The organism is Caulobacter sp. GW456-12-1-14-TSB4, from assembly GCF_059424195.1.
In genome coordinates this window covers 1-57,219 of record NZ_JBWKZF010000011.1, presented here as the reverse complement: position 1 = coordinate 57,219, position 57,219 = coordinate 1, and the positions used below count along the sequence as shown (strand labels likewise).

General features: G+C 68.3%; 47 protein-coding genes, 2 tRNA genes and 2 pseudogenes (1 of these 51 only partly in view). 39 read left to right on the top strand and 12 right to left on the bottom strand.

What is annotated here, in order from left to right; translation table 11 throughout:
- The 7 genes from AC07YH_RS12560 to AC07YH_RS12530 all read left to right on the top strand — a co-directional run.
- Positions 1–1,495 carry the 3' portion of a TonB-dependent receptor gene (locus AC07YH_RS12560; protein ID WP_494747320.1) on the top strand. 1,325 nt of this gene lie to the left of the window's left edge, so the window shows 1,495 of its 2,820 coding nt (coding positions 1,326–2,820); the start codon falls outside the window, past its left edge; it ends in the stop codon at positions 1,493–1,495.
- A gap of 292 nt (positions 1,496–1,787) precedes the next feature.
- Entirely contained in the window at positions 1,788–4,208 is a 2,421-nt protein-coding gene (locus AC07YH_RS12555) for a TonB-dependent receptor (RefSeq protein ID WP_494747319.1), read from the top strand.
- A 55-nt stretch (positions 4,209–4,263) separates the two neighbouring features.
- Positions 4,264–5,424, top strand: a complete 1,161-nt coding sequence (locus AC07YH_RS12550; RefSeq protein WP_494747318.1) for an alginate lyase family protein — start codon at positions 4,264–4,266, stop codon at positions 5,422–5,424.
- Positions 5,417–6,532 (top strand): aldose epimerase family protein, encoded by a 1,116-nt coding sequence (locus tag AC07YH_RS12545; protein ID WP_494747317.1) that lies wholly within the window; start codon positions 5,417–5,419, stop codon positions 6,530–6,532. The genes AC07YH_RS12550 and AC07YH_RS12545 overlap by 8 nt, the downstream gene beginning before the upstream one ends.
- Positions 6,533–6,590: 58 nt before the next feature.
- Complete coding sequence (locus tag AC07YH_RS12540; RefSeq protein ID WP_494747316.1) at positions 6,591–7,874, top strand: acetyl-CoA C-acetyltransferase; 1,284 nt, start codon at positions 6,591–6,593, stop codon at positions 7,872–7,874.
- Positions 7,875–7,884: 10 nt separating this feature from the next.
- The gene (locus AC07YH_RS12535; RefSeq protein ID WP_494747315.1) at positions 7,885–9,978 is read left to right on the top strand and encodes a 3-hydroxyacyl-CoA dehydrogenase NAD-binding domain-containing protein; all 2,094 of its coding nucleotides are present in this window, start codon (positions 7,885–7,887) and stop codon (positions 9,976–9,978) included.
- Positions 9,975–11,780 carry an acetyl-CoA hydrolase/transferase C-terminal domain-containing protein gene (locus AC07YH_RS12530; protein WP_494747314.1) on the top strand — a complete coding sequence of 602 codons (1,806 nt, stop codon included), beginning with the start codon at positions 9,975–9,977 and terminating at the stop codon, positions 11,778–11,780. The genes AC07YH_RS12535 and AC07YH_RS12530 overlap by 4 nt, the downstream gene beginning before the upstream one ends.
- Here AC07YH_RS12530 and AC07YH_RS12525 read toward each other — a convergent pair.
- Complete coding sequence (locus tag AC07YH_RS12525; RefSeq protein WP_494747313.1) at positions 11,777–12,859, bottom strand: sialidase family protein; 1,083 nt, start codon at positions 12,857–12,859, stop codon at positions 11,777–11,779. The genes AC07YH_RS12530 and AC07YH_RS12525 overlap by 4 nt on opposite strands.
- Positions 12,860–12,867: 8 nt before the next feature.
- On the bottom strand, positions 12,868–14,334 hold the full coding sequence (locus AC07YH_RS12520; protein ID WP_494747312.1) for a nucleoside hydrolase-like domain-containing protein: 1,467 nt from the start codon (positions 14,332–14,334) through the stop codon (positions 12,868–12,870).
- 895 nt (positions 14,335–15,229) lie between these two features.
- On the opposite strand from AC07YH_RS12520, the gene AC07YH_RS12515 reads away from it, so the two are divergent.
- The 3 genes and pseudogenes from AC07YH_RS12515 to AC07YH_RS12505 all read left to right on the top strand — a co-directional run.
- Complete coding sequence (locus AC07YH_RS12515; protein WP_494747311.1) at positions 15,230–18,166, top strand: TonB-dependent receptor; 2,937 nt, start codon at positions 15,230–15,232, stop codon at positions 18,164–18,166.
- 102 nt (positions 18,167–18,268) lie between these two features.
- Positions 18,269–20,629, top strand: coding sequence for a glycoside hydrolase family 31 protein (locus AC07YH_RS12510; protein WP_494747310.1), 2,361 nt, complete (start codon positions 18,269–18,271; stop codon positions 20,627–20,629).
- An 8-nt stretch (positions 20,630–20,637) separates the two neighbouring features.
- Positions 20,638–20,745: pseudogene (locus AC07YH_RS12505) on the top strand (hypothetical protein); the annotation flags it as partial.
- Positions 20,746–20,751: 6 nt separating this feature from the next.
- Here AC07YH_RS12505 and AC07YH_RS12500 read toward each other — a convergent pair.
- From AC07YH_RS12500 to AC07YH_RS12490, 3 genes are read right to left on the bottom strand one after another with little or no spacing between them, the layout of a single operon-like run.
- Positions 20,752–22,200 carry an FGGY family carbohydrate kinase gene (locus AC07YH_RS12500; protein WP_494747309.1) on the bottom strand — a complete coding sequence of 483 codons (1,449 nt, stop codon included), beginning with the start codon at positions 22,198–22,200 and terminating at the stop codon, positions 20,752–20,754.
- Positions 22,200–23,159, bottom strand: coding sequence for a transketolase family protein (locus tag AC07YH_RS12495; protein WP_494747308.1), 960 nt, complete (start codon positions 23,157–23,159; stop codon positions 22,200–22,202). Before AC07YH_RS12495 ends, AC07YH_RS12500 begins: the two co-directional genes overlap by 1 nt.
- A complete protein-coding gene (locus AC07YH_RS12490; RefSeq protein WP_494747307.1) occupies positions 23,156–23,986 on the bottom strand; it encodes a transketolase in 831 nt (276 codons plus the stop codon). Before AC07YH_RS12490 ends, AC07YH_RS12495 begins: the two co-directional genes overlap by 4 nt.
- A 395-nt stretch (positions 23,987–24,381) precedes the next feature.
- Between AC07YH_RS12490 and AC07YH_RS12485 the strand changes: the two genes are divergently transcribed.
- Genes AC07YH_RS12485 through AC07YH_RS12455 form a run of 7 tightly spaced genes read left to right on the top strand, consistent with a single transcriptional unit; the run spans position 24,382 to position 31,258 of the window.
- On the top strand, positions 24,382–25,014 hold the full coding sequence (locus AC07YH_RS12485) for a DUF2291 family protein (protein WP_494747306.1): 633 nt from the start codon (positions 24,382–24,384) through the stop codon (positions 25,012–25,014).
- A 3-nt stretch (positions 25,015–25,017) separates the two neighbouring features.
- The gene (locus AC07YH_RS12480) at positions 25,018–26,517 is read left to right on the top strand and encodes a sugar ABC transporter ATP-binding protein (RefSeq protein WP_494747305.1); all 1,500 of its coding nucleotides are present in this window, start codon (positions 25,018–25,020) and stop codon (positions 26,515–26,517) included.
- A complete protein-coding gene (locus AC07YH_RS12475) occupies positions 26,517–27,542 on the top strand; it encodes an ABC transporter permease (protein WP_494747304.1) in 1,026 nt (341 codons plus the stop codon). Before AC07YH_RS12480 ends, AC07YH_RS12475 begins: the two co-directional genes overlap by 1 nt.
- 35 nt (positions 27,543–27,577) lie before the next feature.
- Positions 27,578–28,420, top strand: a complete 843-nt coding sequence (locus AC07YH_RS12470) for a DeoR/GlpR family DNA-binding transcription regulator (RefSeq protein WP_494747303.1) — start codon at positions 27,578–27,580, stop codon at positions 28,418–28,420.
- 9 nt (positions 28,421–28,429) lie between these two features.
- Positions 28,430–29,380 carry a D-ribose ABC transporter substrate-binding protein gene (locus AC07YH_RS12465; RefSeq protein ID WP_494747302.1) on the top strand — a complete coding sequence of 317 codons (951 nt, stop codon included), beginning with the start codon at positions 28,430–28,432 and terminating at the stop codon, positions 29,378–29,380.
- A 31-nt stretch (positions 29,381–29,411) separates the two neighbouring features.
- Positions 29,412–30,392, top strand: a complete 981-nt coding sequence (locus tag AC07YH_RS12460) for a sugar phosphate isomerase/epimerase family protein (protein WP_494747301.1) — start codon at positions 29,412–29,414, stop codon at positions 30,390–30,392.
- Positions 30,393–30,394: 2 nt separating this feature from the next.
- A complete protein-coding gene (locus AC07YH_RS12455; protein ID WP_494747300.1) occupies positions 30,395–31,258 on the top strand; it encodes a GntR family transcriptional regulator in 864 nt (287 codons plus the stop codon).
- Positions 31,259–31,285: 27 nt separating this feature from the next.
- Here the strand turns inward: AC07YH_RS12455 and AC07YH_RS12450 are convergent, their stop codons facing one another.
- Positions 31,286–32,197, bottom strand: coding sequence for a LysR family transcriptional regulator (locus AC07YH_RS12450; protein WP_494747299.1), 912 nt, complete (start codon positions 32,195–32,197; stop codon positions 31,286–31,288).
- Between the two features lie 144 nt (positions 32,198–32,341).
- Here AC07YH_RS12450 and AC07YH_RS12445 point away from each other — a divergent pair, with 144 nt between their 5' ends.
- Positions 32,342–33,079, top strand: a complete 738-nt coding sequence (locus AC07YH_RS12445; RefSeq protein WP_494747298.1) for an SDR family NAD(P)-dependent oxidoreductase — start codon at positions 32,342–32,344, stop codon at positions 33,077–33,079.
- A 32-nt stretch (positions 33,080–33,111) separates the two neighbouring features.
- Here AC07YH_RS12445 and AC07YH_RS12440 read toward each other — a convergent pair whose 3' ends face one another.
- Positions 33,112–34,491: a DUF4861 family protein gene (locus AC07YH_RS12440; protein WP_494747297.1), complete on the bottom strand. Its 1,380-nt coding sequence runs from the start codon at positions 34,489–34,491 to the stop codon at positions 33,112–33,114.
- Between the two features lie 149 nt (positions 34,492–34,640).
- On the opposite strand from AC07YH_RS12440, the gene AC07YH_RS12435 reads away from it, so the two are divergent.
- Positions 34,641–37,814 (top strand): glycosyl hydrolase, encoded by a 3,174-nt coding sequence (locus tag AC07YH_RS12435; RefSeq protein WP_494747296.1) that lies wholly within the window; start codon positions 34,641–34,643, stop codon positions 37,812–37,814.
- On the opposite strand, the gene tehA is transcribed toward AC07YH_RS12435, so the two are convergent.
- The 3 genes from tehA to AC07YH_RS12420 are packed head-to-tail and all read right to left on the bottom strand — an operon-like array spanning position 37,811 to position 40,104.
- On the bottom strand, positions 37,811–38,797 hold the full coding sequence (gene tehA / locus AC07YH_RS12430) for a dicarboxylate transporter/tellurite-resistance protein TehA (RefSeq protein ID WP_494747295.1): 987 nt from the start codon (positions 38,795–38,797) through the stop codon (positions 37,811–37,813). The two genes, AC07YH_RS12435 and tehA, sit on opposite strands and share 4 nt — an antisense overlap.
- 55 nt (positions 38,798–38,852) lie before the next feature.
- Positions 38,853–39,464: an NADPH-dependent FMN reductase gene (locus tag AC07YH_RS12425; RefSeq protein ID WP_494747294.1), complete on the bottom strand. Its 612-nt coding sequence runs from the start codon at positions 39,462–39,464 to the stop codon at positions 38,853–38,855.
- 22 nt (positions 39,465–39,486) lie between these two features.
- A complete protein-coding gene (locus AC07YH_RS12420) occupies positions 39,487–40,104 on the bottom strand; it encodes an isochorismatase family protein (RefSeq protein ID WP_494747293.1) in 618 nt (205 codons plus the stop codon).
- Positions 40,105–40,216: 112 nt separating this feature from the next.
- On the opposite strand from AC07YH_RS12420, the gene AC07YH_RS12415 reads away from it, so the two are divergent.
- The 4 genes from AC07YH_RS12415 (at position 40,217) to AC07YH_RS12400 (ending at position 44,484) form a co-directional block, all read left to right on the top strand.
- A complete protein-coding gene (locus AC07YH_RS12415) occupies positions 40,217–41,128 on the top strand; it encodes a LysR substrate-binding domain-containing protein (RefSeq protein ID WP_494747292.1) in 912 nt (303 codons plus the stop codon).
- A gap of 99 nt (positions 41,129–41,227) precedes the next feature.
- Complete coding sequence (locus tag AC07YH_RS12410; RefSeq protein WP_494747291.1) at positions 41,228–41,974, top strand: pirin family protein; 747 nt, start codon at positions 41,228–41,230, stop codon at positions 41,972–41,974.
- Between the two features lie 90 nt (positions 41,975–42,064).
- Positions 42,065–42,973, top strand: a complete 909-nt coding sequence (locus AC07YH_RS12405) for an alpha/beta hydrolase (protein WP_494747290.1) — start codon at positions 42,065–42,067, stop codon at positions 42,971–42,973.
- Between the two features lie 11 nt (positions 42,974–42,984).
- Complete coding sequence (locus AC07YH_RS12400) at positions 42,985–44,484, top strand: GMC family oxidoreductase (RefSeq protein WP_494747289.1); 1,500 nt, start codon at positions 42,985–42,987, stop codon at positions 44,482–44,484.
- A gap of 52 nt (positions 44,485–44,536) precedes the next feature.
- Here the strand turns inward: AC07YH_RS12400 and AC07YH_RS12395 are convergent.
- Positions 44,537–44,611 (bottom strand) — tRNA-Thr (locus tag AC07YH_RS12395).
- 89 nt (positions 44,612–44,700) lie between these two features.
- Between AC07YH_RS12395 and AC07YH_RS12390 the strand changes: the two genes are divergently transcribed.
- The 5 genes from AC07YH_RS12390 (at position 44,701) to AC07YH_RS12370 (ending at position 48,906) form a co-directional block, all read left to right on the top strand.
- Positions 44,701–45,156, top strand: coding sequence for a hypothetical protein (locus AC07YH_RS12390; RefSeq protein WP_494747288.1), 456 nt, complete (start codon positions 44,701–44,703; stop codon positions 45,154–45,156).
- Between the two features lie 111 nt (positions 45,157–45,267).
- Complete coding sequence (murA, locus tag AC07YH_RS12385) at positions 45,268–46,557, top strand: UDP-N-acetylglucosamine 1-carboxyvinyltransferase (RefSeq protein WP_494747287.1); 1,290 nt, start codon at positions 45,268–45,270, stop codon at positions 46,555–46,557.
- A gap of 2 nt (positions 46,558–46,559) precedes the next feature.
- On the top strand, positions 46,560–47,012 hold the full coding sequence (locus AC07YH_RS12380; protein ID WP_494747286.1) for a DUF2948 family protein: 453 nt from the start codon (positions 46,560–46,562) through the stop codon (positions 47,010–47,012).
- A gap of 181 nt (positions 47,013–47,193) precedes the next feature.
- Positions 47,194–47,388 carry a hypothetical protein gene (locus tag AC07YH_RS12375; RefSeq protein WP_494747285.1) on the top strand — a complete coding sequence of 65 codons (195 nt, stop codon included), beginning with the start codon at positions 47,194–47,196 and terminating at the stop codon, positions 47,386–47,388.
- 60 nt (positions 47,389–47,448) lie between these two features.
- Positions 47,449–48,906: an NCS1 family nucleobase:cation symporter-1 gene (locus AC07YH_RS12370; protein WP_494747284.1), complete on the top strand. Its 1,458-nt coding sequence runs from the start codon at positions 47,449–47,451 to the stop codon at positions 48,904–48,906.
- Here AC07YH_RS12370 and AC07YH_RS12365 read toward each other — a convergent pair.
- The gene (locus AC07YH_RS12365) at positions 48,893–50,278 is read right to left on the bottom strand and encodes a hypothetical protein (RefSeq protein ID WP_494747283.1); all 1,386 of its coding nucleotides are present in this window, start codon (positions 50,276–50,278) and stop codon (positions 48,893–48,895) included. The two genes, AC07YH_RS12370 and AC07YH_RS12365, sit on opposite strands and share 14 nt — an antisense overlap.
- A 187-nt stretch (positions 50,279–50,465) precedes the next feature.
- Here AC07YH_RS12365 and hisD point away from each other — a divergent pair, with 187 nt between their 5' ends.
- The 11 genes and pseudogenes from hisD to AC07YH_RS12310 all read left to right on the top strand — a co-directional run.
- Positions 50,466–51,752, top strand: coding sequence for a histidinol dehydrogenase (gene hisD, locus AC07YH_RS12360; RefSeq protein WP_494747282.1), 1,287 nt, complete (start codon positions 50,466–50,468; stop codon positions 51,750–51,752).
- A gap of 19 nt (positions 51,753–51,771) precedes the next feature.
- Entirely contained in the window at positions 51,772–52,251 is a 480-nt protein-coding gene (locus AC07YH_RS12355; protein WP_494747281.1) for a UPF0262 family protein, read from the top strand.
- 8 nt (positions 52,252–52,259) lie between these two features.
- Positions 52,260–52,718 carry an arsenate reductase/protein-tyrosine-phosphatase family protein gene (locus AC07YH_RS12350; RefSeq protein ID WP_494747280.1) on the top strand — a complete coding sequence of 153 codons (459 nt, stop codon included), beginning with the start codon at positions 52,260–52,262 and terminating at the stop codon, positions 52,716–52,718.
- Positions 52,719–52,815: 97 nt separating this feature from the next.
- The gene (gene infA, locus AC07YH_RS12345; protein ID WP_035044427.1) at positions 52,816–53,034 is read left to right on the top strand and encodes a translation initiation factor IF-1; all 219 of its coding nucleotides are present in this window, start codon (positions 52,816–52,818) and stop codon (positions 53,032–53,034) included.
- A gap of 6 nt (positions 53,035–53,040) precedes the next feature.
- On the top strand, positions 53,041–53,634 hold the full coding sequence (locus AC07YH_RS12340; protein ID WP_494747279.1) for a Maf family protein: 594 nt from the start codon (positions 53,041–53,043) through the stop codon (positions 53,632–53,634).
- Positions 53,631–54,749, top strand: a complete 1,119-nt coding sequence (locus tag AC07YH_RS12335) for a ribonuclease E/G (protein WP_494747278.1) — start codon at positions 53,631–53,633, stop codon at positions 54,747–54,749. The genes AC07YH_RS12340 and AC07YH_RS12335 overlap by 4 nt, the downstream gene beginning before the upstream one ends.
- Positions 54,746–54,919, top strand: coding sequence for a DNA gyrase inhibitor YacG (locus AC07YH_RS12330; RefSeq protein WP_494747277.1), 174 nt, complete (start codon positions 54,746–54,748; stop codon positions 54,917–54,919). Before AC07YH_RS12335 ends, AC07YH_RS12330 begins: the two co-directional genes overlap by 4 nt.
- A 98-nt stretch (positions 54,920–55,017) precedes the next feature.
- Positions 55,018–55,093: transfer RNA gene (locus AC07YH_RS12325), tRNA-Phe, on the top strand.
- A gap of 567 nt (positions 55,094–55,660) precedes the next feature.
- Positions 55,661–56,566, top strand: coding sequence for a MotA/TolQ/ExbB proton channel family protein (locus tag AC07YH_RS12320; RefSeq protein ID WP_494747276.1), 906 nt, complete (start codon positions 55,661–55,663; stop codon positions 56,564–56,566).
- Positions 56,567–56,571: 5 nt separating this feature from the next.
- A complete protein-coding gene (locus tag AC07YH_RS12315; RefSeq protein WP_494614982.1) occupies positions 56,572–57,003 on the top strand; it encodes a biopolymer transporter ExbD in 432 nt (143 codons plus the stop codon).
- Between the two features lie 14 nt (positions 57,004–57,017).
- Positions 57,018–57,219, top strand: a pseudogene (locus AC07YH_RS12310) (energy transducer TonB); the annotation flags it as partial.

Here is a 57,219-nt window from a genome sequence, read left to right as displayed (position 1 = left end):
CCTGTTCGGCACGCCGACCAGCAACAGCAACTACGCGCGGTATCGCCTGGTCACCGACCGCTTCGACAAGATCGGCGCCGTGCGAGCCGACGTGACCTACGACCTGGGTGACGGCTTCTTCCAGAGCATCAAGGTCGGCGGCCGCCTGTCGGACCACCGCCGCACCCAGGACGCCAACAACAACAACGACCTGGCCATTCCCGTCACCTATGACGGCCGCACCCCGACCCAGTTGGTCGCCGACGCCAACGCCAACTGCCGCGTGCCGTTCTCGACGTCCAACTTCATGGACGGCAAGACCAACGTCCAGAAGTGGGCGCTGTTCGACAATGACTGCCTGTTCAAGACCTATACCGGCAAGGACAGCTTCGTACTGCCGTCCAACTCGCCGGACCCGGCGGATTCCAACATCCGCGAGCGGATCAGCACCGCCTACGTGATGACCAACTTCCGCACCCAGCTGGGCGATACGCCCGTCTCGGGTAACGCCGGCGTCCGCTACGTCCGCACTCGCGTGCTGTCGAAGGGCTTCCGCGGCGAGGTCACCGTGACCCCGTCGGTCGGCGGCGCCGCCGCGACCGTGGTCCGCACGCCCGGCACCCCGCTGCAGGAGATCGAAGGCACGGGCGGCTACGAGTACTTCCTGCCCAGCGTCAACGTCGCCTTCGACCTGACCGACGTCGTGAAGCTGCGTCTGGCTGGCTACAAGGCCCTGTCGCGTTCGGGCATCGAGGACTTCAACGTCGGCATCAACCCGCTGGCCGACACTACCGCCACCACGGTGCAGGGCGTGCTGGCCAACAGCACCACGGGCAACCCGGACCTCAAGCCGATCCGCGGCTGGAATCTGGACGCCTCGCTGGAGTTCTACGTCAATCGCGACACCTCGTTCGCGATCGCCACCTACTACAAGATGCTGAAGGGCGCGGCGTTCGACGCCCAGGAGCCGCGCGAGACCAGCATCATGGCTAACGGCCAGCTGGTGACCTTCAACGCCGTCGCGCCGGCCAACGACCCGGAAACCCGCGACCTCTACGGTATCGAGTTCTCGGGCAATCACGCCTTCACCTACCTGCCGGGCATCCTCAGCGGGTTCGGCGTGCAGGGCAGCTTCGCGGTCACCGAGGCCAATTTCGAGATCCCCGATCCGTCGACCGTCGCCCCGTACATGGGAACGGCCGGTCTGAACGGCCTGTCGAAATACACCGGCAACGGCTCGGTCTACTGGGAGAACGAAAAGCTCTCGCTGCGCGCCTCGTACCGCTACCGTTCGAGCTACTTCAAGCCCAACAGCAGCACCAACCGCAGCGCCAAGGGCTCGGGCTATCTGAACCTGTCGGCGTCGTATGACGTGACCAAGCAGGTGCAGCTGAAGCTCCAGGCGCTGAACGTCACCAACACGCGGGACGTCATGTACAAGGCCGGCGAGGACTCCATCACCGAGGTCTCGGACAACGGCGCGCAAATCTACGCCGGCGTCCGCCTGCGCTTCTGATCCTACTCGGTCCGGCGGGTCCTTCATCCTATCCCCGCCGGATCGACACCTGTCCCGCCGCCTCATCGCGGTCCGTCGGTTCCAGGACTCCCCATCGCCTCCCAAGCGCGGATTTCCTGACCGACAGATGATCCCCCGGCTAAGCCGCCGCGGGGACGCGGGACCCCTTTATCCGTCGCGTACCGTGGGTTCGACCCTTGGGGTTCGCACCGCGGGAAACGCGGCAGGGCAGCGACCGCGCAACCCTTCCAGCGCGGTCGCCGATCATAAAAACGGAAGGGGGGAGAAAACCATGTCCTGCAAGTCGATCTTGCTGGCGACGGCCGCCTTGAGCTGCCTGGCTAGCGCCGCCTATGCCCAAGACGCCACTCCGACCTCGACGGTCGAGGAGATCATCGTCACCGGCACCAAACAGGCCCAGAACATCCAGAACGTCCCGTCCTCGGTGCTGGTGGTCACGGCCGCCAATCTGGAGCGCGGCAATGTTCGCGACTTCGACGACCTGCCGCGCGCCGCGCCGTCGCTGACCATCTCCAAGACTACCCAGCCGGCCAACAACAGCATCAACATCCGCGGCATCGGCACCTACGCCTTCTCGATCGCCACCCAGCCCAGCGTGGCGGTGGTCATCGATGACGTGCCCCAAGCCTTCCAGGCCGCCGCCTTCGCCGCCCTCGTCGACGTCCAGCAGGTGGAAGTGCTGCGCGGTCCGCAGAGCACCCTGTTCGGCAAGGCCGCCTCGGCCGGCGTCGTCAACATCACCACCGAAGCGCCCAGCAAGACCTTCACCGCCAAGGCCGACGCCCTGGTCACCGACGACCATGAGCGCCGCCTGCAGGCCAGCGTCTCGGGCCCGGTCAGCGACACCGTCGCGGTGCGTGTCGCCGCCAACTACAGCCACTATCGCGGCAACATCCTGAACCTGACGACCGGCAACTGGCAGAACGGCACCACCGACTACACGGTGCGCAGCAAGATCGCCTGGACCCCGACCGATCGCTTCACCGCGACCCTGTCGCCGTACTACACCAAGACCGAGGGCACCTGTTGCGCGCCCGCCCAGTACTTCCTCAGCCCCGGCGTCACCTTCAGCCGCGCCAACCTGCCGGCCTCGACCATCCTGGCCGGCATCACGCCAGGGCCAAACAATCGCCTGACGCGCCTGGATCTCGACACGCAAGGCTTCGCCGAGGACTACGGCACTGGTCTGCGCCTCGTTTACGACCTGCCGAACGGCGGCTCGCTGATGTCGATCTCGTCCTACGACAAGTACCGCCTGGAGGACTTCAAGGACTCCGACTCCAGCGATTTCGACTTCAGCACCCTGACGGTCGGCGGTGTGAACTTCGCGGCCGCGCCGAAGGGCGGGGTGGGCGACGGCGGCTCGTTCGACGTCAAGACCATCACCCAGGAACTGCGCCTGACCTCTTCGAACAGCAGCGCGTTCCGCTACGTGGCCGGCCTGTTCTACAGCAAGACCGACAGCACCCGGGACTATGTCCGAGGCTCCAACACTCACGGCAGCTTCAACGGCGTGATCTTCAACGGCCAGCAGCAGCTGCCGACGACCAACTCGCTGGTCTATTCCAGCTACCTGACCAACTCGACGTCCAAGACCTACGCCGCCTTCGCGCAGGGCTCATACGACATCACCCCGAAGCTCACCGTGATCGGTGGGCTGCGCTATCACCATGAGAAGCTCAGCTACGACTTCCTGGATCGCGACACGGGCGTCACCTATGGCAAGCCCGGCTGCTCGACCAACACGCCGACCCCGTCGCTGAAGATCTCGACCTGCGACAGCGACAGCGTCGTCACCGGCAAGGCCGCCGTGCAGTACCGGTTCACGCCGGGCTTCATGGTCTTCGCCAACGCCGCCAAGGGTTACAAGGGCCTGGCCTACGACCTGACCAGCATCCTGACCACGCGCACCCCGACCACGGCGGCCGGCTCGTGCTTCGGCCTGCCGGTCGCCGACTGCGTGGCCTCGCGCCAGCCGGTGCCGCCCGAGACCAGCAAGTCGTACGAAGGGGGCTTCAAGAGCTCGTTCTTCGACCGTCGCCTGACCTGGAACATGACGGCTTTCTTCGAGGATTATCGTCACTTCCAGGCCCAGAGCCGCGACCTGGATCTTGGCCAGAACATCCTCCAGAGCCTGGGTAAGGTGACGTCCAAGGGCGTCGAGACCGAGGTGGCGATCTATGCCGGCGGCCTGACCCTGAACGCCAACGGCGCCTACAACATCGCCCGCATGGACACGTTCCTGAACGCGCCCTGCTACGCGGCCCAGACCGCCGGTGAGGGCTGCGTAGGCGGCCGTCAGAACCTGTCGGGCAAGACCCTGCCCAACGCCCCGAAATGGACCGGCACGGTGACGGGTCAGTACGACTGGCGTCTGAACAGCGAGTACGGCGCCTTCGTCCAGGCGTCCTACCGCTGGCAGTCGGACGTGACCTTCAGCCTGGTCCAGGACCCGGACGCGGTGCAGGAGGCCTACGGCATCTTCAACCTCGGCGCCGGCGTCCAGAAGGACAACTGGAAGCTCAGCGTCTTCGCCAACAACCTGTTCGACAAGAACTATGCCCTGACCAAGGGGCGCGACAACGCCTGGAACTTCAGCCGCACGGCGACCCCGGCCACCCTGGCGGTGAACTGGAAGCCGGGCCGCGACAGCGAGCGCTATTTCGGCGTCCGCGCCCAGGTGAAGTACTAGTCAAATCCGCGAGGGCGGCGTTCGCGTCGCCCTCGCTTTCGTTCGGAGCGTACTTATGAACCGACGCCACTTCTTCCTCGGGACGGCCCTGGCGCTGACGGCGTTCGGGACGGCCGCCGCGGCCCCGCTCGACATCGCCGCCATCGACCGCGCGCGAATCCTCAAGGCGGCCGACCGCTATCTGGCCGAGCAGCCGGTGACGATCACCGCCTTCGCCGCGCCGCGCAGCCCCGGCAGCCGCCAGGATTACTATTCCGAGGCCGACTACTGGTGGCCCGATCCGGCCAATCCGCAGGGGCCGTACATCCGCAAGGACGGCTACTCCAACCCCGACAAGTTCACCGCCCATCGCGACGCGGTGATCCGCCTGGGCGTCCAGCTGCCGGCCCTGGCGGCGGCCTACAAGGTGACCAAGGACGCCCGCTACGCCGAGCATGCCGAAAAGCACCTGCAGGCCTGGTTCGTCGCGCCCGACACCCGCATGAACCCCAACCTGGAGCACGCCCAGGCGATCATCGGCGTGAACACGGGCAGGGGCATCGGCGTCATCGACACCCTGCATCTCGTCGAGGTCGCCCGCGCCGTCGGCGTGCTCAAGGCCGCGCGGCCCAAGGTCGGCGTCTACGCCCCGACCGTGGCCTGGTTCGACGCCTACCTGACCTGGCTGAACACCTCGGCCAATGGCGTCGACGAACGCGACCAGAAGAACAACCACGGCACCTGCTGGGCGCTGCAAGCCGCCGCGTTCGCCAAGCTGACCGGTCGCAAGGCCGAGCTGAACGTGGCGCGCGGCCGGATCAAGACTCTAGTCCCTGGCCAGATCGCCGCCGACGGCTCCCAGCCGCTGGAGCTGGTCCGCACCAAGCCCTACGGCTACTGCCTGTTCAACCTGGATGTCCTGTCCGCCTGCGCCCACGTGATGTCGACGCCGGGCGACAATCTCTGGACCTACAGGGGCGCGACCGGTGGCTCGATCGCCGATGCGCTGGCCTACATGGCCCCGTTCATCGCCGACAAGAAGACCTGGCCGAAGCCCCCCGACGTCGAGGCCTGGGACGGCTGGCCCGTCCGTCAGCCCAGCCTGCTGTTCGGCGGTCTGGCCTTGAAACGGCCGGACTATCTGGATCTCTGGCGCAAGCTTGACCCGGACCCGACGCAGGCCGAGATCATCCGCAACTACCCCCTCCGCCAACCGGTGCTCTGGATCGATGCGTAGACTGTTCCTGGCGGGCCTGGCCGCCTTGCTCGCCTCCTCGGCCCAGGCCGCCGACGTTAAGCGCGAGCCGTTCGGCGCGACCAAGGCCGGCGTGCCGGTGGAGAAGACGATCCTGCGCAACGATCTGGGCATGACCGTCGCGGCCATCGACTACGGCGCGACCCTGACCCTGATCAGCGCCCCCGACCGGGCCGGCAAGTTCGAGAACGTGATCCTCAGCCTGCCCAGCGTGTCCGCCTACGAGGCGAGCGCGCGGCGCTGGGCTTCGGCGATCGGCCGCTATGCCGGGCGGATCACGGACGCCAGGATTACCGTCGACGGCAAGCCCTACGCCCTGCCGGCCGGCAACAACAACATGACCCTGCACGGCGGCCCGAACGGTTACGACAAGCGGGTCTGGACCAGCCACGCGGTCAGCGACGCCCAGTCGGTGGGCGTGGCCTTCGAACTGCACAGCCCCGACGGCGACCAGGGCTTTCCCGGCGCGCTGGACATCACCGTGACCTACCGGCTGATGCGCAAGGCCAACGAATTGCACATCGACTACGCCGCCAGGACCTCGGCCCCGACGGTGCTGAACCTGACCAACCACGGCTTCCTCAATCTGGCCGGCGCGGAGAGCGGCGACGTCCGAGACCAGACCATTTGGCTCGACGCCGACCGCTTTGCAGAGGTCGACGCCCGCAAGGCCCCGTCGGGCAAGCTGCCGTCGGTAGCGGGGACGGTGCTGGACTTCCGCAAGCCCCGACGCGAGGGCGAGGCGATGAAGCTGGACGATCCGCTGCTGTCGCCCTCCCAGGGCTTCGACCACAGCCTCGTGTTCCGCGCCGCCAAGCCCGGCCTGCGCAGGGTCGCCTGGATGGAGGACCCCGCCAGCGGTCGCCGCGTCACCCTGCTGACCGACCAGCCCTCGGTGCAGATCAACAGCGGCAACGGTTTCGACGGGACCGAGAAGGGGCCGGGCGGCGCGACCTATCCGAAATATGCCGGCTTCGCCTTCGAGATGCAGCACCTGCCCGACAGCCCCAACCAGGCGGCCTTCCCGTCGACCGTGCTGCGACCCGGGGCCCCGTTCCACGCCACGACCATCCTGCGGTTTTCGCGCTAGGCGGGAGCGACCTTGGCCGTTCGGCGTTTCACCTCCGTGACCGAGTGCGGGGAGCGTGATGAGCCGGCTTGTCTATATCGTCGATGGCGCGCGGACGCCGTTCCTGAAGGCTAGAGGCGCGCCGGGGCCGTTCACCCCCGTCGACCTCGCCGTCCAGTGCGGCCGGCCGCTGCTGCTGCGCCAGCCCTTCGCGCCGGACGCCTTCGACCAGGTGATCCTGGGCTGCGTCAACGTCATCGCCGACGAGCAGAACCCCGCCCGCGTCGCCGCCCTGCGCCTGGGCTGCGGACCGCAGATGACCGCCTTCACCGTGGCCATCAATTGCGGCTCGGGCATGCAGTCGATCGACACCGCCTATCGCTATATCCGCGAGGGTTCGTCCGACCTGATCCTGGCCGGCGGGGCCGAGGCGCTGAGCCACGCGCCGCTGGTGCTGAAGCAGACGGCCGTCGAGTGGCTATCGACCCTGCAGAGCGCCAAGGCTCCGGTCGATAAGGTCCGGGCCATGGCTGGCTTCCGGCCCGACATGCTGCAGCCGGTCATCGGCCTGGAGCGCGGCCTGACCGACCCGATCACCGATCTTGGCATGGGCCAGACCGCCGAGGTCTTGGCCCACTCTTTCGACATCAGCCGCGAGGCCGCCGACGCCTATGCCGTTGAGAGCCACAAGCGCCTGGCCAAGGCCCAGAGCGCCGGCTGGCTGTCCGGCGAGGTCGAGCCGGCTTTCGCCCGCGACGGCACGGTCTATGACCACGACGACGGCGTGCGGCCCGATAGCAGCGTCGAGAAGCTGGCGACCCTCAAGCCCGCCTTCGAGCGGCCCTTCGGCAAGGTCACGCCCGGCAACAGCTCGCAGATCACCGACGGCGCGTCCTGGGTGATCCTGGCCTCGGAGGAGGCCGTAAAGAAGCATGGCCTCAAGCCCCGCGCCGTGATCCTCGACAGTGAGTGGGCAGCGCTGGATCCGTCGATCATGGGCCTGGGGCCGGTGCTGGCCTCGACGCCGCTGCTGCAGCGCGCGGGCCTTTCGCTCCAAGACATCGAGCTGTGGGAGCTGAACGAGGCCTTCGCCGCCCAGGTGCTGGCCTGCCTGGCCGCGTGGGAGGACGAAGACTTCTGCCGCGAGGTGCTGGGCTTGCCCGGCGCGGCGGGAACCATCGACCGCAACCGCCTGAACGTCGATGGCGGCGCGGTCGCCCTCGGCCACCCCGTCGGCGCCAGCGGCAACCGCATCGTGCTGCATCTGATCAACGCCCTGGAGCGCCTCGACTTGAAGCGCGGGATCGCCACCGAGTGCATCGGCGGCGGCCAGGGCGGCGCCATGCTGATCGAGCGGGTCTGAGGAGATGGCCATGCAAGACCGCGCCCTGACCCTCCTTAAGCCCCGCGACCTCGACCTGGGGCCCGCGCCGATGAACGACTACGGCCTGACGCACTGGCGGCTGGCGCGAGGCCCCGATGGCGTCGCCTGGGCGGTGCTCGACAAGGCCGACGCCAGCGCCAACACCCTGGACGACGCGGTGCTGGTCGAGCTGGACCAGATCCTCGACCTGCTGGAAGCCGACCGTCCCGTCGCGCTGGTCATCCGCTCGGCCAAGCCGTCGGGCTTCATCGCCGGCGCCGACATCAGCCAGTTCCGCGGCGCCAGCGACGTCGGCGAGGTCGAGCAACGCATGGCCCGCGCCCACGCCATCACCGACCGCCTGGAAAGCCAGCCCTACCAGACCATCGCGGTGGTCCACGGCTACGCCCTGGGCGGCGGGCTGGAGGTGGCGCTGGCCTGCAAGGTCCGCATCGCCATCGACGGCGCCAAGTTCGGCTTCCCGGAGGTGCAACTGGGCCTGCATCCGGGCCTGGGCGGCACGGCGCGGTTCACGCGGCTGATCGATCCCTTGCAGGCGATGAGCTTCATGCTGACCGGCAAGACGATCGCCGCTAGGAAGGCCAAGGCCCTGGGTCTGGTCGACGCCATCGTGCCCGAGCGTCACGTCCGCGCGGCCGTGCACGCGGCGGTGCGGGGCGAACTGCACGCCGAAGGCCACAGCCTGATCGACAAGCTCAAGGACAGCGCCCCGGCCCGCCGCATCGCCGCCGGCCGCATGCGGGAAGAAGCCAAGAAACAGGCTCCGCCCGAGCACTATCCGGCCCCCGCCGCGCTGATCGAGCTTTGGGAGCGCCACGGCGGCGACTTCGAGGCGATGAAGGCCGCCGAGATCGGCTCGTTCGCCCGGCTGATGGTGTCGGAGACGGCGCAGAACCTGATCCGCGTGTTCTTCCTGCGCGAGAAGCTCAAGAGCCTGGCGGGCGAGGGCGGGAATATCTCCCGCGTTCACGTGATCGGGGCCGGGGCCATGGGCGGCGACATCGCCGCCTGGTGCGCCTGGAGCGGTCTGACCGTCACCCTGACCGACGTCGACGCCAAGCCGATCGGAGGCGCGATCAAGCGGGCCGCCGAGCTCTACGGCAAGATCAGCCACGACGATCCGCTGAAGGTCCGCGACGCGCTGGACCGTCTGGTCCCCGATCTCAAGGGCGAAGGCGCGCGTTCGGCCGATCTGGTCATCGAGGCCGCGCCCGAGAAGGTCGAGCTGAAGCAAGGCCTCTACGCCAAGATCGAGCCGCTGATGAAGCCGGGCGCGATCCTGGCCACCAACACCTCGTCGATCCCGCTGGAGACGCTGCGCGAGGGCCTGCAACGGCCCGAGCGGCTGGTCGGCCTGCACTTCTTCAACCCGGTCTCGCGGATGCAGCTGGTCGAGGTGGTGCGCCACGACGGCCTGGACGCTCAGGTCGAGACGGCGGCGCGCGCCTTCGTTGGGACCATCGACCGCCTGCCGGCCCCGGCCAGGAGCGCGCCGGGCTTCATCGTCAACCGCGCCCTGACTCCATATCTGGTCGAGGCCATGGCCATGCTGGACGAGGGCGTGGCCAAGGAGACGATCGACAAGGCCGCCGAGCGGTTCGGCATGCCGATGGGCCCGATCGAGCTGGCCGACCAGGTGGGCCTCGACATCTGCCTGGCCGTCGCCGACATGCTCAAGCGCGAGCTGAAGTGGGACATGCCCGACGCCCCGCAATGGCTGCGCGACAAGGTCGAGCACAAGCAACTGGGCAAGAAGACCGGCGAGGGGCTCTACGTCTGGAAGGGCGGTCATCCCAACAAGGCCCCCAACGCCGCCGAGCCCGATCCGGACATGGCCGACCGCCTGATCCTGCCGCTGGTCAACACCTGCGCGGCCCTGCTGGGCGACGGCGTCTCGGAGGATCCGGACGTCATCGACGCGGCGATGATCTTCGGCGCCGGCTTCGCGCCGTTCCGGGGCGGGCCGCTGCACTATGCCCGCCGACGCGGCGTGGCCGAGGTGAAGGCCCGATTGGAGGAGCTCTCCCGTAAGTACGGCGAACGCTTCTCGCCGGCGGAAGGTTGGTCCAAGCTGGAGGCATGACGGACCGCTTCACCGATCCCGAACGCCTGGTCGATGCGATCATCGCCAAGGTCGGCCGCCGTATTGTGCTGGGCCTGCCGCTGGGCCTGGGCAAGGCCAACCACGTGGCCAACGCCCTGTTCGCGCGGGCCATGGCCGATCGTTCGCTGCACCTGCACATCTTCACCGCCCTGACCCTGGAGCCGCCGCGTCCGAAGTCGGCGCTGGAGGCGGCCTTCCTCGGCCCGGTGATCGAGCGCACCCTGGGCGGCTATCCGGCCCTGGCCTATGCCGACGTCCAGCGCCGCGACGCCCTGCCGGACAACATCCAGGTCGACGAGTTCTTCTTCCAGGCCGGCACGCGGCTGAACGTGCAGAGCGCCCAGCGCAGCTACATCTCGGCCAACTACACCCACGCGGCCGGCTATCTGATGGATCGCGGGGTCAATGTCGTAGCTCAGTTGGTGGCCCAGGACGGCGACCGCTACAGCCTGTCGTGCAACACCGACATCACGCTGGACCTGCTGGCCGCGAGGACGGCGGGCAAGGCCGACTTCCTGCTGGTCGGCCAGGTCAATGACGAGCTGCCGTTCATGCCGGGCGACGGCGACCTGCCGGCCTCGGCGTTCAGCCATGTGCTGGACGGCCACGACTTCCCGCTGTTCGCCCCGCCCAAGGAGCCGATCACCGACGCCCACTACGCGATCGGCTTCCACGCGGCGGGCCTGATCCCCGACGGCGGCACGATCCAGATGGGCATCGGCTCGATCAGCGACGCGGTGGTTCAGGGCTTGATCGTCCGCCATCGCGATCCGGCCGCCTTCCGCGACACCGTCCAGCGGCTGGGCGCCGCGCCCCCGCACGCCGAGCCGTTCGAGAAAGGCCTCTACGCGGCGACCGAGATGTTCGTCGACTGTCTGCTCGACCTGTGGAAGGCCGGCGTCCTCAAGCGGGAGGTCGATGGGGCGGTGCTGCACGGCGGCTTCTTCCTGGGCCCGCGCGCCTTCTACGACGCACTGCGCGAGATGCCGGCGGCGGACCGCGCCAAGTTCCAGATGCAGGCGATATCCGGCATCAACGAACTCTACGGCGACGAGGCCGCCAAGCGTGTCGCCCGGGTCGATGCGCGCTTCATCAACACCGCCATGATGGTCACCCTGCTGGGCGCGGCGGTCTCCGACGGGCTGGAGGACGGCCGCGTCGTCAGCGGCGTGGGCGGGCAGTACAACTTCGTGGCCCAGGCCTTCGCGCTGGAAGACGCGCGGTCGGTGATCACCCTGGACGCCGTGCGTGGGGCCGGGAAGAAGGCCAGCTCCAATATCCTGTGGTCCTACGGCCATGGCACCATCCCCCGCCACCTGCGCGACATCGTCATCACCGAGTACGGCGTCGCCGACCTGCGCGGCCGGACGGATCGCGACGTCATCGTCGCCCTGCTGAAGGTCGCCGACAGCCGCTTCCAGCCGGCGCTGATCGAGCAGGCCAAGGCCTCGGGCAAGCTGGAACGCGGCTACGCTCTGCCGGTCGAGTTCACGCGGAATACGCCGGAGCGTTTGGCCGAGGCCCTGGCGCCGGCCAAGGCGGCGGGCCATGCGCCGCTGCTGCCGTTCGGCTCGGACTTCGATCCGCTGGAAGAGAGCCTGCTGCCGACGCTGGGCAAGCTGAAGGCGGCCGGGCCCATGGACCTGGCGCGCTTCGCCCTGCGCGGCCTCAAGCGGGAGGCGGACGCCGAGCCGGCCCTGAAGCGCCTGGGCCTGGACCGTCCGCGCGGGCCGACCGAGCTGCTGACGGCGCTGGCCGTGCGCGGCGCCCTGCGCGGCTAGGGCAGCTTGCTCGGATCGATCACCACGTGGCGGATGCCCCGGCGGTTGACGGTGTAGGTGACGTGCACCTTGCCGTCGCGCGCCTGGATCACGGCCGGGTAGGCGTAGCCGTCGGGGACGGGCTCGCTCTCCAGGGTCAGCACTTCGCGCCAGGCGATCCCGTCCTTCGAGACCGCCACGTTCAGCGGCCAGCGCGGGCCTTTGCCGGGCGTCTCGGGTTTCTGGGCCGCGTGATTGTAGACGATCAGCTGGCGGCCATCGGCCAGGGTCACCGCGTCCGTGCCCGAGTTCGGATTGGGCAGGTCGATGGTCGAGAGCGGGCTCCAGGTCTTGCCGTTGTCCTTCGACCAGGTCTGGGCCAGAGCGCCCTGGCGGGTGCGGGCCACGGCCTCCAGCACGCCGTTCGGATGGAACAGGATACTGGGCTGGATGGCGTCGATCTTCAGCGGCGAGCCGACCGGGGCGGTCTTGGTCCAGGTCCGGCCGCCGTCCTCGCTGCGCTCGAAATACAGGCTCCAGCCGCCGCCGTCGGCCTGGGTGACGCCTTCGGACTTTTCGGTGCTGGTCGGCGACAGCCAGGTCCCGTCGGCCAGCACGACCGGCTTGTTCTTGATCGGACCCAGGATGCCGTCGGGCAAGCGCGCGGGTTGGCTCCAGGTCTTGCCGTCGTCGGCCGAGGTCATGACCATGCCCCACCAGTCCTGCGGGCTGGGGCCGACCTTGTAGAACAGGAAGAGGTCGCCCTTTGGCGCCTGGAACAGCACGGGGTTCCAGGTCGGCAGGCGCGGCTTGCCGTCCGGCTGGACGCCATTGGCCAGCTCGCGGGCTGGCTGCCATTTCCCGTCGATCCGGCGCGCGAACCAGATGCCGACATCCGGATTGCGCTCGTGCGTGCCGCCGAACCAGGCCGCCGCGATCGTGCCCGCCGTGGTTTCGACGATCGTCGAGGCGTGCGACTGCGGGTAGGGGGCGTTGGTGTAGACCGGCTCAACTGTGAGGATCGCGCTAGGGACAGCGGCGATCGCCGGCGCGCACGAGAGGGCCAGCAACGCGAGCGCCAGGCGCAAACCTCGGATCATGTCGAGCCTCAGGGCTTCACGTCGATGATCACCCGCTTGTAGCGGGTCAGGCGCGGGAAGCCATGGTCGGTGACGGCCAGGATGATGTGCATGGTCCCCGTGCCCGGTGGCACCACGCGGGTGGTCTTCACCGTCAGCCAGGCCTTCTGCTGGTCGGCGTTGTTGATGTCCAGCTTCACGCCCGAGGCCGAGCTGGTCATGCCGCGCGTGCCGGCCTCCTCGTAGCAGAACCATTCGTAGGACAGGGCGTCGCCGTCCGGATCGGTCGAGCCGACGGCGCTGAGGCCCACCCGCTCGCCGGGCTTGGCGACGACGTATTCCGGCGTCTCCAGCTTCGGGACCGGCGGGTGGTTGGCTTCCTTGTAGGGCTTGATCGTCCAATCCATGCGGGCGGCGAAGTCGTTCTGGAACGCCTCGCGCCAGCGCCAGATCGTGGCGTGGTTGGTGGTGTGCCATTCACCGTCGCGGCCCTGGACCTCGTCCATGACATTGGTCCAGATCGGACGGGTCTCGGGCTCCAGGAACCAGCGCTCCATGCGCGGCGTGTAGAGCTCGTAGCGGCCGCCCCAGCCGCCCCATTCGGGATGGTTCGGGTCGGACAGGCCGTTGTCGATCAGGTTCAGGAACGAGGGCGTGTCGCCCTCCATCTGGAACTTCCAGTTCGGATAGGCCGCGCCCAGCGGGCCCTTGCTACGGATGTTCTGGTTCAGCCACTCGTTGCTGACCAGGTGCTCGTCCGCACCGCCGAAGCGGCCGTGGAAGTTGTCGCCGCCGATGCCGATCCAGGTCGACATGTGGAAGCTGACGCCGGGGCTAACGATGTAGAATAGGTCCGGGAATTCGCGGCGGATCCAGGGACCGCTGTCGTCCTGGTCCGAGATCGCATAGACGCGCAGCTTCGACACGAACTTGGCCAGCCCCGCTTTGGAGCGCGTGTTGCGCACCTTCCACAGGGCCTGGCCCAGCACGGTGGGGCCGCCCCAGACGGTGACCCAGACCGGACGCGGATCGTCGCGGTCGACGGCCTTGATCAGCAGGTCCGAGCCCGGCGAATCCTTGCCCGCGCCGATGGCGGTCTTGCCGTCGGGGACCAGGGCCTGGGAGATCGTCGCCTTCAGCGCGTCGGGGGTGGGGAAGCCCTTCTCGTGCTGTTCCAGGTTGTCGCGGACCGTGCCGTAGGTGTCGACGATGTGGGTGATCAGCTGCGGATTGACCTCGCCCTTCACCGTGGTGGCGACCAGGCCCTCGATATCGACCTGGTTGGCGTAGGTCATCAGGCGGACCATCGACTCCTGGTCGTCGGGGTCGCCGCCGATGTCGGTCAGCACGAACAGGCGCGGCTTCTCGTGGGCGCTCTTGGTCGCGGCGGCAGGAGCGGCGGCCTGGGCCAGCGCGGCGACCGGCGCGGCCGTCAGCGACGCGACCATGGCCAGGGCGACGCCCATCCGGAGTTTGGCGGACAGAGAACGAGCCAAGCGGGTGTCCTTTCGTTCGATCCGGCGCCGGCGCATCGCGCCTGGACGGCCAGGTCGTGGGGTTTCCTCCCGGACGCTGCAGCGCCTCGGTTTCGGGAAACAGGTACCGACGGCCAAGATGAGGGTCAACGCAATTCGAAACCTGTCGATCGAAAAGAAAGGAAAACGAAAGTCGGCTTTCGGAGGCCTCGACAGGGGTGAGGCGCAGGCGACTCGAGAGGGGCGCTGGAGGCCCGTTCTTCAAGGAAAGGTAGCGTTACCCACTGAGGTCATGGTGACGCTTATGTGAGTCCATATCGTTGTAATTTATGGCCTTTATAAATCATCCCAGGTTGTGGGACATCCGCGTCCGATCTTTTCTTCGCCGGGGTCGGTGAGGAGCTCCGACCCCGGTATCCCCAAGTCCCACAAGGCTTGGCGTGGAGTGGGGCGTGGCGGCTCGGAACGCCAAGGCGCCTAGCACGTCACACATTCGACGATTTTCGATTGATTTCGATTATTGTCTTTTGGTAACGGTTTGTCTCAGCGAACATTGAACGGCGAAACGCCGCGACGTCGCTGGGGAGGACCGCGCCATGCTTCCGTGCGCGATCAAGCAGCGAGACCTGACGCCGGCGGGGCCGATCCCCGCCGCCGCGCGGCTCGTCCCCGGCTCCGAGCGAGGCGTTGCGCCGCTCCCAGATGCGGCCCGGGTTCCGTTCTCCTCTGTTGACCCGGATCGCCACTGTGGCGGCGTCGGCTTCCTTTCCGGCCGACGTCGTCGTTTTCCGCCCAACCGGCCTTCGGGCCAATCAAGTCGGCCTCCGGGCCCGATCGACCGATCACGCGTCCGCTAGAGGCGCGCTGAGGAAACCAAGGGACCGCGGCGCTCGATCGCGGCGAAGGGGAATTAGGGATGATGGACAGGTTTCAACGACACTTGGCTGGCGGGGCTTCGAGCCTGGCGCTGGTCCTGGCGCTGGGCGGCGTGGCCCACGCCGACGAGGTGATCGCCACGGCGAACGGCGGGGCCGCGCCCGTGGCCGTCGCCGGCGTCGCGGCGCTACAGGAGGCCGCTCCGGCCGCCGCCGACAACACCGCCGTGACCGAGGTGGTGGTGACCGGCTTCCGCAACAGCCTGGCCAAGGCTCTGGAGCTGAAGCGCACCAACACCGGCGTGGTCGATTCGATCCTGGCCGAGGACATCGCCAAGTTCCCCGACAACAACCTGGCGGAGTCGATCCAGCGGATCCCCGGCGTCGCCATCAGCCGCGACCAGGGCGAAGGCCGGGCGCTGTCGGTGCGCGGCCTGGGTCCCGACTTCACCCGCGTGCGCATCAACGGCATGGAGGCCCAGGCCTCGACCGACGGCTACAGCGGCGCCAACCGCGGCCGTGGCTTCGACTTCAACGTCTTCGCCTCGGAGCTCTTCAACCGCATCGACGTGCGCAAGACGCCGTCGGCCGACGTGGAGGAGGGCTCGCTGGGCGCGACGGTCGATCTCGTGACCGGCCACCCGTTCGACTACAAGGGCTTCAAGCTCGCCGCCTCGGTCCAGGCCGGCTACAACGACCAGACCGAGAAGACCCGTCCGCGCATGGCGCTGCTGGTCTCCAACACCTTCGCCGACGACAAGCTGGGCGCGCTGTTCTCGGTGGCCTATTCGAAGACGGCGGTGAACTTTCAGCAGTCCAGCTCGGGCTTGTGGAACCAGGGCAATGGCGACGGCGGCTGGTGTAAGCCGACCACGGGGACCGGCGGCATCTGCGACGTCCCCGCCGCCGACTTCGCCAAGGCGACCTCGATCTACAACCTGGCCAGCGCGCCGACGACCTACTATCCGCGCTTCATGCGCTACGTGCAGGGCCTGGGTAAGACCGAGCGCCTGGGCCTGACCGGCTCGCTGCAATGGGCCCCCGACGACGACACCAAGATCACGCTGGACGGCCTGTTCTCGCGCTACAAGGTCAGCCGCGACGACTGGCCTCTGGAGGCCATCGGCTTTTCCCGCGGCGCCTCGCAGGGCGGCAAGCCCGAGATGGTCGTGCGGGACATGATCCTGAACAGCCAGAACACCATGCTCTACGGGCTGTTCGACAATGTCGACATGCGCTCGGAGCATAACCGCGACGAGTTCTCGACCGACTTCGGCCAGTGGACCCTGACCGGCGAGCACAAGTTCAGCGACAAGTTCAGCCTGGATGGCGTGGTCGGCTATTCGTACTCGGACTTCGACAACTTCAACGACATCTCGACCCAGATCGACCGGTTCAATGTCGACGGCTACTCGATCGACATCCGGCCCAAGGGCCAGTACCTGCCGGCCATCAACTATGGCTTCGACGTCACCGACCCGAGCCAGTGGTACTTCGGCCCGACCGTGACCCAGCCCGGCGGCACCGGCCCGACGGGGCCGGAAATCCGCCTGCGCCCGAACTATACCGACAACAAGTACAAGACCGTCCAGCTGAACGGTAAGTACGCATTCAACGACGGCCTCACGGTCCGCGCCGGCGCCAACTGGAAGCAGTACGACTTCAGCGCCCAGTCCTATCGCTACGCCCTGGGCGAGGCCAACTTCCCGGCCATCCCGACCGGTTCGTCGATCCAGAGCCTGACCGAGCAGTTCTGCGGCCTGGGCAAGATGAACGTGCCGAGCCCGACGCCGGTCTGCTGGACGACGCCGAACATCGACGCCTTCCAGGCCGCCTACAACATCTACAGCAACAGCGGCCGCACGGCCCTGTCGCAGACGGTGGCCAGCGTGCGCGGCGAGAACCGCTCGGTGAAGGAAGAGGACAAGACCGGCTACGTCATGGCCAATTTCGACCAGGAGGTCGGAAGCTGGCGCGTGCGCGGCGACGTCGGCGTCCGCTATGTCGAGACCAACCAGACCTCGAACTTCTACACCAACGTCCCGACCACGGTGAACGCCGCCGGCTTCGTGATGACCACGGTCAAGCGCAAGTACACCGACACCCTGCCGTCGATGAACCTGGTGCTGGAGCCGACCGACAAGCTCTTGGTCCGCTTCTCGGCGGCCAAGGTCATGGCGCGTCCGGCCCTGGGCAACCTGGCGGCGGCGACCAGCGTCTCGGTGGCCGGCGGTTCGCGCTCGGTTTCGACCGGCAACGCCAACCTCGATCCGTACCGCGCCAAGTCGGCCGACTTCTCGATCGAGTGGTATCCGAAGTCGGGCACGATCGTGTCGGCGGGCTTCTTCTACAAGAAGATCAGCACCTACGTGCAGACCATCACCACCGTCGCGCCGTACTCGTCGACGGGCCTGCCGGTCTCGCTGCTGGACGGCACGGGCGTCAACGCCAATGACGACTTCGCCATCACCAACGTCATCAACACCCCCGGCGGTCCGCTGAAGGGCTTCGAGCTGAACTACCAGCAGCCGCTGGACTTCCTGCCCGACGCCTTCCGCGGCTTCGGCGTGCTGATGAACTACACCTATGTCGACAGCAGCATCGACTACTTCGCCACCACGGCGGCCGGGGCGGCGCGGATCAACGCCCCGCTGCTGAACCTGTCGAAGAACGCCGCCAACGCCACGCTGTACTACGAGCGCGGCAAGGTGCAGGCGCGCGTCTCGGTCAACTATCGCGACAAGTACCTGACCGCCGTCCCCGGCCGCTACAACCAGGATGTCCAAGGCAATCTGGCGACGACCTTCCTGGACGGTTCGGCCTCTTACAAGGTCACCGACCAGCTGTCGGTCAGCGTCGATGCTTTGAACCTGACCAACGAGAAGGACATCTCGTACATCGACTCCACGACCCAGCGTTTCGAGAACTACCGGATCGGCGGCCGTCAGTTCTACGTGGGCGCCCGCTACACCTTCTAACTTTCCCCCTGTCGGTGATTGCGCCCTCCCGTGCATGATCCGTCACCCGCGGCGCCGGTTTCCTCCAACCGGCGCCGCAACTGTTTGCGTACGGAGATGTCCGTGATCCACCGTCTGGTGCTGATGCTTCTGGCCTTGGCCGTTCCTGTCGTCGCGCGGGCGAGCGTCGAGGTGACCCAAGAGCGCGACGTGGTCGTCGTGCGCAACGGCGCCGACGTGATGCGGCTGGCCGTCTGCGCCGACGGCGTGGTGCGGGTGACCGCCAGTCCGGACGGCGTGGCGAATGGCTCGTCGCCGAACCAGCCGTGGTTCTCCAAGCCCTGCGTCGCCCAGCCCGTGACCCTGACCGACGCCACGGCCACGGGCACGGGCGTCAACACCGCCGCCGGCGTCGGCACCGCCAAGGCTGTCGCCAAGGTGTTGAAGACCGGCGACCTGCGGGTCTCGATCTCGCTGTCGGACGGGACCTTGACCTTCCTCGGCCCCAACGACCGCATCCTGCTGCAGGAGATGGGCGAGCGGCCGCGTATCTATGAGCCGACGAGCCTGTCGGACGGCTCGAAGGCCTGGAAGGTCACCGAGCGTTTCCACCCGGCCCTGCGCCAGGGGCTCTATGGCCTGGGCCAGCACCAGTCCGGCCAGTTCAACTACCAGGGCGGCGTCGTGCGCCTGGCCCAGGCCAATACCGACATCGCCCATCCGCTGATGATGTCGACCGAGGGCTTTGGCCTGCTGTGGAACACCGCCGCCGCCTCGACCCTGGACAACCGCTTCCCGACCGAGCTGACCCTGACCGCCGATGTCGGCCAGGCGATCGACTACGTCTTCCTGTACGGGCCCGAGTTCGACCAGGTGGTCGCCAAATATCGCGGCATGACGGGCGCCGCGCCGCTGTTCCCGCGCTGGACCTACGGCCTCTTCCAGTCGATGGACCGCTACGCCAGCGGCCAGGACCTGCTGGATGTCACCCAGCGCTATCGCGACGGTGACGCGCCCGTGGACGTCATCGTCCAGGACTGGCGGTGGTGGAGCCGGATGGGCGATCCGGAGTTCCGGCCCGACGGCTATCCCGATGTGCCGGGCCTCTTGAAGACCCTGCGCGAGCGCCACGTCCACACCATGCTCAGCATGTGGCCTCTGCTGTCCAAGTCGTCGGCGCTCTACAAGCTGATGGCCGAGCGCGGCTGGCTGATCCCCGGCACGGCGCTTTACGATCCGACCAATCCGGAAGCCGCCGATCTCTACTGGTCGCACCTGGGGAGCAAGCTGCTGGACCAGGGCTGGGACTCGTTCTGGCTGGACGGCTCCGAGCCCGAGCTGCACCTGCCGACCATGGCCGAGACCGACCGCACCTTGAACGGCCGCAAGCTGGCGATCGGACCTGGGGAGCTGTACGGCAACGCCTTCCCGCTGGCCCATGTGGCGGCGGTGTCGGACCGCTGGCGCAAGCAGCGCGACGACAAGCGGGTGTTCATCCTGTCGCGCTCGTCGTTCGCCGGCGTGCAGCGCTACGGCGCGGCCTCGTGGTCGGGCGATATCCTCAACGGCTTCCCGGTGTTCCAGCGCCAGATCCAGGGCGGTCTGAACTTCGCGCTGTCGGGGATGCCGTACTGGACGACCGACATCGGCGGCTATTACGGCGGCGTGCTGGACAACCCGCCGACCGGGCCGGCGACGACCGATCCGGCGTTCCAGGAGCTGTATGTCCGCTGGTACCAGTTCGGCGTCTTTAACCCGCTGTTCCGCACCCACGGCAAGCGCGCCAACGACCGCAACGACCTGTTCGCCTATGGCGACAAGACGCTGATCCTGCTGGAATACGACCGGCTGCGCTATCGGCTGACGCCCTACATCTACGGCCTGGCGTGGCGGGTGGCCGACAAGGCCGACACCATCATGCGGCCCTTGGTCATGGACTGGCGGACCGACGAGCGGACCTGGAACATCGGCGACCAGTTCCTGTTCGGGCCGAGCCTGATGGTGGCGCCGGTGACCAATGCCGGGCAGCGCTCGCGGTCGATGTTCCTGCCGGGGAGTGCGCCCTGGTACGATTTCTGGACAGGCAAGAAGCTGGCCGGCGGGCAGTGGATCGACGCCGCCGCGCCGCTGGAGCGTATCCCGCTATATGCGAAGGCCGGGGCGATCCTGCCGTTGGGCGGGCCGGTGAACTATGCCGATCAGGACCCGCAAGGGCCGTTGGAGCTGCGCGTCTACGCCGGCGCGAACGGCGAGTTCGAACTCTATGACGACGCCGGCGACAGCTACGCCTACGAGCGCGGCGAACGGGCGGTGACGCCGCTGGCCTGGAGCGACAGCGCGCGCAAGCTGACCATCGGCGCGCGCGTGGGGAGCTTCCCGGGGATGGTGAGGGACCGGACGTTCAAGGTGGTGCTGATCGACGGCGGCCGCGAGCGGGTGAAGACAGTGCGGTACGACGGCGGGCCGCTCGAGGTCACTTTCTAGAACCCAACAAAGCTTGTCATCCCGGCCGCAGCGAAGCGGAGAGCCGGGACCCAGGGGCAACCGCAGTGCGCCGACCCCTGGGTCCCGGACAAGCCCTGCGGGCTTTCCGGGATGACAAGAATTTAGAGCATTGCTCGACGCAGAGCGTCCTGCCACCGCGCGACGGTCGCCTCGCGGGCGTCGGCGCTCATGGCCGGCTCGAACGTCCGTTCCGCAGGCCGGACCGACGGGGCCTTGATCCCCATCCCTTCGGCCGCCAACCGCGCGGCGCCCAAAGCGCTCAGCTCCGCCGCATCGGCGCGGATCACCGGGCGGTCGATCAGGTCCGCCAGGAGCTGCATCAGCACATCGTTGCGCGAGGCGCCGCCGTCGACGTTCAGGGCGGGGAGGTCGCCGTGCAGGTCGGCTTGCATGGCCATGAACACGTCGTGGATCTGCAGCGCTACGGCCTCCAGCGCCGCGCGGGCCAGGTGCGCCGGGGTGGTGCCGAGGTTCATGCCGCTGACCAGGCCCCGGGCCTCGTCGCGCCAGTGCGGGGCGCCCAGGCCAGCCAAAGCCGGAACCAGGGCGACGCCGCCGCTGTCGGGGACGGTGAGGGCGAGATCGGTGAGCGCCAACTCGTCGCGCAGGCCCAGCAGCTTGGTCGCGAACGCCACCGTGTGGCCCGAGACCGAGATGTTGCCTTCCAGAGCGTGCAGCGCCCCGCCGGCCCGACTCCAGGCGATGGTGCTGGAGAGGCCATGGGCCGACCAGATCCGCTCCTTGGTCACTGTCATCAACGACGAGCCGGTGCCGCAGGTGGCCTTGATCCGGCCCGGGCCGTCCAGGCCGTGGCCGTAGAGGGCGGCGTGGGAGTCGCCCATGGCCGCGTGGATCGGCACGCCGCCGGGCAGGGCGGTCGCGCCCTTCGCGGTCTCGCCGAACAGGCTGTCGGACGGTCGGATCTCCGGCAGCACCGCCAGCGGGATGTCGAACAGCCGCGCCATCTCCGGGTCCCAGGCCAGGGTGGCCAGGTTCATCAGCTGGGTGCGCGAGGCGTTGCTGTGGTCGGTGGCGTGGCGCGCGCCGGCGGTCAGGTTCCACAGCAGCCAGCTGTCGACCGTACCGGCCTTCAGCGCGCCGCGCGCGGCGCGGGCGTGGCCATCCTCAGCGTGGTCCAGCAGCCAGGCCAGCTTGCCGGCCGAGAACATCGGATTGAGCGTCAGGCCCGTGCGGGCGATGGCGTCGGGCTCGTAGCCTTCGGCCTTCAGCGCCTCGCAGCGCGGAGCCGAGCGGCCGCATTGCCAGATCACGCACGGACCGACGGGACGGCCGGTCGCGGCGTCCCACAGCACCACGGACTCGCGCTGGTTGGAGAGGCCGATCGCGGCGACCGGCAGGCCCATGGCGACGATCTCCTCGATCACGCCCGCGACGCTGGCCCAGATGTCGTCCGCGGAGGACTCGGCCCAGCCAGGCTGCGGATAGCTTACCTTCGTCGGGCGAGAGGCCTGGGCCAGGATTTCGCCCTCGGGGCCGACCAGCACCGCCTTGGTGTTGGTGGTGCCCTGGTCGATGGCCAGGATCGCCATCAGGCGGCGCGCTTGGCCAGCAGGTCCCGCGCGGCGCCCGCGATGCCGGCGCCGGTCAGGCCGTAGCGCTCCATCAGGAACTCGGCCGAGCCGGTCGGCAGGAAGCCGGGGAAGCCCAGGATCCGCATGGGGCAGGGGGCGTTGGTGGCCAGCACCTCGGCCACCGCGCCGCCCAGGCCGCCGCGCACCGAGTGCTCCTCGACCGTGATCACCGCGCCGGTCTTGGCGGCGTCCAGGATGGCGGTCTCGTCGAGCGGGGTCAGGCTGGCCATGTTGACCACCTTGGCCTGTACGCCCTCGGCCGCCAAGAGCTGGGCGGCCGCCAGGGCGCGATGGACCATGGTCCCGTTGGCGATGATGGCGACGTCGCCGCCCTCGCGCAGGGTTTCGGCCTTGCCGATCTCGAAGCGTTCGGCGGTGTGTTTCAGGGCCGGCACCGGCATGCGGCTGATGCGGATGAAGACCGGACCGTCCAGGGCGGCGGCGGCCTTGATCGCCTCGCCGGTCTCCCAGGGATCGGACGGCACGATGACGGTCAGGTGCGGCGCCATCGGCCGCAGCCAGGCCAGGTCCTCGATCGAATGGTGCGTGGGGCCGAGCTCCCCATAGGCGACGCCGCTGGAGATGCCGCACAGCTTCACATTGGCCTGCGAGTAGGCGACGTCGGCCTTGATCTGCTCCAGCGCCCGGCCGGTGAGGAAACAGGCCGCACCGCTGACGAACGGGATCTTGCCGCCATTGGCCAGGCCGGCGCCGACCCCGATCATGTTCTGCTCGGCGATGCCGACGTTGATCAGGCGCTCGGGGAACTTCTTGCGGAAGCCGCCCAGCTTGCTGGAGCCGACGCTGTCATTGACCACGGCGACGATGCGCGGGTCTGTGTCGGCCAGGGCCTCCAGCGTGGCGACATAGGCCTCGCGGCAGTCGAACAGGCCTTCGCCCTTATCGGGATCGTTCACTGAGCCAGCTCCCGCAGGGCTTGAGCATATTGTTCGGGGTTCGGGCAGCCATGGTGCCAGCCGGCCTGGTTCTCCATGTACGACACGCCCTTGCCCTTGATCGTCGAAGCGATCACGCACAGCGGCTTGTCGCCTTGGGTTTCCAGCGCGGCGATCAGGGCGGCCGGGTCATGGCCGTCGATCTCCAGCACGTCAAAGCCGAAGGCGCGCCACTTGTCGGCCAGGGGCTCGAGGCTGACCGTATCCTCGGTCGGCGCGCCCTGCTGTAGGCGGTTGCGGTCGACGATGACGGTGAGGTTGGCGAGCTTGCGGTGGCCGGCGGTCATCGCCGCCTCCCAGCAGCTGCCTTCCTGTAGTTCGCCGTCGCCGGTCAGCACGAAGACCCGGAAATCGGCCTTGTCGATCTGGCCGGCGATGGCCGCGCCGACCGCGACAGGCAGGCCGTGACCCAGCGGGCCGGTGTTGGTCTCCACGCCCGGCAGATAGGTGCGGCTGGGGTGGCCGTTCAGGCGCGACAGCGGCTGGAGATAGGTCGACAGCTCGGCCTCGGGGAAGAAGCCCGCGCCGGCCAGCACCGAATAGAAGGCGCCGGTGCAGTGGCCCTTGCTCATGATGAAGCGGTCGCGGCCCGGCGCGTTCGGCGCGGCCGCGTCGTAGCGCATGACGTCGAAATACAGCGCGGCCAGGATATCGGCCGACGACAGGTCGCCGCCCGGGTGGCCCTGCTTGGCCTCGAAGATCATCTTGAGCGCGCTGCGACGGATCCAGTTGGCGCGCTCGGCCACGTGGGCGGCGCGGCTCTGGAGGTCACCCTGGCGGTCGGTCATCGTCGGCGTACTCGCTGGTCGTTCTGACGAGGGCGCGAGCACCGCGGAAGAGGCGCGCCGGCTTTGCCGGGCGTGCTCGATTCCGCCTGGTTCCAGGCCTCCCTCGACGCGCAAACTAGGCGGCGCCGCTGATGCGCGCAATGCTGAAAGGTGCGATTTGCTTTCGATTTTCTTCGTTTTGGAATTTTCCGGAAACGACGAGCTGGTAGCCGCTCACGATTTTTCCGACGACAAGCAGCTGATTTCCGAGGGGAAATATTGTTGCTCGCGCACGGCGTGTCGCCTTGCGGTCTGGGCGCATTGACACCGAAAATCCCGCATGACAGGTTTCGCTCGAATTCGAAATCATTCGAAAGTAGCGCCGAAAACGGCGCACGGCAGGGGAGGCTTCGGCTTTGCGGCAGGCGAGCGGGATCAGGCGGGCGGCCTTCGCCCTGGCGGTGTTGCTGCCGGCCCTGAGCGCCTGCAAGGTCGTGCCGATCGCCGCCGACCGCGCCGCCCGTGAACGTCAGGCCGGGGCCTTCGACGCCGCCCGCTATGTCGACACCATCTGGGACGTCCAGGCCGCGCCCTATTGGGACAAGCAGGCCAAACCCCTTGATCAGCTCTCCGCAGACATCGCCAAGAACCTCGACGCCGCCGGCGGCCGCAAGGCCGGCGACGGCTCGCCCTGGACCTTCGTGACGCAGGGCGAAGGCAAGGTGGTGGACGTCAAGACCCAGGCCCGCGCCGGCGTCGTGACCGTCCAGGTCGGTGCGCAGCAGGTCGACGTGCTGGTTGGTCCGGTCGTCTCGGGCTCGGCCCTGCGCGACAGCCTGCCCTTCGTGACCTTCAACGACTTCGCCAACCAGATCGCCTATGCCGAGGTCGGCGGGGCGCTGACCAAGCGGGCCCTGCGCCAGGCGCGGCCCGTGGCCGAGGGGCTGAAGCCCGGCGACAGCGTCCGCTTCCAAGGCGTGTTCCAGGTCGCCAAGGCCGATGACCGTCCGCGTCTGACCCCCATCCGCCTCGAGCGCGTGGGAGGCTAGGACGTGCTGCGCGCGGAGAAGATCGGCAAGACCTATGGCGGCGTGGTCGCCCTGGACGGCGTCGACTTCGACGTCCGGGCCGGCGCGGTCAATGTGCTGATCGGCGAGAACGGCGCGGGCAAGTCGACCCTGATGAAGATCCTGGCCGGGGTCGAGCAACCGACCTCCGGCCGCCTGCTGCTGGACGGCGAGCCGGTGCGCTTCGCCTCGATCCGCGAGGCCGCCCAGGCCGGCGTCGGCATCGTGTTCCAGGAGCTGAACCTCTGCCCGAACCTGACGGTGACGCAGAACATCTTCCTGGGTCGCGACCTGACCGGCGCGCTGGGCGTCGCCGACCACGCGGCCGAGAAGGCCAAGGCTAGCCAGGTGCTGTCGCGGCTGGCCCACGCCATCGACCCCGACGCCCTGGTCAGCGACCTGCGGGTCGGCGAGCAGCAGATCGTCGAGATCGCCAAGGCCCTGGTCGAGGACGCCCGGGTGCTGATCCTCGATGAGCCGACCTCGGCTCTCAGCGCCGCCGAGGTCGAGGTGCTGTTCGAGGTGATCGGCGAACTGAAGCGGGCCGGGGTGGGGGTGATCTACATCTCCCACCGGCTGGAAGAGCTGATGCGGATCGGCGACTTCGTCACTGTGCTGCGCGACGGGCGGCTGGTGGCGAGCAAGCCCGCGTCCGAGGTCTCGGTCGCCTGGATCATCGAGCAGATGCTGGGCGACAAGGCCCGCCAGCGGCCGCGCGGCGGGACGGGCAAGGCTGGGGCCGTGGTGTTGTCGGCCAAGGACATCGCCCTGCCGCGTCGCGGCGGCGGCTTCCTGGTCGACCATGTCAGCGCCGACTTCAGGGCCGGCGAGGTCACCGCGATCTATGGCCTGCTGGGCTCGGGTCGCACCGAGCTGCTGGAAAGCCTGTGCGGCGCGCGCAACGCGTCCGGGACCGTGATCTTGAACGGCGAGGATGTCTCGGCGCTGAGCCTGGCCGACCGCTGCCGCAAGCGGATGCGCTTCGTCCCCGAGGACCGCCAGCGCGACGGCCTGTTCCACAATCTCTCGGTCGGGGGAAACCTCGGCCTGTCCAGCCTGCTGGCCTTCGTGACCGGCGGGATGATCGGCGACCAGCACGAGCGCTCGGCCGTCGCCGACATGATGGCCCGCCTGGGCGTCAAGGCGTCCGGGGCCGAGGCGGCGATCGGTTCGCTGTCGGGCGGCAACCAGCAGAAGGTGGTGATCGGGCGCGGCCTGATGACCGACCCGCTGGTCATGCTGCTGGACGAGCCCAGCCGGGGCGTCGACATCGGCGCGCGCGGCGAGGTGTTCGACACCATGCGGGCTCTCGCCGACCAGGGCCTGGCCGTGGTCTTCGCCACCTCCGACCTGCTGGAAGCCCAGGCCGTCGCCGACCGCGTGCTGGTGCTGGCCGCTGGCCGCCTGACCGCCGACCTCACGCTCGAACAGGCCACCGAGGCCGCCCTGGTGGCGGCGTCGAACGCCATGGAGACCGCCGCGTAATGGCGACCGAAACTTCCGCTCCCGTCAGCCTCGTCGCCCTGCTGCTGAAGCTGCGCGCCCTGATCGCGCTGGCCGTGGTCGTGGCCTTCTTCTCGGTGATGGCTCCGAACTTCCTGTCGGCCTCGAACTTCCTGATCATGTTCAAGCACGTGGCGATCACGGCGATCCTGGCGATCGGCATGACCTATGTGATCCTGACCGGCGGCATCGACCTGTCGGTCGGTTCGATCGCGGGACTTGGCGGCATGGTCGCCGGGGCGCTGATCCTGAACGGCGTGACGCTGCAGCCGCTGGGCGTGGTGGTCTATCCCAGCGTGCCGCTGGTGATCGCCATCGTGCTGGTGCTGGGCGGCATAGCGGGCCTCTTCAACGGCGTGCTGGTGGCGCGTTTCCGGGTGGCTCCGTTCATCGCCACGCTCGGCATGCTCTACGTCGCCCGAGGCGCGGCCATGCTGCTGTCGAACGGCGCGACCTTCCCCAACCTGGTCGGCCGCTCGGATCTCGCCAATGAGGGCTTCCCGCTGCTGGGTTCGGCCTCGATCCTGGGCCTGCCGGTGACGGTGATCCTGCTGGCGGTCATCGCCCTGGTCGCCGCTTTCGTCGCCAAGGACACCCCGTTCGGCCGCCGGGTCTACGCCGTCGGCGGCAACGAGCGGGCGGCCCTGCTGTCGGGCGTCCGGGTCGATCGGGTGAAGATCGCCGTCTACGTGATCTCCGGCGTCTGCGCGGCGCTCGTCGGCCTGATCGTCTCCTCCGAGCTGGTGGCGGCTCACCCCGCCAGCGGCGAGACCTTCGAGCTGTCGGCCATCGCGGCCGTCGTCCTGGGCGGCGCTTCGCTTTCGGGCGGGCGCGGCACGGTCGGCGGCGCGCTGATCGGCGCCTGCGTGATCGGCGTGCTGGGCGATGGCCTGGTGATGATGGGCGTCAGCGAGTTCTGGCAGATGGTCATCAAAGGACTTGTGATCATCGCCGCGGTCGTGCTCGACCAGCTGCAAGGACGTCTCACGGCATCGGGCAGGGCCTGACCGTGGACGCCGTCTCGCAGAGGAGCAAGAGAGCCATGGCCAAGTCCGGTCCGAAGAGCGCGCCCGTCCCGGGGTCGGCCCGCCAGCGCGCCATCGCCGCCGCCGGCTCTGGCCTGCTGGCCGAGCCGCGCCGCATGAAGATCCTGGAGTGGCTGCAGGAAGAGGGCAGCGCCCGTGTGCGCGAACTGTCCGAAGCCTTCGGCGTCTCCGAGCCGACCATCCGCCAGGACCTGGAGAAGCTGGAGGCCGAGGGCCACATCACCCGCGAGCACGGCGGCGCCTTCCTGCGCTCGGTGCCCCAGCAGGTGCGCGACATGGCCCTGCAGCACCGGGTCAACATGGAGGCCAAGCGCCGGATCGGCCGCCTGGCCGCCTCGCTGGTCACCGACGGCCAGACGATCATCCTCGACAGCGGCTCGACCACCACCGAGGTGGCCCTGAACCTGCTGGAGCGGCAGAACCTCAACGTCGTCACCAACGCCCTGAACATCGCCCTGACCCTGGGCGCGCTGCCGTCCTGCACGGTCCACATGCCGGGCGGCCAGTTTAAGGCCCCGACCCTGTCGCTGAGCGGCGAGCGCTCGGCGGCCTATTTCGAGGGGCTCTACGCCGAGACCTGTTTCCTGGCCACAGGCGCCCTCTCGCTGGAAGCCGGCCTGACCTATCCGTCGCTGGCCGACCTGCCGATCAAGAAGGCGATGATCGCGGCGGCCTCGCACGTCTGCCTGGTCGCGGACTCCACCAAGATCGGCCGGACCTCGTTCTCGTCGCTCGGGGGCGGAGTCGAGATCGTCCACACCCTGATCACCGACGACGGCCTGCGCGACGAGGACCGCAAGGCCTTCGAGGCGCGCGGCATCCGCGTGCTGGTCGCCTAGGAGCCCATGATGAAGCGCAGCCACCTGATCCTCGCCATCGCCGCCGTCGTCGCGGTCGTGCTGGCGGTCGCGTGGCTGGCGCCCAAGGGCCGCTCGAACCTGATCGTCATCATCACCCCGTCGATGGACAATCCGTTCTTCGGCCAGGAAGCGGCGGGCGCCGAAGCGCGCGCCAAGGCCCTGGGCTACGAGACCCTGAAGTTCTCGCACGACGACGACGCCTACAAGCAGAGCCAGCTGATCGACACGGCCATCGCGCGCAACGCCGCGGCGATCATCCTCGACAACGCCGGCTCCGACGCCAGCGCCGCGGCGATCGGCAAGGCCAAGGCGGCTGGCGTGCCGGTGTTCCTGATCGACCGCGAGATCAATGTGCGCGGGATCGCCACCGCCCAGATCGTTTCCAACAACTTCCAGGGCGCGGCCCTGGGCGCCGAGGCCTTCGTCCAGGCGATGGGCGAGAAGGGCGGTTACGTCGAGCTGGTCGGCAAGGAGAGCGACACCAACGCCGCCATCCGCTCGCGCGGCTTCCACGAGGTGATCGACCAGTATCCGGACCTGAAGCTGATCGGCCGCCAGTCGGCCAACTGGAGCCAGGCCGAGGCCTTCGCCAAGACCCAGTCGATCCTGCAGGCCCATCCCGAGGTGAAGGGCATCATCGCCGGCAACGACACCATGGCCATGGGCGCGGTGGCCGCCCTGGAGAGCGCCGGGCGCGGCGACGTGGCAGTGGTCGGGTTCGATGGCAGCAACGACGCCCGCGATGCCATCCTGGCCGGCAAACTGAAGGCCACGGTGCTGCAGCCGGCCTTCCGCCAGGCGCAGTACGCCGTCGAGCTGGCCGACCGCTTCCTGAAGACCGGCAAGACCGGCCAGCCGGAGAAGCAGCTGATGGATTGCTTCCTGGTCACCGCCGCCAACGCCGGCGACCTGAACAACTTCAATCTCACCCGCAAATAGCCCCCGTTTCTGGTTTCTGGAGTACGCGCTCATGAGCAAGCTGAAGTTCGGAGCCGGCATCTGGCACTTCGCCACCTATGTCGACCGCTACGCCACCGACGGTTACGGCCCGCCCGTCAGCCTGATCGAGGCGATCGACAAGGCCGGCCAGGTGGGGGACCTGTCGGTCGTCGACCTCAACTACCCGTTCGTCGATCCGAACCTGTCGCTGGATGAGGTCGAGGTCGCGCTGAAGCGCAACAACCTCGGGGTCATCGGCATCACGCCCGAGATCTATACCCGCCAGTTCTCGAAGGGCGCCTTCACCAATCCCGATCCGGGCATCCGCCGCCTGGCAAACGAAATGTGCAACGACGCGGCCAATGTCGTGCGCCGCTTCGGGGCCGACTATGTGAAGCTGTGGCCGGGCCAGGACGGCTGGGACTATCCGTTCCAGGTCGATCACGGGAAGCTGTGGCGGATGTCGATGGACGGCGTCGGCGAGCTGGCCAGCCAGAACCCCGACCTGAAGTTCGTCATCGAGTACAAGCCGCGCGAGCCGCGCAACCACATGAGCTTCGACTCGGTGGCCCGCACCCTGTTGGGCATCGAGAAGATCGGCCTGCCCAACATCGGCATCCTGCTCGACTTTGGCCACTCGCTGTACGGCGGCGAGTCGCCGGCCGACGCGGCCCAGTTGGCCATCGACCACGGCCGCCTGTTCGGAATGGACGTCAACGATAACCTGCGCAGCTGGGACGACGACATGGTCGCCGGCTCTGTCCACCCGATGGAGCTGTTCGAGTTCTTCTACGTCCTGCGCAAGAACAAGTGGGAAGGCGTCTGGCAACTGGACCAGTTCCCGTTCCGCGAGGACAGCGTCACGGCCGCCAAGCTGGCCATCGACTTCCTGAAGGTCATCGACCGGGCGCTGGACAAGCTGGACTTCGACGCCATGCAGGCCGCCCAGGATCGCCAGGACGCCCTGGAGGCCCAGCGCCTGGCCCGCGCGGCGTTGTTCTCGTCGTACTGACCATGGGGCGGCGGTCGCTCAAGCTGCGGATCCCGGGCGGCGCCGAACGGCGTCCGGCCCGGCCGCGCGGCGGTGAGCGACCAGCCTTCCATCGCGCCCGAGGACCGGTCGAAATCCATTATCTGGACTTCGAACCGGCCTTGCTCCAGTTTCCGGGCATGGCGCTTCGCAAGACCGACGAAGGGCTGGTCGAAGCGCCGATCGTCAAGCGCAAGCTCTCCGACCACGTCCTGGACCGCCTCAAGGCGATGATCACCTCGGGCGAGTGCGCGCCGGGGCAGGCGCTGCCGTCCGAGCGCGAGCTGATGGTCCGCTACGGCGTCGGCCGGCCGGCGATCCGCGAGGCCATGCAGACCCTGGCCACCCAGGGCCTGATCACCATCAAGCACGGCGAGCGCGCCCGCGTACGACCGCTGACCGCCAAGGCCGCCGTCGGCCAGCTGGACCTCGTCGCCCAGCTGATGCTGTCGGCCTCGCCGAACATGGTCGAGAACCTGAAGGAAGCCCGCCGCTTCTTCGAACGCGGCATGGTCCGCGAGGCGGCCGTGAAGGCCGAAACGGCGGACCTGGAGGCGCTGGCGCTTCTGGTCGAGCAACAACGCGCCGCTGTCGACGACGCCGAGGCCTTCGCCGCCTTGGACCGCGCCTTCCACGGCAAGCTCGCCGCGATCTCGCGCAACGCCATCTTCGACGCCGTGGCCGAGGCGATGCTGGGCTGGCTGCCGGTCAAGGCCGACGAGCCAGCGGAACAACGCGACAAGCTCGTCGCCGAATACGCCCGGATCGTCGAACACCTGAAGGCCCGCGACCCCGATGGCGCCGAGGCCGCGCTGCTGCGCTCGCTGGACCTGGCGGGAAACGCCTAGGCTTCCTTGTCGGTCGGCAAGCGACCCTTAGGACGCGTCTGCTTTCCGCTCAGACCGAACCCGCAAATCCGGTTCCCGGGCGATGATCTGGGCGACGAAGTCAGAGAAGGCCCTGGCGCCGCCGGGCATGCGGCGGCGACTCGAGGTGACGGCATAGATGGGAACCAAGGCCGACCGGTAGTCCGTCAACACCGGCTGCAATGTGCCTCGGGCGATGTCGTCGGCGAACATCCAAGTCGGGCCGCGGGCTAGGCCCAAGCCCGCCAAGGCGGCCATTCGCACGCTCTCGGCGTCATTTGTGCGCAGGCGCGCGGGGGGCGTTATCGTAGAATCACCCGCCGCGCCCTCAAACAGCCAGGCCTTCGAGGCGCCCTCGAACAGATAGGGCAGGCACGCGTGATCGACCAACGCGTCCGGCGTCGCGGGTGTGCCGTGGGCGGCCAGATAGTCGGGCGAGGCGACCACGACAGGCTCCAGGCTTCCGATCTGCCGCGCGAACAGGCTCGAGTCCTGGAGCTCGCCAATGCGTATGGCGACATCGACGCCTTCCTCGACCAAGCTCACATAGCGTTCCGACACCTCCAGATCGATCGTCAGGGCTGGGTGGCGCTTCAGGAACTCGCCGAGTTGGGGGGCGATCAATCGGCTCGATATGACGGCCGGAGCCGCGACCCTGATGCGTCCGGCGGGCGACGACTGGCCGCTGCGGATCTCCGCCTCCGTCGCATCGAGGTCCGCCAGCATGCCGACAGCGAAGTTGTAGAACGTTCGGCCAGGCTCGGTGACGCTCAGCGCCCGGGGGCTTCGGCGCAACAGTTGCGAGCCCAGGCGGGATTCCAGCGCGGCGATCTCCTTGCTGACGGTCGATTGCGAAACGCCCTCGACCTTGCCCGCCGAGGAAAAGCCGCCGGCTTCCACCACGCTGACGAAGAGGCGCATCTGCCTGAGCTGATCCAAGTCCGACCTCGGTATGAATTCCATTTTGGAATTTCAGCTATAGCTATATTCCCAATTGGAAACCATGCGCCGCTCCCCACCTCGGTAGCGCGGGAAAAGTCCCGCGTTGGAACGGGAAGCTCACAGTTGTCGAAGTTGAATGGAAAGGTGGCCGTCGTGATCGGCGGCACCACGGGCATGGCGCTGGCGACGGCCAAGCGCTTCGTTGCGGAAGGCGCTTATGTCTTCATCACCGGCCGTCGGCAGGAGATGCTCGACAAGGCGGTGCAGGAGATCGGAAGCAACGTCACCGGGGTCCAAGGCGACATCGCCCGCAATGACGATCTCGATCGCCTCTACAGCGTGGTGCGCGACCAGAAAGGCCAGATCGATATCCTGTTCGTCAGCGCCGGCGCGCCCGCCAGCCCGACCGAACATGTCACCACCGCCACGATGGACGACTTCCATACGACGTTCAGCGTGAACGTCCGGGGCGTGCTGTTTTCAGTCCAGAAGGCCCTGCCGCTGATGCGGGATGGCGGCTCCATCATCCTCAACGGATCGATCGCGGGCCTGAAAGGCATGGCGGGCGCCGGGCTCTACTGCGCCAGCAAGGCGGCGGTTCGTTCCTTCGCGCGAACCTGGACGATGGAGCTGAAGGATCGCGGCATCCGCGTGAACGTCATCAGCCCCGGTCCGATCGACACCCCGTTCACCCAGCCCGCGCCGCGCGAATGGAAAGACGCCATGACGGCCGGTGTCCCCATGGGCCGTTTCGGCCGGCCGGACGAGATCGCGGGAGCCGCGCTGTTCCTCGCGTCCGACGACTCCAGCTTTGTGACCGGCGTCGATCTCTGCGTGGATGGAGGGTTCACCCAAGTCTGACCTACGCGGACATTGGCCGCGCCAATGTCCGCCTACCGCTTCTCCGCCGCCACGCCGCTGACCCGCACCGGCGAGTTATACTCCCGCGCGGACTTGATCACGTAGGCCTTGAAGGCGTCGGCGGTCTTCAAGGTCGGGCCTTCGCTCCAGGCGGCGGCGATCATGTATTCGAACTGGTTGTCCTTGGTCGGCGCCACCTTGAAGAGGTGGTTGCCCTGGCGGTCGCCGCCGAACACGTATTTCGGCTTGTAGGCGTCGCGCACCACCAGGGCCGAGCCGGCATAGTCGATGCGCAGGCCGTTCTGGACGGCTTCCTTGTCGTCGGGGTTGCGCACCAGCTCGCTGCCGCCGGTGATGACGACGCCGCCCTGCTGGTAGGCGATCTGCTCGGGGTCGTGCTTGCGGATGCCGGCCGCCCACGCCGCGCCCTTTCCCTTCGGGGCGAAGGTCTTGAAGGTCACGCGGGCCGTTGAATAGTTCTGGCCGGCATAGGCGGTGTAGAGTTGCTCGACGTCGTAGCGACCCCGGCCGCTGTCCCAGTTCATCGTCTTGACGCGGATCATGCTGCGCAGCGGACCGTTGGTCACCACCTCGAAGGCGTAGCGGGTGTCGGTCAGGCCGTTGCCGTTGAAGCGGTGCTCCTGGTCGGACTTGGGCGTGAAGCGCGGGCGCGAGACGACGTCGGGCTTGGTTGGATCGTCGAAGACGCCGATGCCGCCGCCGCCGAAGCTGTCGTCCACCGACATGATGTCCGAGCCCATCTTCGGGTCGATCCGCGACACCGCGTAGCCGTCCAGGTTCTCGCCATATAGACGCGGCGACATCAGCATGGGCGCGCGCTTGCCGTAGACGTCGGCGTCGGTCGGGAACCACAGCTTCCAGCCGACGGCCTCCGACTCCCAGAAGGGCACGGTATGGCGCATGTAGCTGCCGATGCCGGCGTGGGTGCGATGCGGGTTCCAGCCCCGCTGCTGGAAGCCGCGATAGATGTAGAGGGTCTTGGTCTGGTGGGCCTTGAGATCGACCTGCAGGAAGAGCTCGTCCCACAGGCCGTCGGCGTTCAGGTCGTCCAGCTGGTAGTCGACGGCGCGGCCATTGGCCTCCACGAGGTGGCCGTGCGGGCCGTCCTGGGCCTGGCGTTCGTGGTCGGGAGCAGGGCGGGGCGCGCCGTCCGGATCGACCAGGGTGACGGTCAGGGCCTGGGCGCCGCGCAGCATCGGCAGCTGGGCCGGGGTCAGCACCACGGGGCTCCCCACGCGATCCTCGTCGAGGTCGTTGGTGACCTGGATGGCGATGCGTTCGGTGGGGGCGAAGGCGCCTTGGGTGTACCAGGGACGATCGGCTGCCTCGACCGCGCCGGCCAGGGAGAAGGCGAGCGCCGAGGCGGCGAAAAGACGACGATCGATAGGCATTCTGGAGCCTCCCTGGCTTTGCGCCATCAAAGGCGACGCCGTAGGGGAAGGCAAGCTGATATACTCATCATACCAGCTTTGAATTTCGGCCTTGGACGCTATTGTGCGGGCGGCCGCTTCGGAGCGCCAGCCACTAAGGGAGAAGCGGCGTGAACAAACGCCCGGTCGCGCTCGGTTTGATCCTGGCCCTGAGCGTCAGCCATCTGGCTTTCGCCGCTGACGCCCTTCGCGACGGCTTTGTCTCCCCGCCCGCCGAGGCGCGGCCGCAGGTCTTCTGGCAGTGGATCAATGGCAACGTCACCCAGGAGGGCGTCCACCTCGACCTGGAATGGATGAAGCGCGCCGGGATCGGTGGCTCGATCCTGTTCGACATCGGCTTCGGCTCGCCGCCGATCCCGCAATATGTGGAGAAGCGCGTCGGCTACGGCTCGCCCGAATGGAAGGCGGCGGTGCGTTACGCGGCGGCAGAGTCCAAGCGCCTGGGCCTGCAGTTCGGCATGCAGGCCGGCGGCGGCTGGAGCGAGACCGGCGGGCCTTGGGTCAAGCCGCAGGAGGCGATGAAGAAGCTGGTCTGGAGCGAGACGGTGGTCTCCGGCAAGGGGCCGGTCGTCCTAGCTCCGCCGCCCGGCGTCAGCGGTCCGTTCCAGGACTTGCCGATCACCGCCCGCTTCGCCGAGCCGAGGCTCTATCAGGACGTGGCGGTGGTCGCCTGGCGCGAGGACGCTGCGCCGGCGGCCGCCGAAGCGACCTCCAGCGCCGGACCGGTCGCGGCCGTGAAGCTGGCCGACGGCGCCTATGCCGCCCCGGCGATCGAGAAGCTGGCCGGCGACGGCTGGGTCGTCCTGCGCTACGCCGTGCCGGTCGAGGCCCGCGCGGTGACCGTGGCCGTCGATGGCGCGATCCCGAACGGCGTGGTCGAGGCCAGCGACGACGGCCAGGCTTTCCGGACCCTGGCGACACTGCCGGGAGAGGTCCGCCAGGGCCTGCCGGTGCGCACCTTCGCCTTCGCCAAGACCACGGCCCGCGTCTTCCGCCTGCGCCTGGCCGCCGACACCAAGCCTACGGCGATCACCGAGTTCGCCATCCATGCCGACGCCCGCGTCGATCGCTTCCAGGAGAAGGCGGGCTGGGGCGTGCTGACCGACGCCTGGGACGTCCCGACCCCGGCGACCGACGCGGCCATCGCGCCTGCCGCCGTGCTGGACCTGACGAGCCACCTCAAGCCCGACGGGACCCTGGACTGGATCCCCCCCGCCGGTCGCTGGCGCGTGCTGCGCTACGGCTGGTCGCTGACCGGCCGCCGCGACACGCCCGCCGCCGCCGAGAGCCTGGGCCTGGAGGTCGACAAGCTGAACGCCGACCACGTCCGCGCCCACATGAAGGGCCTGCTGGAACCGCTGAAGGCGCAGCTGGGCGACCTCTACGGCAAGGACGGTCTGGGCTTCGTCATCACCGACAGCTGGGAGGTCGGGCAGCAGAACTGGACCGAGGCCATGGCCGCTGAGTTCCAGACCCGGCGCGGCTACGCCTTGACGCCGTGGCTGCCGGTGCTGGCGGGCCGGGTGGTGCAGAGCGCCGAGGCCTCCGACCGCTTCCTGGCCGACTATCGCCGCACCATCGCCGATTTGCTGACCGATCACCACTTCGCCGAGATCACGAAGATCCTTCACGAGGAGGGGATGCGCTACGACGCCGAGGCGCCGGGCGTGGACCTGCCGACCATCGCCGATGGCCTGCAGGCCAAGGGCCGGGTCGACATCCCCATGGGCGAGTTCTGGGTCTATCCGGAGGGCAAGCCGCCGCCCGCCGCTCACATGGCCGACGTCCGCGAAGCCGCCTCGGCCGCGCACGTCTACGGCAAGCCCCTGGTCGGCGCCGAGGCCCTGACCACCATGGGCGAGGACCCGTGGCGCACCGGCCCCTGGCAGCACAAGCGCATCGTCGATCGCTACATGGCCGAGGGGATCAACCACTTCGTCCTGCACACCTCGGCTCACCAGCCGTTCACCGACCGCAAGCCCGGCATGACCCTGCGCCAGTACGGCCAGCACCTGTCGCGCAACGAGACCTGGGCCGAGGGCGAGATGCGCGCCTGGACCGACTATCTGGCCCGCAGCGGCTGGATGCTGCGCCAGGGCCGGCCTGGGGCCGACATCGCCTACTTTCAGGGCGAGGGCGCGGCGACGGGCCTGCCCTATATCGAGGGCGGCAAGCCGAACCTGCCGGCGGGCTGGGACTTCGACTATCTGGACGCCGAGAGCCTGATCCAGCGGATGACCGTCAAGGACGGCCGCCTAGTCCTGCCGTCGGGCGCGAGCTACGCGGCCCTGGTCATCCCGGCGCGGGTCGAGCGGATGAGCCTGCCGGTGCTGAAGGCGCTTGAGGCGCTGACCTCGGCCGGCGGCGTGGTCGTCGGCGCTCGCCCGAAGGCCTCGCCGACCCTGACCGGCGGTCCGGTGGCCGAGTTCGAGTGGAAGCTGCTGGCCGACAAGCTGTGGAGCGGTCCGGTGCGCACGGGACCGGTCGAGGCCGCTCTGGGCGCGCCGGCGGTCAAGGGCGCGGGCGCGGACCTCGTCTGGACTCGCCGCGTGCTGGACGACGGCGAGGTCTATTTCGTCGCCAACACCAGCGACAAGCCGTTGAAGGTCGCGCCGTCGTTCCGCATTGCCGGCAAGGCGCCCGAGCTGTGGCGCGCCGACACCGGGCAGGGCGCGCCGGCCGACTTCGCCCAGCGCGACGGCCGCACCGAGGTCCCGCTGACCCTGGCGCCGTACGACGCCGTGTTCGTGGTCTTCCGGACGCCGACTTCGGAGGCCTCGCGATCGACGCCGGCCACGACCTCCGCCGTTCTTGAGGCCCTCGACGGCCCCTGGACCGTGACGTTCGCGCCGGGCTGGGGCGCGCCGGCGTCGGTGACGCTGCCGAAGCTAGCCTCGTGGACCGACAACGCCGATCCGGGCGTGCGCTACTATTCCGGCGCGGCCACTTACGAGAAGACGATTCAGGTCCCGCGCGCCTGGCTGAAGGGGCGCGTCCAGCTCGACCTCGGCGCGGTGCGTGAGTTCGCCACCGTCACTCTGAACGGCAAGACTCTGCCGACCCAGTGGAAGCCGCCCTACGCCGTGGACGTCACCGACGCCCTCAAGCCGGGCCGCAACACGCTCAGCATCCGGGTCGTCAACTTCTGGGCCAATCGGATGATCGGCGACCTGCAACCGGGTGCGAAACCCTACACCTTCGCGCCGATCCAGCCGTTCAAGGCCGACGATCCGTTGTCGCCGTCGGGCTTGCTGGGACCGGTGACCTTGCGTGGAAGCAACTAGGCTGCGGCTCGCACGGGCGGCTGGCTCATCGGGACCAGCTTGCCGGTCAGCAGCAGCTTCAACGTGCCCAGCGCGATCCCCAGCACGACCAGGTTGGCCAGCACGAACGGCGCCGGGGCCAGCACGGCGAAGGCGCTGGCGGGGTCGGCCTTGGCCATGCGGATCGAGGCCCCCGCCAGCGCCGTCGCGCCGAAGGTGAAGGCCCAGTACGAGGGGGCGAAGGGCTGCTCGGCGATCCAGCGGTACATCCGCGCCAGCAGCAGCGCCTGGAGCAGGGCGTAGCCCAGCAGCATGTGGGCGAAGAGGTCGGGCTTGCCGCCGGTGACCGACAGGTAGCAGACCGCGCCGACGGCCGGCGGGGCCAGCTGGATGCCCAGGGTCGGTCGCAGCGGCGGGTCCATCGGGGCGGCGGTGTACAGCCGGTGCAGCAGCACCGACTCCACGGCCAGCCAGGTGAAGAAGCCCGCGCCGAACGCCAGTTCGCCCCACTCGCGCCAGCCCAGGGCGGCGGCCACCGTGCCCGTGACGAAGCCGCCGGCCACCATTGGCAGATACAGCACCGGCGTCGAAGACGCCGGATCGCGTCCGCCGCGCCACAGGATGCCGGTGCGCCACAGCGCGAACAGGGCGGTGAACCCCGCGCCCAGAACGAACAGCGCGACCGCCAGCGGATGCGAATAGGGCAGCACCCCTTGCGCCACCAGCAGCGTCGCCACACCGCCCAGGCCGATGAAACAGCACTGCACAGCGTGGCCGGTCTCGCCCTTGGCGATGTCGGGAGCCACGACCCACTTCAAGGCGTAGAGCACCGCCACCACCAGCCAGACCGCGAAGGCGATGGCGGTCAACGCCTCGCCCACCACGGCCGGCAAACCCCAGGCCGCGTGCGCCGCCCGCCAGGCGTTGGCCAGACCCGCCAGACCCAGCACCATCGAGAAGAACGACGCCGGGACCAGCGGGAATTTCAGGGCGGTATCGGACATGACGACCTCGGATGACGCGGGGGGATTGAATATCCTGGCTCAGTTCGTCGGCGCCCTAGGCTTGCTGGGCCTTGGGGTTGTGGGCGGTGTCCTCGGCCAGCAGGCGCTGGGAGCGGACGATCAGGTCCACCCAGTCGGCGAAGGCGCGGGCGACCTGGGCGGTGAGGTCCTTCAGCGGTCCGTCCGTCAGCGCGCCGTCCGCGTCGAACACCTCGTCGGTGACGCGGCCCAGATAGGCCTCGGGCTGCTGCATCAGCGGCATGTTGAGGAAGCCGCAGGCCTGGCGCAGTTGGTGGTTGGCGCCGAAGCCGCCGATGGCGCCGGGCGAGGCGCTGATGATCGCCGCCGGCTTCTTGTCCCAGACGCTCTGGCCATAGGGACGCGAGCCGATGTCGATGGCGTTCTTCAACACGCCGGGGACGCCGCGATTATATTCCGGCGTGCAGAACAGCACGCCGTCGGCGGCCGCGATCCGCTCGCGGAACTGGGTGACGGCGGCGGTCGGGTCGTTCTCCTCGTCCTGGTCGAAGTGCGGCAGGTCGCGGATCTCGACGATCTCGCAGTCCAGCACGTCGGCGGTGAGGGCCTGGATCGAGCGGGCGATGCGGCGGTTGATGCTGTCGCGGCGCAGGCTGCCGACGACGATGGCGATACGATATTTGGTCAAGGCTGATGGTCCTGTTCGAAGGTTATTGGCGGAAGGCCTGGGCGATCTGGCCCACCAGGGTGGCCCAGGGCATGTCGAGGGCGGCGTAGACGGGGCCGGCCTCGGGGCGGGCGTTGTCCTTCAGGATCTCGACCATCAGCGTGCCGTGGTCCGACACGACGACGCCGGCCTGCTGCATGCGCAGGAGCCCGGTCTCGCGCTTGGTCTGGCTGAAGGTGCCGCAGGCGTCGACGGCGACATAGGCGTCGCGGCCGCGGGCGACGGCGGTCATGGCCGGGAAGGCCGCGCAGACCTCCAGCGAGATGCCGGCGAAGATCAGCTTCTGGCGGCCGGTGGCGTCGATGGCGGCGGCCACGCGGGCGTCGTCATAGGCGTTGACCGACGAGCGGTCGATGATCTCGATCCCCGGCAGGGCCTCGACCAGCTCCGGGAAGGCCGGGCCCCACATGGAGTCGGCGGCCGTGGTGGTGACCACGATCGGCAGGCCCAGGGCCTTGGCCGCCTTGGCCAGGGCGACGACATTGTGCTTCAGCTCGCCGGTCGAGTAGTCGCGGACGCCGGTCATCAGGCCGACCTGATGATCGACCAGCACCAGGGCGGCGTTGTCGGCGGTCAGCGGGTCGTAAGCGAAGGTGGTCATGGGGAAGTCCTCCTGAACGGTGCGATGAGGAGGACGCTACGGGCTGGACCATCGGCCCAGAAGCCGTCAGAAATGAAACTCAGCGTCCAATCGTTCGGACGATGAGGGCGCGATGCTGGACCTGAACGACTTCCTCCTGTTCGTGCACGTGGTCGATCGCGGCGGGTTCACGGCCGCCGGCCGCACGCTGAACATCCCCAAGTCGACGATCAGCCACCGCATCCAGCAGCTGGAGGGCGATCTGGGCGTCCGGTTGCTGAACCGCACCTCGCGCCGGTTCGGCGTCACCGACGCGGGCGAGGACTTCTATCGCCACGCGGTGGCCATGCTGCGCGAGGCCGAACTGGCCGAGACGGTGATCCGCAACCGCCTCTCCGAGCCGACCGGCACGGTGCGCTGCACGGCGGGCGTGGCGACCATGCAGACGGCGATGGCCGACATCATCGCCGACTTCCTGGTGAAGTTTCCCAAGGTCAATGTCGCGGCCCATGCCACCGACCGCACGGTCGACATCGTCGGCGAGAACTTCGACGTGGCGATCCGCGCGCACTCCGAGCCGCTGCCGGACTCCAACCTCGTCCAGCGCACCCTGGCCCCCGCGCCCTGGTACCTGTTCGCGGGGGCGGACTTCCTGGACCGCAACGGAACGCCCCAGACGCCGCAGGACCTGCAAGGCCATCCCTCGCTGTTCATGGCGCGCTCGGGCGTGGCGCCGGTCTGGAAGCTGCGTCACACGCGCCAGGCGCGCGACGAGATCGTCATGCCGCTGACCCCGCGCCTGCTGGGCGACGACATGATCGGCCTGCAGCAGGCGGCGATCCGGGGCCTGGGGGTGGTGGCGCTGCCCGGCTATGTCTGCCGCAATGCGGTGCGGTCGGGCGCGCTGCGGCGGGTGCTGCCCGAGTGGATCGCCGGCGACGCCACGATCACCGCCCTGATCCCCTACCGCCAGGGCGTGCTGCCGTCGGTGCGGGCCTTCCTGGACCATCTGGCGGCGGAATTCCCCAAGGCCGTGCTGATGTAGATCGTCCAATCCGTCGGACGCTAGGTTCGGAACTGGACGACTTCTCGGCCGATGGGCCGAACTTCAAGGTGTTCGCCAACGGACACCAGGAGATCGGCCATGGACGGCTCGACAGCAATTCTCACCGACAGGCTGGGCGACGTGGTCGCTGGCCTGACCCACAACATCGGCCACGGCTTCACGGCCAAGCACTTCTCGGCGGCGATGTTCGGCGGCCGGATGAATCCGCTGCTGATGGTCGATCACTTCGTGATGACCGCCCCGACCTTCGCGCCGCACATGCACGAGGGCATCTCGGCGGTGACGGCCATGTTCGAGGACTCGCGCGGCGCGTTCCTCAACCGCGACACCCTGGGCCACGACATCGCCCTGCGCGGCGGCGACCTCTACTGGCTGGCGGCCGCCAGCGGCGCGGCCCATGAGGAGAAGCCGGAGGCCGGCGCCCGCATCCACGCCCTGCAGATCTTCGTCGACCTGCCGCTCCGCCTGAAGTCGGCGCCGGCCCGCGCCGTGCTCGTCCAGGCGCAGGATGTGCCGGTGCTGGAAGGGCAGGGTTATCGTGTCCGCGTCGTGCTCGACCGCAGCGGCGAGACGCCCGAGCCGATGACCCTGCTGGACGGCGTGCTGGAGGCCGGCGGTCGCTTCGCCCACGCCGCGCCGCGCGGCTGGTCGGCCTGGATCTACGCCGTCTCGGGGACCTTGAGCGTCCACTGCGGCCACGAGGTCCGCGATCTGGCCGCCGGTAGCGCCACGATGCTGGCCGCCGGCGCGCCGGTGGAGATCATCCTGAACGCTGCCCAGCCCACGCACTTCGCGGTGCTGTCGGCGGCGCCGATCCACCCCTAGCGGCCCCACCCCACACCTGAACCTGGCCCCGCGCGACGCCTCGCGACGCGTGGACGGCCGAACCTTGCCTGCTTTCAGAGGAGACTTCCGATGACCGACATCCAGACCATCCCGCTCTCGCCCGAGGAACGCGCCCGCGAGACCGCCCTGCGTGACCGCTTCGCCGCCTTCTGGGGCAGCGCCACCGGCGACATCCGCGACACCTATGACGCCTTCATCGGCGCTAGTCCGATGGCGCAGGGCGTCAGCGTCGAAGCCGTCGACGAGAAGACCGTCTGGGGCTGGTGGGTGCGGACCGCCGCGCCAGAGGCCAAGCGGGCGATCCTTTACCTGCACGGCGGCGGCTACATCCTGGGCTCGTCCAAGGCCTATCGCGGCTTCGTCAGCCAGATCGTCGCCCGCACCGGCGTTCCGGCCCTGGTCATCGACTATCCGCTGGCCCCGGAAGCGACCCTGCCGGCCGGACCAATGGCGGCCCTGGCCGCTTGGCGCTACCTGGTCGCTCAGGGTTTCGAAGAGATCGCCGTCATTGGCGATTCCGCCGGCGGCGGCCTCAGCCTCGTCACCCTGGCCGAGCTCACCAAGCAAGGCCAGAAGCCGGTCGCCGGCGTGGTGTTCTCGCCGTGGACCGACCTGACCCTGACCGGCGCGTCGATGACCGACCCGGCGGTGGTCGATCCCCTGATTGGCTACGAATATCTGCAAGACTGCGCCGCCAAGGTGCTGGGCGGCGTCCCGGCCTCCGCGCCGATGGCCTCGCCGCTGTGGGGCGATCTGCGCGGCCTGCCGCCGCTGCTGATCCAGGTCGGGACCGACGAGCGCCTGCTGGACGACGCCCGCCGCTATGCCGACCGCGCCGCCGAGGCGGGCGTCGATGTCCGGCTCCAGGTCTTCGAGGGCATGCACCACGTCTTCCAGCTGGACGTCGCCCACCTGGAGAGCAGCCGCGCGGCGCTGGACGCCACCGCTGCCTTCCTCGCCCAAGCCTTCGCCCGCTGAGGAGCGCCGTCATGACCCTTTTCGACACGACCTACGACGTCGTCATCGTCGGCGGCGGCTCCGCCGGCGCGGTGCTGGCCAGCCGGCTCAGCGAGGATCCGGCCCGCCGCGTCCTGCTGCTGGAGGCCGGCCCGGCCTACGGTTCTTCTGAATTCCCGGACGTCCTGGCCAACGCCAACCGCGTCGGCGGCGACGCGGCCCACGACTGGGGCTATCGCAGCCAGGACCATGTGACGGCGATCCGGGGCAGGGTGCTGGGCGGCAGCTCGGCGGTAAACGCGGCCGTGGCCATGCGCGCTCGGCCCTCCGACTTCGCCCGCTGGACGGCGCGCGGGATCGAGGGCTGGTCGTTCGACGACGTCCTGCCGGTGTTCAAGATGCTGGAGAATACGCCCACCGGCGACGACGCCTGGCATGGCCGCGCGGGTCCGTTCCCGATCCGCCAGCGGACGATGGCGGAAAACACCCCGTCGATGCGGGCCTTCGTGCACGCCGCCGAAGCCGTCGGTCTGCCGCGCGTCGAGGACTTCAACGGCGCTGAGCAGCACGGCGTCTCGCCCTATCCGCTGAACATCGTCGATGGCCAGCGGATCAACACCGCCATGGCCTATCTGACCGACGGCGTCCGCCGCCGGTCCAACCTGACCATCGTCGGCGGGGCCGAGGTCGATCGGGTGGTGTTCGACGGCCGACGCGCGACCGGCGTCCTGCTGCTGACCGGCGAAACGATCTTGGCGGGGGAGGTGATCCTGTCGGCCGGGGCGTTCGGCAGCCCGGCGATCCTGATGCGCTCGGGGATCGGCCCGGCCGAGCACCTGGCCGCGCTGGACATCCCGGTGCTGGTCGACGCCCCCGTTGGCGAGCGGCTGAAGGACCATCCGTTCTACTACAACGTCTATGCCCTCAAGCCCGAGGCCAAGGGCATGGACCCGGTCGCCGGCGCCATCGTCTGGACCCGCTCCAGCGAAGCGAACGCGGGTGAGCTGGACCTGCACGTTTCGGGCACGCACATCTTCGATCCGGCCCAGAGCCCGACGGGCGGCGCGATCGTGCTGGCCTGCGCGGTGACCTTGCCCAAATCCGTCGGCTCGGTGCGCCTGGCCAGCCGCGACCCGCGCGCCGCGCCGGTGATCCGCTATAACTTTCTGCAGGACCCCAGTGACCTACGCCGGATGCTGGAGGCGGTGCGGCTGTCGCGCCGGATCGGTCGCACCGCGCCGTTCAGCGATCTGGTCGAGCTGGAGATGACGCCGGGCGAGCACGTTCAGGACGACGCGGCGCTGGAGGCGGCGGTGCTGGCCTCGGTCGACAGCTACGCCCACCCGACCTCGACGGTCCCGATGGGGCCGGAAGGCGACCCGAGCGCGGTGGTCGACGCCGATGGCGCGGTATGGGGCGTGGAGGGCCTGCGCGTCATCGACGCCTCGATCATGCCCGACATCCCGTCGGTCGCCACGAACGTGACGACGATCATGATCGCCGAGACGATCAGCCGCCGGCTCTTCGCATAGTCGATTGGGTTTTCAGGGAATGGTGGGGATCCAAGCTATGCTTGGATCCCCATGGTGCCACGACAGGGACTCGAACCCTGGACCTCAGCCTTACCAAGGATGCGCTCTACCACTGAGCTACCGCGGCGAAGAGGAGGGGCGTATAGCGAGGTGAATCGCGAACGCCAAGCCCAAAATCGTCTTGACCCGCGATCTTTGTCGCCGCACCCCCGGCGCATGGCGATCAGCGACGACAAATCCACCCGCGAGGCCAAGCTGGCCGAAGCGCTCCGGACCAACCTCCGTAAGCGGAAAGCCGCGGCCCGTGGGGCTTTGGCGGGCCATTCCGATCCGGCCGTCGCGACGGCGGCGGCCGCGCCTCGGCCGTATATCGCCGTTCGCAAACTGCTGGGGATAACTCATCGCGGCGGCGAGCGGGTCGAGCTGACCATCGAACTCTCCGCGCCGTTCGCGAATCCGGAAGGCCAGGACTGGGCGGTCGCCGTGCGGCTGACGGGCGACGGCGGCCAGTTCGACACCGAGGTCGGCAAGGCCGCGTTCGGGCGCGACGCGCTGGCGGCGACGCGCAAGGCGATCGAGCTGGCCCAGGTGGCGCTCGACCTGGCCAGCACCACCCACGACCTGCGCTGGCCGGACGACGAGCGGCCTTACGACCTCTCGGCCCCGATTTAACAGGCGAATTTCGGCGGGCGGCCCTTGCAAGCCCTCTTGCAACGGATAGAACCCGCTCCTCACATGAGAGCCGCGCGGCGACCCCCACAGTCGCGCGTTCGAGGGACCTGAATGGATCGCATCGCCATCACCGGCGGCGCGCGGCTGAACGGATCGATCCCGGTCAGCGGCGCCAAGAACTCGGCCATCAAGCTGATGGCGGCCAGCCTGCTCACCGACGAGCCGCTGCGCCTGACGAACATGCCGCGCCTGGCGGATACGCGTTTCCTGGGCAAACTGCTGTCGCGCCTGGGCGTCGAGGTCACCGAGAGCGATGGTCCGGACGGCCAGCAGACCCTGCTGCACGCCGCCGAGATCACCAGCGGTTTCGCGCCCTACGACCTGGTCCGCCAGATGCGCGCCTCGTTCAACGTGCTGGGTCCGCTGGTCGCCCGCTCGGGCCAGGCCAAGGTCAGCTTGCCCGGCGGCTGCACCATCGGCGCGCGTCCGGTCGACCTGCACCTGCAAGCCCTCGAGGCCCTGGGCGCCAAGATCGACCTGCACGAAGGCTACGTCTACGCCCAGGCCCCGCGCGGCCTGAAGGGCGCGGAGATCGTCTTCCCGATCGTCTCGGTGGGCGCCACCGAGCACGCCATGCTGGCCGCCGTGCTGGCCGACGGCGTCTCGGTGATCCAGAACGCCGCCTGCGAGCCGGAACTGGTCGACCTGCAAGAGTGCCTGAACGCCATGGGCGCCAAGGTCGAAGGCGCGGGCACGCCCACCATCACCATCACCGGCGTCGCCCGCCTGAACGGCGCGACCCACGCGGTGATCCCCGACCGCATCGAGATGGGCACCTACGCCGTCGCCGCCGCCATGGCCGGCGGTGAAGTGCGCCTGACCAACGCCCGTCCGGGCCTGATCGACAGCCTGCTGGTCAAGCTGGAAGAGGCCGGGGCCGGCGTCGAGCACACCGCCGACGGCTGCATCATCCGCCGCAACGGCTCGCGCCTGAACGCGGTGGATATCGAGACCGCGCCGTTCCCGGGCTTCGCCACTGACCTGCAGGCGCAGTTCATGGCCCTGATGACCACCGCGAACGGCGAGAGCCGTATCCGCGAGACCATCTTCGAGAACCGCTTCATGCACGCCCCCGAGCTGATGCGCCTGGGCGCCGACATCTCGGTCTCGGGCGGCGAGGCCCGCGTGCGCGGCGTCGAGCGGCTGGAAGGCGCCGAGGTGATGGCCACCGATCTGCGCGCCTCGGTCAGCCTGGTGATCGCCGGCCTGGTCGCGCGCGGCGAGACCACGGTCAGCCGCATCTATCACCTGGACCGCGGCTTCGAGCGCCTCGAAGAGAAGCTGGGCGCCTGCGGGGCCCAGGTCCGTCGCATCAAGGGCGACGGCGAGCCGGAGCTCTGACGATGGCTGAAACCGCCAAGCCGCTGCGCCTGCTGGCCCACGACGCCGACGACCTCGGCGTGCTGTCGGCCGCCTTGCAGGACGCCATCGCCAAGATCGGCGACATCCGCTGGGACGCCCAGGGGCGCACCCTGACCATCGCCTGCAACCGCTTCCGCTGGGAAGCCTCCCAAGATCAAAGGGGGGGCAAGTCGGGGGAGCGCGTGCGCTCGGCCCTGCAGTTCGGTGACGTCACCGGCGTGCAAGGGCGCAACCTGCGTCGTGACGCCAAGGGCGCGGTGGTCGAGCTGCTGTCGATCGGCTTCGAGCCAGCCGAAGAGGCGCCCGCCGGTATCGTCACCCTGACCTTCGCGGGCGGCGGCGACATGCGAGTGTCGGTGGACTGCCTTGACGTGGCTCTGGCCGATGTCTCTGATCCTTGGGCGACACCCCGGACCCCGGGCCACGCGGACTAGCAATTAGGCGCCTGCTCGATCCTTGAGCGGCGCCTTTTTTCTGATCTTTTGGCAAGCAGGGCGGTCGCCGTGAATTCGTCCCACGCGGTAGTGATCAGTAGGCCAATTCTCCTGAGACGCGAGCGGCGTTAAGTTAACGCCATGCGCCCATCAGAGGCGCGCTCGTCAGGGAGGCCCGAAGATGGCCCGGAAGTCGTCCTACGCGGCTGGGGAAGCCCAGCCGGTTTTCTTCCGTTCATGCGACATCACCAAGCCCGAGCCGCCGGTGCTGCGTCACGGCGGGCCATGCTTCGACTGGGGCCGCGCGACCCTGGTGGCGCTGTGCGTGGTGTTCTGCGGCGGCCTGGCGACCCTGGCCTACGCGGCGCTGGGCTGATCCGCCGAACGTCGTTCCGTCGATTGCCTCGGGTGGCGAAGCGCGCCTAAGCTTCGCTGCATGAGTACACCCGACGGCGACCTGTGGAACGAGGACCTGGCCCCGACCAGCGAGGCTCAGCGCACCTGGCGTTGGCGGCACTTCGCGGCGCTGTGGCTGGGCATGGTCATCTGCGTGCCGGCCTACATGCTGGCCTCGGGCCTGATCGAGCAGGGCATGTCGGCCGGGCAGGCGGTGGCGACCGTGCTGCTGGGCAATCTGGTGGTGCTGGTCCCGATGCTGCTGATCGGCCACGCCGGGGCGCGCTGGGGCGTGCCCTATGCGGTGCTGGCGCGGGCCTCGTTCGGCTGGAAGGGCGCGCGGGTCCCGGCCGTGGCGCGAGCGATCGTCGCCTGCGGCTGGTACGGCATCCAGACTTGGATCGGCGGCGGGGCGCTCTTGACCCTGCTGGGCGTCATCGTCGGCCGGAAGCTGGAGGGCGCGCCGCTGCCGCTGCTGGGCATCGGCCTTGGCCAGCTGCTGGCCTTCTTCGCCTTCTGGGCCATTCAGCTGCTGTTCGTCACCAAGGGTCTTATCGCCGTCCGCAAGCTGGAGACCTGGACCGCGCCGATCAAGGTCGCGATCTGCCTGCTCATGGTCTGGTGGGCGGTCGGCAAGGCCGGCGGTCTTGGCCCCATCTTCCACCAGCCCTCGGCCTTCGTCGAAGGCGGTCCCAAGGCCGGTCAGTTCTGGAGCGTCTTCGCGCCGGCCCTGACGGCCATGGTCGGGTTCTGGGCGACGCTGGCGCTGAACATCCCCGACTTCACGCGGTTCGCCCGCACCCAATCGGACCAGATCATCGGTCAAGCGGTGGGCCTGCCCGCGCCGATGGGCCTGCTGGCCCTGGTCAGCGTGGTGACGACCTCGGCCACCACCCTGGTGTTCGGCAAGGCGGTCTGGGACCCGGTGCAGCTGGCCGGCGACATCGGTGGGATCGCCGTGGTCGTGGGCCTGCTGATCATCAGCCTCGACACTGTGTGCTGCAACATCGCCGCCAACCTGGTCGGGCCGGCCTATGACTTCTCGGCCCTGTGGCCCAGCAGGATCAGCTATCGCACCGGCGGCTGGATCACGGCCGGGATCGGCGTGCTGATCATGCCCTGGAAGCTCTTGGAGACCACCCAGGGCTACATCTTCACCTGGCTGGTCGGCTACGGCGCGCTTTTGGGGCCGATCGCCGGGATCCTGATCGTCGACTACTGGCTTGTGCGGAAGACCCAGCTGGCGGTGGACGACCTCTATGTCCGCGACGGCGCCTACGCCTATCGCGGCGGCTGGAATCCGGCGGCGATTATCGCGCTCGTCCTGGGCGTGGCACCCAACCTGCCAGGCTTCCTGGCCGCCGCCGCGCCGCACCTGTTCGGCGGCGTCGGCGGCTTCTGGACCACCCTTTACACCTACGCCTGGTTTGTCGGTCTGGCGATCGCGGCGGCGGTGTACGGGGTGATGATGCGGGGTAGGGCGGTCACTTGGGCTTAGGCGCCGGCGGCGCAGGATTGGGAGCAGAAACTGGCGCGGCGGGCTGCGCGCCGAGCGTCGCCTGAAGCTTCTGCAAGTTGGTCCTGGCCTCCTGTATTTCCTGGTTGGTCGTACTGCGCCAGGTCGGGCTGTCGTACTGCGCCAAGTCGGCTAGCGCCTTTTGAACCTTCAGAGCGTTCTGAGCCATGAGTTCCGCGGCGTCGGCGCTGGCCTCCAGTCCGGCGTCCGACGGGTTGGCGGCCTTGGCCGCGGCTTCTGCCGTCGTGACCGCCGCCTGAACCTTCGCCATGTCGATCGTATTGGTTCCGGTGTCGTAGAATCCCTTCAGCTGGAGCGCGGGGCCGAACTTGGCGATGGTCGCTTTCGCCTGTTGAACCGTGTCGCTGCCGTTCTGGAGTCTCGCCTCCGCCGCCGTGACCTGCCACTGGGCGTCGTCGATTTGCCGCTGCTGCTCCAGGAGTTGCTTCTGCCGTAGAGCCAGCTGCAGCTGCGTCAGGTTCTGGGTGCTGAAGAATTCGACGCTGCCAGTGTCCTTGTCGAAATAGACGTCGGCCTTGCCGACCGCCTTCTCGATCAGGGCGCGCATGCCCGTCGCCAGGCAGAAGCTGTTATATTGCTGGATCTGTAGCGTCGCGTCGCTCCAGCTGCGCGGCGGAATGACGTCGTACTTGCCCTTGGGGCCATCAGGGACCTTGGCGGCCGCCGGATCGGTCGCGTAGCCCTCGACACCCTTGCGATAGGTGTCCTGCGCGGCCTTGACCTTCTCGCCGACCGTGCCGATGGACGCGGTGAGATAGGCGTACTCTTCGAAATCCTGCGACCAGGCCTGCAGCAAAGCGGTGCTGGTGGAGGTCACGGCGATCGACTGGGCGCTGGCCTGGAAGATGCCCATCAGGCTGGACACCGCGCCGGAGCCGACATTGAACGACTTGTTGGCGAACCGGTAGTCCGAGTGGGCCTCGCCCAGCCGGTTCAGCGCGTATTCGCAAATCCCGCGCGAAGCGTCGAAACCGGCGGCGCGATAGTCGATCAAGGCGTTGGCGTAGGGACTTTGGGGCTTGGCCTCGATCTGCTCGCCGCCTGTGCTCCTGGCCTCTTCCAGCCTCTCGGCCTCTATGGACCGCTGGTAGTACTTGGCGATCATCTTCTCGAGGTTGGGATTGTCGTAGTAGGTGGGCTTGGGTTTCGGCTTGTCGGATTTGGCGTCCTTCTTCGGAGCCTTCTCCTTCACGCGCGGACCCACCGGGACGATCGGGTCCTTCCGGATCGAGAACTGGGTCCCGGCCGTGCTGAACCAATCATTGTCCATCCGGTTGGACGCACACCCCGCGCAGATCAGCGCGACCATAGACACCACCAGACCGTTCCGCATCGTCGCCCCCGAGAGCTTTGCTTTGATTATGCAACTTATGAGCTTGAATTTTGGCGATGCAATCTTCGGACTTGAACATATCTGCGCTTTTCGAAACGGCTTTCCATTGAGGGCGCGTGAGGTCCGCTAAGCCCGCGCCAGGGCTTTCTCTCTTGCCTCCCCGGCAAAAACCCGCATCTAGCAGGCCATGCGCCGCTTCTCCTTCACCGCCCCGGATTTCCAGGCCGCCTTCAAGGCCTTCCTCGACGAGCGTCGCGGCTCGCCGGCCGATGTCGACGCCGCCGCCGCGAGCGTGCTGGAGGCGGTGAAGACCCATGGCCTGGACGCCGTGCTCGACTTCAGCCGCAAGTTCGACAAGGTCGAGCTGACCGCCGAGACCATCCGCGTGACGCCGGAAGAGATCGAGCAGGGCTGGGCCGACACCCCCGCCGACGTGCGCGAGGCCATCGCCTTCGCCGCCGCCCGCATCCGCGCCTATCACAGCCGCCAGCGTCCGGCCGATCAGGCCTGGACCGACGAGGCCGGCGTCGAGCTGGGCTGGCGCTGGACGCCGCTTGAGGCCGTGGGCGTCTATGTCCCCGGCGGCCGCGCTGCCTATCCCTCGACGGTGCTGATGAACGCCGTGCCCGCCCAGGTGGCCGGCGTCGATCGCATCGCCATGGTCACCCCGCCCGGCAAGCTGCAGCCGGCCGTGCTGGCGGCGGCCAGGGAAGCCGGCGTCACCGAGATCTGGCGCATCGGCGGGGCCCAGGCCGTGGCCGCCCTGGCCTATGGGGCAGGTCCGATCCAGCCGGTCGACAAGATTGTCGGCCCCGGCAACGCCTATGTCACCGCCGCCAAGCGCCGCCTCTACGGCGTGGTCGGCATCGACGCCCTGGCTGGTCCGTCCGAGATCGTGGTGGTCGCCGACGCCAAGAACAATCCCGACTGGATCGCCGCCGACCTGCTGAGCCAGGCCGAACACGACCCGGCCGCCCAATCGATCCTCATCACCGACGACGAGGCCTTCGCCGCCGCTGTCGAAGAGGCCGTGACGGCGCGTCTCAGGACCCTGGCCACCGGCGAGGACGCCGCCGTCTCGTGGCGCGACCACGGCGCGGTGATCATCGCCCCGCTGGACGAGAGCCCGGCCCTGGTCGACGCCATCGCGCCCGAGCACGTCGAGTTCGCCATGGAGAACCCGGAAGCGCTGTCGGACCGTGTCCGTCACGCCGGCGCGATCTTCCTGGGCCGCCTGACGCCCGAAGCCATCGGCGACTATGTCGCCGGCTCCAACCACGTGCTGCCGACCAGCCGCGCGGCGCGCTTCCAGTCGGGCCTGTCGATCTACGACTTCATCAAGCGCACCTCGATCGTGAAGTGCGACGCGGCGTCGTTCGGCATCCTCGGACCGCACACCGTGGCGCTGGCCAAGGCCGAAGGGCTGCCGGCTCACGCGCTCTCGGCGTCGATCCGGTTGCCTTCGGCCGACTGACGCGCGAACCTCGCGACAGATGAGCAACGCCGACTCCGCCAGCCACAAGATCAAGTCGATCGAGATCGACGAGGACAGCCTCGCGGCCGCGTCGCGCGACCAGGAGCAGGAGCGCCAGGTCGCGATCTTCGACCTGCTGGACGGCAACTATTTCGAGCCGGCCGAGGCGTCGGGCGGGCCCTACGACATCAAGCTGTCGCTGATCGAGAACCGGCTGGCCTTCGACATTACCGGACCCGACTACGCCAAGCGCCACTTGCTGTCGCTGTCGCCGTTCCGGGGCGTGATCAAGGACTACTTCCTGATCTGCGACAGCTACTACTCGGCGATCCGCAGCTCGACGCCGCAACAGATCGAGGCCTTGGACATGGGCCGGCGCGGCCTGCACAACGAGGGCTCCAACCTGCTGCGCGAGCGCCTGGAGGGCAAGGTCAAGACCGACCTCGACACCGCCCGGCGCCTGTTCACCCTCATCTGCGCGCTGCACTGGCGGGGCTAGGAGGCGCGGTGTCGGACTTGCTGCCCGATGCGGTGCTCTTCACCTGCAACTTCAACCGCGTGCGCTCGCCGATGGCCGAGGGGCTGTTCAAGCGATTCTACGGCACGCGGGCGTTCGTCGATTCCTGCGGGCTGAAGCCGGATCCGGCCGGGGAGGGGATCGATCCCTTCGTCGTGGTGGTGATGGACGAGCTGGGCCTGGACGTGTCGGACCATCAGCCCAAGACCTTCGCCCAGCTGGAGGACGACAGCTTCGACGTCGTCGTCTCGCTGACGCCCGAGGCTCAGCACCGCGCGGTGGAGCTGTCGCGCGACCGGTCCGTCGAGATCGAGTACTGGCCGACCCACGATCCGACGTTGACGGACGGTTCGCGCGAGGCCCGACTTGCGGCGTACAGGGAGGTTCGCGACACCCTGGCCGAGCAAATCAAACGACGTTTCGGCGCGCCATCGACGTTTGGGGGGTGAATGCGCTATAGAGGCGCCTCGCCGCGAAGGGCCTCGCGCTGACTCGACTGTCAGCGCGCCCTCGTGGCTATTCGATTCGCTCCATTTGAGAGGCCTGATGGCTAAGGAAGAACTGCTCGAGTTTCCCGGTACGGTCAGCGAACTGCTGCCGAACGCCACCTTCCGGGTGACGCTTGAGAACGCGCACGAGATCATCGCCCACACCGCCGGCAAGATGCGCAAGAACCGCATCCGCGTGCTGGCCGGCGACAAGGTCCTGGTCGAGATGACCCCGTACGACCTGACCAAGGGCCGTATCACCTACCGCTTCAAGTAAGCGCGCATGGCATCGCAGACGGCCGCCCAGCCGGCGCTGGTGCTGGCCAGCGCGAGCCCCCGGCGCCTGGACCTGCTGGCCCAGGTCGGTGTCACGCCCGACCGGGTCGATCCCGCCGACATCGACGAAAGTCCGCTGCGCGACGAGACCCCGCGCCGTCACGCCCTGCGCCTGGCGCAGGAGAAGGCGCGCGCCGTCGCCGCCCGCTCGCCGGGTGACTTCGTCCTGGCCGCCGACACGGTGGTGGCCGTCGGCCGGCGCATCCTGCCCAAGGCCGAAACCGAGGCGGATGTCCTCTACTGCCTGAAGCTGCTGTCGGGTCGGAACCACAAGGTGCTGACCGGCGTCGCCCTGATCGCCCCCGACGGTCGCGAGGGGGCGCGGCTGGTCGAGACCAAGGTCGGCTTCAAGCGCCTGACCGACGCCGAGCGCGACGCCTATGTCGAAGGCGGCCAGTGGAAGGGCAAGGCGGGCGGCTACGGCGTGCAGGGCATGGCCGGGGGCTTCATCACCGAGCTGCAGGGATCCTATCCCAGCGTGGTGGGCCTGCCGCTGTACGAGACCCTCAACCTGCTGAGCGGCCTGGGGTATCGGCCATGAACGCCAAGCCTGACCACAAGTCCGATCACAGGGCCGATCACAAGTCCGATTATAGGGCCGCCAAGCCCGCCAGCGAGCGGCGCGCCTATCTCTACAAGGGCGTCGGCGAGACGGTCGGGGTCGTGACCCTGGACGGCCGCCCCGAGCGCCTGTTCGTCGCCTGGCCCACCGACGATCCGTTGGACGCCGAGGGCGTGCGCGGCGTGGCCCGCGTCAAGTCGATCGAGAAGGCCTTCAACGCCGCCTTCGTGGCCCTGCCGGGCGGCCAGGACGTGCTGCTGCCGATCCGGCCCGACATGCCCAAGCTGGTCGAGGGCGGGGTGGTCGAGATCGAGATCAAGACCGCCTCGCGCGCCGACAAGGCCGCCGTGGCCCGCTTCGTCGCCGAAGGGCAGGGCGAGCCGCGCGTGCTGCACGCCGCTCCGACCCTCGAGGCGCTTCTGCGCCACCATGTGAAGGCCGGCTCGCCCACGACGGGCGACAAGGCTCTCCTCGCCGTCGAGGAGGCCGAGGCCGACGCCCTGACCACGATCTTCGCCCTGCCGGGGGGCGGCGACATCGCCGTGGAGACCACGCGGGCCCTGACGGCGGTCGACGTCGACCTGGGCGGCCGCGAATCCTCCGATTCGAAGCGCGCCGCCCGCCAGGCCAACATGGCCGCGCTCAGCGTCGCGGCGCGGGTGCTGCGACTGAAGGGGCTGGGCGGCATCGTCGTCTTCGACCTGGTCGGGCGCGGCCATGACGGCCAGGCCCTGACCACGGCCGCCCGCAACGCCTTCGCGCTGGACAATCCGGGCGTGGGAATCGGGGCGATCAGCAAGTTCGGCACGCTGGAGATGATCGTGCCGCGCCGCGCGCCGCCGATTCTCGACCGGCTGCTGACCCAGAACGGGTCGGCGAATCCCCGCTACATCGCCCGTCGCCTGGCGCGGGCCCTGGAGCGCGAGGGCAGGGCGGACCCTGGCGGTCGCCTGACCGCCCGCTGCGCACCGGCCGTGGCCGAGGCCTTCGCCGCTGAACTGGACGCCGGCGTCGCCGAGCGCCTGGGCCGCAGATTCGCGGTCGAACCCCAATCCGACTGGCCGGTCGATCGCCTGGAGGTGTCCGCATCATGAGCACGGGGTGCCCCATCTGCGGCAAGCCGGTCGAAGCCGCCTTCCGTCCCTTCTGCTCCAAGCGCTGCTCGGACGTCGACCTGCAACGCTGGCTGAGCGATCGCTACGTCGTCCCCGGGACCGACGAAGACGACGAGAATCCGCTGTCGGAAAGTGTCCACAGAGAATGAAAAAGGGCGCTGGACATCCATTCCAGCCTCACTTATAGACCCGGCTCCTCGCTGCAAGGCGAGGTCGCCGAAGCGGTTTCGACCGCCGAACGCAAGATGCCTGAGTAGCTCAGTTGGTAGAGCAGCGGATTGAAAATCCGCGTGTCACTGGTTCGAATCCGGTCTCAGGCACCACTTCCCTCGAAAGCTGACAGACTTTTGGGACCGCCCTGAAACCAGGCCGGTCGTCTTGTCGTTTTCCCGTCATGATAGCGGTTGATCCGCAGGTCTGACGCACCATCTGCCAAACAGGCGGGCGCCTTTCTTCATCGACCGGCGTTTTATTGCAATGCTGCAGTGCAGCATGACTTTTCTCGGTATCAGAGAAAAACCGCCCTTATTTCCTAAAAACCCTTTTGTGCATTGCGGCGGAGCCGGTCGCGGCGGCCGTGTACGACGTTTTTGTGCCCAAATGATCCCCTTGACGGTGCGAAAAGGGGTTGCCAAAGGACCACAGCCGCAATTCTAACATTGCGGTAAGACCGGAGCCCCAAAAGGGCATCGGTTGCCCGCGCTTCGAAACGATCCTTCCTGAGGACCTGGTCTTCCGGAGGGGCGTAACGGGTCGAGCGCAGCGAAGCGGGTCCGCCAGGTTGGGAGAGCAATCGACCTCCAGGTGGGCTATTCAGAGTTAGGGTAGACACGCTCTCGCGCGACGACCCTCGGTCCAAACGTGCTAGACCAATCAGGAACTGGCGACAGATGCTCGACATTAAACGGAAGACCCCCCTCATCGCTCTCGTCGGCGCCATGGCGCTGATGGCGAGCGCCCCGGCCTTTGCCCAGGACGCCGCCGCTCCGGCCGCCGCCTCCTCGACGCAAGCCGCTCCCGCCGACGCCGCCGCCGCTCCGGCCGCGACCCCGGCTCCGGAAGCTCCTCCGGCTGACGCCGCTGAAGCTGAAGGCGAAAAGAAGGGCGGCCACTCGCTGACCCCCGTCGGCATGTTCCTCGCCGCCGGCGCCGTCGTTAAGGTCGTCATGATCGGCCTGCTGCTGGCCTCGGTCTTCTCGTGGGTGCTGCTGCTCACCAAGATTTTCGAGTTCGCTGGCCTGAACAAGCAATCGGACAAGTTCCTGGAAGCCTTCCGCGGCGCTCGCTCGATCGCCGACATCGCGCGCATCAGCTCGTCGGAAGAATTCGAAGGCAACCCGATGGCCGACATGGCCGCCGCCGCCTCGCAGGAAGTCGAACTGTCGCGTCAAGCTGGCCTGCAGGTCAGCGGCGAACACCGCGACTCGACCATCGCTCGCGCCACCTACGCCATCAGCGCGGTGCAAGCTTCGCTGGTTAAGCGTCTGTCGGGCGGCATGGTGTTCCTGGCCTCGGTCGGTTCGGCCGGTCCGTTCATCGGTCTGTTCGGTACGGTTTACGGCATCATGACGTCGTTCATCGGCATCGCGAACACCAACACGACCAACCTGGCCGTCGTCGCGCCGGGTATCGCTGAAGCTCTGCTGGCTACCGGTATCGGCCTCTTCGCCGCTATCCCGGCCGTTATCTTCTACAACTACTTCCAGACCCGCATCTCGGGTTACGGCACCCGCTCGGAAGGTTTCGTTGCTGAACTGATGAACGCCATCTCGCGTCAGCTCGACAAGGGGGCGTAACACCCATGGCCGCCAAACTCTCAGGCGGTGGGGGCGACAGGTTCAACGTCGAACAGAACAGCGACATCAACGTCACGCCCTTCGTGGACGTCATGCTGGTGCTCCTGATCATCTTCATGGTGGCCGCTCCGCTGGCCTCCGTGTCGGTCGAAGTGAACCTGCCGCCGGCGGTGGCGAAAGCATCTCCAAACCCGCCGAAGCCGGTTTACATCTCGATCAAACAGTCCGGGCAGATCTTCATTGGGGATTTCCCGACGACGGTGGACGAGATGGGACAGGACATTGCCAAGAACATTGGCAAGCGTGACCCGTCCAAGGAGCGCATTTTCATCCGGGCCGACGAAAAGGTTCGCTACGGGGCTTTCATGGAGGTGATGAACACCCTCCAGGATAACGGCTTCTACAGCGTGGCTCTCGTTGGACGGGATGATAGCTAAGGTAGGGGTGCTGCATGGCTGAACAACAAACGCCCGAGCATCGCCACTACGATCCGCTCACTTCGGAAGGCCCGCGTCGCAAGAAGGGTATGGGCCCCTTCGGTATCGCGCTGATCGTGGTCTGCGGTGTGCACGGACTGCTCTTCGCCTATCTGGCGAAGCAGAAGTTCGAAGCGGTGATGCAGCAGTACACGGATGAAGCTGTGGATGTGGAGC

What these genes read in the sequence shown, in the direction of transcription:
- AC07YH_RS12555 (WP_494747319.1), top strand. Translation starts at nt 1,788, where the DNA reads ATGTCCTGCAAGTCGATCTTGCTGGCGACGGCCGCCTTGAGCTGCCTG.
- AC07YH_RS12550 (WP_494747318.1), top strand. Translation starts at nt 4,264, where the DNA reads ATGAACCGACGCCACTTCTTCCTCGGGACGGCCCTGGCGCTGACGGCG.
- AC07YH_RS12545 (WP_494747317.1), top strand. Translation starts at nt 5,417, where the DNA reads ATGCGTAGACTGTTCCTGGCGGGCCTGGCCGCCTTGCTCGCCTCCTCG.
- AC07YH_RS12540 (WP_494747316.1), top strand. Translation starts at nt 6,591, where the DNA reads ATGAGCCGGCTTGTCTATATCGTCGATGGCGCGCGGACGCCGTTCCTG.
- AC07YH_RS12535 (WP_494747315.1), top strand. Translation starts at nt 7,885, where the DNA reads ATGCAAGACCGCGCCCTGACCCTCCTTAAGCCCCGCGACCTCGACCTG.
- AC07YH_RS12530 (WP_494747314.1), top strand. Translation starts at nt 9,975, where the DNA reads ATGACGGACCGCTTCACCGATCCCGAACGCCTGGTCGATGCGATCATC.
- AC07YH_RS12525 (WP_494747313.1), bottom strand. Translation starts at nt 12,859, where the DNA reads ATGATCCGAGGTTTGCGCCTGGCGCTCGCGTTGCTGGCCCTCTCGTGC.
- AC07YH_RS12515 (WP_494747311.1), top strand. Translation starts at nt 15,230, where the DNA reads ATGATGGACAGGTTTCAACGACACTTGGCTGGCGGGGCTTCGAGCCTG.
- AC07YH_RS12500 (WP_494747309.1), bottom strand. Translation starts at nt 22,200, where the DNA reads ATGGCGATCCTGGCCATCGACCAGGGCACCACCAACACCAAGGCGGTG.
- AC07YH_RS12490 (WP_494747307.1), bottom strand. Translation starts at nt 23,986, where the DNA reads ATGACCGACCGCCAGGGTGACCTCCAGAGCCGCGCCGCCCACGTGGCC.
- AC07YH_RS12475 (WP_494747304.1), top strand. Translation starts at nt 26,517, where the DNA reads ATGGCGACCGAAACTTCCGCTCCCGTCAGCCTCGTCGCCCTGCTGCTG.
- AC07YH_RS12470 (WP_494747303.1), top strand. Translation starts at nt 27,578, where the DNA reads ATGGCCAAGTCCGGTCCGAAGAGCGCGCCCGTCCCGGGGTCGGCCCGC.
- AC07YH_RS12465 (WP_494747302.1), top strand. Translation starts at nt 28,430, where the DNA reads ATGAAGCGCAGCCACCTGATCCTCGCCATCGCCGCCGTCGTCGCGGTC.
- AC07YH_RS12460 (WP_494747301.1), top strand. Translation starts at nt 29,412, where the DNA reads ATGAGCAAGCTGAAGTTCGGAGCCGGCATCTGGCACTTCGCCACCTAT.
- AC07YH_RS12455 (WP_494747300.1), top strand. Translation starts at nt 30,395, where the DNA reads ATGGGGCGGCGGTCGCTCAAGCTGCGGATCCCGGGCGGCGCCGAACGG.
- AC07YH_RS12450 (WP_494747299.1), bottom strand. Translation starts at nt 32,197, where the DNA reads ATGCGCCTCTTCGTCAGCGTGGTGGAAGCCGGCGGCTTTTCCTCGGCG.
- AC07YH_RS12440 (WP_494747297.1), bottom strand. Translation starts at nt 34,491, where the DNA reads ATGCCTATCGATCGTCGTCTTTTCGCCGCCTCGGCGCTCGCCTTCTCC.
- tehA (WP_494747295.1), bottom strand. Translation starts at nt 38,797, where the DNA reads ATGTCCGATACCGCCCTGAAATTCCCGCTGGTCCCGGCGTCGTTCTTC.
- AC07YH_RS12420 (WP_494747293.1), bottom strand. Translation starts at nt 40,104, where the DNA reads ATGACCACCTTCGCTTACGACCCGCTGACCGCCGACAACGCCGCCCTG.
- AC07YH_RS12415 (WP_494747292.1), top strand. Translation starts at nt 40,217, where the DNA reads ATGCTGGACCTGAACGACTTCCTCCTGTTCGTGCACGTGGTCGATCGC.
- AC07YH_RS12410 (WP_494747291.1), top strand. Translation starts at nt 41,228, where the DNA reads ATGGACGGCTCGACAGCAATTCTCACCGACAGGCTGGGCGACGTGGTC.
- AC07YH_RS12405 (WP_494747290.1), top strand. Translation starts at nt 42,065, where the DNA reads ATGACCGACATCCAGACCATCCCGCTCTCGCCCGAGGAACGCGCCCGC.
- AC07YH_RS12400 (WP_494747289.1), top strand. Translation starts at nt 42,985, where the DNA reads ATGACCCTTTTCGACACGACCTACGACGTCGTCATCGTCGGCGGCGGC.
- AC07YH_RS12390 (WP_494747288.1), top strand. Translation starts at nt 44,701, where the DNA reads ATGGCGATCAGCGACGACAAATCCACCCGCGAGGCCAAGCTGGCCGAA.
- murA (WP_494747287.1), top strand. Translation starts at nt 45,268, where the DNA reads ATGGATCGCATCGCCATCACCGGCGGCGCGCGGCTGAACGGATCGATC.
- AC07YH_RS12380 (WP_494747286.1), top strand. Translation starts at nt 46,560, where the DNA reads ATGGCTGAAACCGCCAAGCCGCTGCGCCTGCTGGCCCACGACGCCGAC.
- AC07YH_RS12375 (WP_494747285.1), top strand. Translation starts at nt 47,194, where the DNA reads ATGGCCCGGAAGTCGTCCTACGCGGCTGGGGAAGCCCAGCCGGTTTTC.
- AC07YH_RS12370 (WP_494747284.1), top strand. Translation starts at nt 47,449, where the DNA reads ATGAGTACACCCGACGGCGACCTGTGGAACGAGGACCTGGCCCCGACC.
- AC07YH_RS12365 (WP_494747283.1), bottom strand. Translation starts at nt 50,278, where the DNA reads ATGCGGAACGGTCTGGTGGTGTCTATGGTCGCGCTGATCTGCGCGGGG.
- hisD (WP_494747282.1), top strand. Translation starts at nt 50,466, where the DNA reads ATGCGCCGCTTCTCCTTCACCGCCCCGGATTTCCAGGCCGCCTTCAAG.
- AC07YH_RS12355 (WP_494747281.1), top strand. Translation starts at nt 51,772, where the DNA reads ATGAGCAACGCCGACTCCGCCAGCCACAAGATCAAGTCGATCGAGATC.
- infA (WP_035044427.1), top strand. Translation starts at nt 52,816, where the DNA reads ATGGCTAAGGAAGAACTGCTCGAGTTTCCCGGTACGGTCAGCGAACTG.
- AC07YH_RS12340 (WP_494747279.1), top strand. Translation starts at nt 53,041, where the DNA reads ATGGCATCGCAGACGGCCGCCCAGCCGGCGCTGGTGCTGGCCAGCGCG.
- AC07YH_RS12335 (WP_494747278.1), top strand. Translation starts at nt 53,631, where the DNA reads ATGAACGCCAAGCCTGACCACAAGTCCGATCACAGGGCCGATCACAAG.
- AC07YH_RS12330 (WP_494747277.1), top strand. Translation starts at nt 54,746, where the DNA reads ATGAGCACGGGGTGCCCCATCTGCGGCAAGCCGGTCGAAGCCGCCTTC.
- AC07YH_RS12320 (WP_494747276.1), top strand. Translation starts at nt 55,661, where the DNA reads ATGCTCGACATTAAACGGAAGACCCCCCTCATCGCTCTCGTCGGCGCC.
- AC07YH_RS12315 (WP_494614982.1), top strand. Translation starts at nt 56,572, where the DNA reads ATGGCCGCCAAACTCTCAGGCGGTGGGGGCGACAGGTTCAACGTCGAA.